We start from the raw sequence: 55,970 nt of genomic DNA on the forward strand, positions 1-55,970 counted from the left end.
AAGATCATCGGTGAAGAGTTCATCCGCGTCTTTGAGGAAGAGGCCAAGAAGATCGGAACCGTGGATTTCCTGGCCCAGGGCACCATCTATCCCGACGTCATCGAGTCGGGCGCGGGTGATGCGGCGGTCATCAAGAGCCACCACAACGTGGGCGGTCTGCCCGACTATGTGGACTTCAAGGAGATCATCGAGCCTCTGCGCCTGCTCTTCAAGGACGAGGTCCGTCAGCTGGGCCGGGAGCTGGGGCTGCCCGAGTATCTGGTCATGCGCCAGCCCTTCCCCGGACCCGGCCTGGCCATCCGTGTTATCGGCGACCTGACCAAGGAGAAGCTGGACACCCTGCGGGATGCCGACGCCATCTACCGGGAGGAGATCGCAAACGCGGGACTGGATACCTCCATCAACCAGTATTTCGCCGTGCTCACCAACACCCGCAGCGTGGGCGTTATGGGCGACGGACGCACCTACGACTATACTCTGGCTCTGCGCGCCGTGACCACTTCCGACTTCATGACCGCCGACTGGGCCCGCATCCCCTATGAGGTGCTGGACAAGATCAGCGTGCGCATCGTCAACGAGGTGCCCGGCATCAACCGCATCTGCTACGACATTACGAGTAAGCCCCCGGCCACCATCGAATGGGAATGATTTCAGAAACCTGGAAAAGCCTGATATAACTGGGTTTTTAAAGGGTTAAGGCCCTCCGTGGCAACGATTTGGCAACACTTTTTCATTATTCATAAAAAGAGAGCTAACTGATTTTGATTAGTCAGTTAGCTCTCTTGTTCTTTATATCATTCCAAAATGTTGGAACGCCTCTTTGATGTACGGCATTTTTTCAGGGGGACAAGGTTTTTCGCGATGGGAGGGAGAGATCCTGTTAGGCGCGTTTTCTACAGGGATACCGCAAAGCTCTTTCATGTGAGCAATCCAGCAGGTTTTTGGTAAAAAACCGTAAGTCTCTTTGACATAACCTTGAATTTCTTTATAAGTGGCCATCCAGACACCTCCTGCACACAAAAATTTATATTTTCACTTGATCTTTGCAACAAACGGACTCCCCCGTGGCCTACAAGTGAGAGGATCAAAAGAGGTCCTGGGGCGGCACCTTCACATAGTTCTGGGACTTATCAAATTTCGGGTAATGGTAGCGCCACTTGTCGTAATCCTCTTTGGAGATCTCACCCGCCTCCAGCATGGCTGCGGCCTGTTGCCAAGAACAGAGCATCTCATGCAGCCGGGCGGCGTCCTTGCTCTTCCGCACATCGACCTTCAGGCAGACTTCTCCATCCACCTCGCTGATCTTGAGCCCGTAGTTGTCCTCCAGAGTAAACAAGGTGTGCATGAGCCCCACATAGGAGTCTATGTCCGGGACAGAGAGGGCATGGGGAGAGACATCCAGTACCTGGGCTAAGGCAGCAGTCAGGTCCGCCTTAGGGGTTCTTGATCCTGTTTCGTATTGAGCAAGGCGCACATCGGCAGACTTCTCCGGGAAACCCAGCGCCATACCAAGATATTTCTGTGTCATCCCCCGCAGGAGACGGAAAAAGTGAATCCGTTCGCCAATCGCCATATCATCCACTCCAATCGTTGGTTGTCTTTAGGAAAAGCGTAGCAGAAATGCTTAGTAAAGTCAAGAGAATCCTAAACAATTTTATTTAATTTATTTTGCGTACTCCGATTGACACAAGCTATTTTGCTTAGTATAATGACAATAAACTAAGCAAAATGGCTTAGAGCCAATAAATAAAAAAGAATTACCGCAATCCCTGATTATACATCCGGGAAAAAGTGGCGGACGAAAGTGAGGAGGCATTTATGGAACACAATATCCAGCTGCAGCAGACATCAATGAGGAAAGGAAGGTATTTTCAATGCAGGCACAAAACTTTATGCGCGTGGAGGAAGTGGCCCAGGAGCTGGGCATCTCCAAGTCCCACGCCTACAAGGTGATCCACAAGCTCAACGCCGAACTCCGTGAGAAGGGCTATCTGACCATCTCCGGGCGGGTCAATCGGAACTTTTTCATGGAGAAGTTTTGCTATGGCAAGACGGGAAAGGAGGGCTAATCATGGCAGTCTATAAGGAAGAAAAGACAAACACCTGGCGGGCGGTCTACCGCTATACTGACTGGAACGGCGAGCGCAAGCAGACCCAGAAGCGGGGCTTCAAGACCAAACGGGAGGCACAGGCCTGGGAGCGCGAGCAGCTCAACAAGACCAGCGCTGATCTGGACATGACCTTCAAGAGTTTCGTGGACCTCTACACGGCGGATATGAAAACCCGGCTCAAGGAGAACACCTGGGCTACCAAGGACCATATCATCCGTACTAAGCTGCTGCCCTACTTCGGCAGGCTGAAAATGTGTAACATCACCGCCCAGCAGATCATTACCTGGCAGAACGAGATGCTGAACCATAAGGACGAGAACGGCAAGCCCTACTCGCCGGTGTATCTGAAAACGGTCCACAATCAACTCAGTGCCATCTTCAACCACGCGGTTCGTTACTACAACCTCCGGGAGAATCCCTGCAAGAAGGCGGGCAGCATGGGCAAAAAGAAAAACCGGGAGATGATGTTCTGGACCAAGGAGCAGTATTTGAAATTTGCTGAGGTGATGATGGATAAACCACTGTCCTTCTACGCCTTTGAGATGCTTTACTGGTGCGGTATCCGAGAGGGGGAGCTGCTGGCTCTGACCCCGGCGGACTTTGACTTTGAGAAGTGCACCGTGTCTATCAACAAGTCCTATCAGCGTCTGAACGGCGAGGATCTGATTACCACCCCTAAGACGGAAAAGAGCAATCGAGTCATCACCATGCCGCAATTTCTGGCTGAGGAAATCCAGGATTACATCAAGATGCTCTACGGGATCGGGCCGGATGACCGGATGTTCACCGTCACCAAGAGCTATCTCCACCGGGAGATGGACCGGGGAGCCAAAGAAGCAGGAGTACCGCGTATCAGAATCCACGATATTCGTCACAGCGCGGTTTCACTTCTGATCGACATGGGGTTCTCTGCCACGGCCATCGCGGACCGGGTGGGCCACGAGAGTATTGACATCACTTACAACTACGCGCACCTGTTTCCGTCCAAGCAAGCGGAAATGGCGGATAAATTGAACATGGAAAGGAGCAATTAAAAATGTCAGCAAAGAATTTGGACAAGCACAACCGTTGGAGGAACAAGACCGTGGCTTTCCGGGTCTCCCCGGAGGAGGACACCCAGATCGAGACTGCGGTGAAGCTCACCGGACTGACCAAGCAGGATTATATCATTCGGCGGCTGCTTTGCCGGGATGTGGTGGTCCAGGGCAACCCCAGGGTCTACAAGGCGCTGCGAGATCAGCTGGCCGCTGTGCTGGACGAGCTGCGCCGGATTGAAGCCGGACAGAGCGTGAACGACGAGCTACTTGATACCATCAAGATGATTGCTACCATTATGAACGGGATGCAGGAGGACTTTGCCTATGATTGATGAGAAAAAGAAAATGACCGCCCAGGGCTCATCTGTTGGCGCAGATGATGGGCAGTCAATCTCTCAAAATTCCAAGACCACTATACCAGACCCGGACGAAAAAAGCAATTCCCCGGAGAGAGATTTGGAGGAACTTTACCGGAAAATGCGCCGCATGAGCGACCCGGCTTACCTGCACACTGTGACCCTGGACGAGCTGATGGACAATGTGTTTGAGGGTAAGTCTGCGGTGATTGACAGCCTGCTCTACACGGGAGCGTACATCCTTGCCGGAGCGCCCAAAATCGGCAAGTCCTTCCTGGTGGCGCAAATTGCCCACCATGTCAGTATCGGGCAGGATTTGTGGGGCTATAAAGTCCACCAGGGAACCGTGCTCTATCTTGCCCTAGAAGATGATGAGAGCCGGTTACAGCGCCGGATGTTCCGTATGTTTGGCGTGGAGGGGACAAGCTCTCTTCACTTCGCCACCAACGCTAAGATGATCGGCGGTGGCCTGGATGAACAGCTGGAAAAGTTCGTTCGGGAACACAGTGATACCAAGCTGATTATCGTGGATACCCTACAAAAAGTCCGTGAGGCGGTGAGTGACAGTTACAGCTACTCCAGCGACTATGAGGTGATCGGCAAGCTGAAGCAATTTGCCGATCGGTATGGGGTCTGCGTCCTGATCGTCCACCACACCAGAAAGCAGCCTGCGGGAGACAGCTTTGATATGATCTCGGGCACCACCGGTTTGTTGGGCTGTGCGGATGGGGCGTTCCTGATGCAGAAGGAGAAGCGAACGGATAGCAAGGCTACCCTGGAGGTGGTAGGCAGAGACCAGCCGGATCAGCGGTTATATCTGAGCAAAGACCAAGAGAGCCTGGTTTGGGGTCTCGACCATGCAGAGAATGAGCTTTGGAAGCAGCCTCCGGACCCAGTGCTGGAAGCCGTGGCAAAAATTGTGTCTGCTGACAACCGGGAATGGGAAGGCAGTCCCACCGAGCTGGCCCAAGCGATTCAAACGGATATGGCGGTGAACAGGTTCACCAAGCATTTGAATGTGAATGCCAGCCGCTTGCTGGAAGAACATCAGGTGAAGTACGAGAACAGAACCAAACACGCCGGACGGCGTATCCGGCTGACTTACATGGTGGTGGAAGCCCCCGCGTTTGAAGTAATCAAGTAAAGCGCGACGCTCGCAACGGTCGCGACGGTGTTTTGAGGGGTACTCCAGCACCGTTGCGACCGTCGCCACCGTCGCGGAAAGAAAAAGATGGGGTGGTATTTTGCCACCCCATCTTCAAGGAGGATGCCCCATTTTAGGGCACCCTAAAAGTATCATAGGATGTCGCGATTCACGACACCCTATGCCCCGAAACAGGGCACCGGGTATAGGGGCAAAAAGCGTTCGGAGAACGCGCAGCCACAGAATGAAATTCTGTGTTCAGAAGGGGCTTGGGGGCGATGCCCTCAACAAGCAGACGGCAGGAAATGTGAGTGTATATTAACACTCGCATTGCTTGCCGGATTTGTGTGTGGCTATCCACACGCATTGCTTGCCTGTATCTAAAACAACCGAAACGGCCCTTGTGCCGCTGCGGAAAATCAACTGAAATTCAAGTATTGGGAGGTAACGAGTATGAGAAAGATTTTGTCCTGTGAGTTTAACCTGGACACCGCCTGTGTGGAGTTACGTCTGGCGGACGGGACGGTGCTCTCCATCGACTGCACTGCCGTGGAGAGCGAGGTGGCAAACAGCATGTACCAGCGGTCAGAACTGGACTGGCTGATCTACAACGATCCGCTGGCTTACGCAAAGTTGATTTTGGATGGTGATCCGGTTAGGTATCTGAAAGTAGCAGCAGATAGTAGATGGAGCGAATTTGATTTTAAGTAATATTTGAATATTACATCGAAGTAGCAGAAAAAACGCTTGACAACCTGAAAGCCATATGCTATGATTATACCAGACAAGAGAAGAGCCCCCGGGCACAGCGGCAACTGTGTCCGGGAGCTTCCCGCGAAATATCATAGATATATCCGTGTTTATGATATCAGATGTTCGTAAGAATGTCAATGCGGGCTTGTACTTTTGAAGAAAGGAGAACAAGCCTAATGCGTTTTTATGTAAACAAGTACGCGCAGCCTACTGGTGAGCATGAGGTACATCGCTCCAATTGCGCCTGGTTGCCTGATGCAGAAAACCGCATCTACCTGGGGGATTTTGCTACTTCCCAGGCTGCTGTAAAGGAAGCACGCAAGTACTACAGCTGTGTAGACGGTTGCAAGCATTGCTGCCCTGAAAGCCACACCCGATAAACACGATAAGGTGGCCCGCCCGTTTATGGGCGGGCCACCTTTCTTTTTGAGGAGGGAGAAAGATGGTTGCTAAAATTTCGGATGTTGCGGAAGTGCAAGGTGGCATAGTTTTGAGCAGAAAAGAAGCGAAGACCCAAGAAGAAAGCTACTGCTCTTATAAGCGCCTCACGCTTAGAGCATTTGATAGAACCGGCAGCATCCATGTTTCAGATCTAGAGGAGTTTTATGCCTGCGAGAGCTTGGACAATGCGTTGTTTACCTCAAAAGGGGACGTTGTGGTCCGTCTGCTTTCACCTATGTACCCTGTGTATGTAGAAAATAACTATGAAAATATTTTGGTACCTTCTCAATTTGCTGTGTTGCGGGTGAAAGATAGAGAGGTCATTATGCCAGAATATCTACGCCTTTGGCTGGCGCAGAAAAGTATTCAGGATCGTGTTCTTGATTTGGAAAGTGGGACGGCTCAAAAAGCTGTAAAAATAAAAACGATTTTAAACTTGGACATTTCTATCCCGCCTTTGGAAGTTCAAAAAAAAGCAGTGATGATCGATACACTAAGCCGTCGCCGAGAATGTCTATACCGTGAATTAATCGAAGAAGAACGGACGTTTACCGAGAACTTATTAGAGAATATTATTGGAGGAATCAACAGATGACGACGAAAAAAGATATTGAAAACGCATTGATGCGTGGTGCGGATACACTGCGGGACACCATTGATGCCGCAAACTATAAGGATTATGTTTTGCCAATCATGTTCGTCAAGTATCTGAGTGATTCTTATGAAGATGCTCTCGATGAACTGAAGAAAGAATATTCCGGAATTCGTCTGGAGCGGCAGAAGCGCTACTTGCCTTTCACTATCGCGGAGGAATGTTCGTTTCAGTCTTTGTACGACCAAAGATTTTCGGATAAAATCGGTCAGTTAATCAATGCCGCCATGCGCAAAATTGAGGCAGATAACAATCAGCAGTTGGCAGGCGTTTTGAATACCGTAGATTACAATAGTGAAAATGCGCTTGGAACGCTGGATCATAAAAAAGCAATTCTTCGTGATTTGCTGGAGGACTTTGAATCGCTGAGCCTGCGGCCTTCTGAAATCGAAGTGAAAGCAGGCCAGGTGCCGGCAGACGTGATTGGCGATGCTTATGAATACATGATCGGTCAGTTTGCTAGTATGGCGGGTAAGAAAGCAGGGTCCTTCTATACCCCGGCAGCTGTATCGGAAATTATGGCCCGTATTGTAGATGTTCAGCCTGGTGAGCGCGTATATGACCCCACCTGTGGATCTGGTTCGTTGCTGATCAAAGCTGCCAAGAAGCAAAACAGCAAGGAAGTATCTATCTATGGCCAGGAAGTAAACGGTTCTTCTGTTGCAATGGCCAAGATGAATATGTATATCCACGAAATCCGGGATGCAAAAATTGCCTGGGGTGATACTCTGGCAAATCCGCTTTTCCTAGATTCAGATGGTAACCTGCTGCTCTTTGATGCCATTGTTGCCAATATGCCTTTTTCTAAGGATAAATGGGCGTCTGGATTTAATCCTGGCGGCGAGTCCAGCGGCAAAGGCAAAAAGGAGTTCAAAATGGAAGCCTCGCTGGATAAATTCCATCGCTTTGATTGGGGCGTTCCTCCTGCCAGCAAGGGCGATTGGGCGTTCTTGCTCCACATGATTGCAAGCCTTTCGGTGAATGGAAGAATTGCTGCTGTTGCTCCCCACGGCGTGTTGTTCCGTGGTGCTGCGGAAGGTCGTATCCGCCAGAAAGTGATTGAAGAGAATCTGCTGGATGCTGTTATTGGTCTGCCTGAGAACCTGTTCTACGGTACCTCCATTCCCGCCTGCATTTTGGTGTTCAAAAAGAACCGGACCAACACGGATGTACTCTTTATTGATGCCAGCAAAAAAGATGAAAATGGCAATCCTCGCTATATCAAAGCAAGCAATCAAAATGAATTGGCTCCGGAGCACATTGATGCCATTGTTGAAGCCTATCAATCGCGTACAGACAAGGATAAGCTTGCTCATGTAGCATCCTTGGAGGAAATCCAGGAGAATGAATACAATCTGAACATCCCTCGATATGTGGATACCTTTGAAGAGGAAGAACCGATTGATATTAAGACGGTTCAGACCAATATTGACCGGCTGAAAACAGAAATTGCAGAAGCTGAAGCACAGATGGATGCGTATTTAAAGGAGCTTGGACTGTAATATAGGAGGTCAAATTGATGACCAAACAGATGAAATCTAGTACTGGTATTGAGCAGATACCAGGGGGATATAAATTGGAATATGGCTATGTGATCCCCAAAGAGTGGCAGATCGTTCGTTTTGATAAGTGCTTTCATCGACTGACGCAGAAAAACGCTGAAAACAATCAGAATGTTCTGACCATTTCGGCACAACAGGGATTGATTAGTCAGCTGGATTATTATAATACACTTTATGCGAGTGAAGATAAAACAGGATACTTTTTGTTGCAAAAAGGTGACTTTGCGTATAACAAGAGTTATTCTACTGATTATGCTTACGGTGCTATTAAGCAGCTGGAAAAATATGAAAAAGGAATTGTTTCGCCGCTGTATATCTGCTTTTCCGCCAACAAACATACAAACACGGACTTTTATCGGCAATATTTTGAAGCGGGAAGATTTAATAGAGAAATTTACAAGATTGCACAGGAAGGCGCCAGGAATCATGGGCTATTGAATGTATCAACTCCTGAATTTTTTTCTGCAGCACTTGTGTATCCACCTGTAGCAGAGCAGAAGAAAATTGCCGAAATCCTTACACATTGTGATAAGGTCATTGAATTGAAACAGCGTCTCATTGAGGAAGAAAAGAAGAAAAATCAGTGGTTGTTAGAATTTGTTTATAAACTCTCAGGAGTACAACATACGAAAATACCTCTTAAAAATTGCGGAAAGTGGTTTAGTGGGGGAACGCCTGACAAACGCAACAATGATTATTGGGATCATGGTACTATTAAGTGGGTTTCGTCGCAAGAAGTGAAAGAAACGCATATACAGGACACAACCTATAAAATCACACATAAAGCGATAGCGGAATCTACAACAGCAATTGCTCCCGCATACTCACTGCTTTTAGTTACGAGAAGTGGTATTTTAAAACACAGTATTCCAGTTGCATATATTAGCGAGGATATGGCAATTAACCAAGATATTAAAGCATTGATTCCAAAAGAAGGAATTGATTATTACTATCTACTCTCGTACTTGAAGTATAAAGAAAAAGAACTGGTTTCTGCGTATGTTAAAACTGGTACCACAGTAGAAAGTATTATTATGAACTTGTTTTTGAAACTTGAAGTTCCTTTCCCATCCTATGAAGAGCAAATAAGAATTTCTAATGTTATTCGCTGTAATGATAAGAAACTACAAGCATTAGCAGAGGAAGTGGAATGCTGGAAAGAAAAGAAAAAAGCTCTTATGCAAGTTCTATTGACAGGAACTGTGAGGGTTAAAACCTAATGAAGAGTAAAGATAAAAAGAAGGAAGTTCCTACGAACTTTCCTGATATCGAAACTGTAGAAGGGCTGAAATTGTATTTAGACGATATGGCAAATCGATTAAAAAATAGCCCGTATTTGTATCATTACACAACAGTTTCCAATGTGATTAAGATGATACAAGGGAAAACCTGGCATCTTGGAAACGCAGCTGGAGTGAACGATAATCTGGAATATAAAAATGGTGATCCACATCGTTGGAACAATCTTTTCTTCAGTTGTTTTATGTGTGAAGATAAAGAAAGCATTGGTATGTGGAGTATGTATGCACAGCCATGGGAAAAAGGAGTAAAGGTTGCACTTCCAAGAAACGTAGTCCGTGAATGGATTAAAGACACAAAAGAAATTCTGGAAATTTCAACGATAAACTATCAGCCCACAGGACGGGCGATTGCTATTGAAGAAAGTGGAGCCTCTTTGAAATTATCGTCGGTTGCCTATTGTAATGCAGATAGCCTGCAGGAAACAAAAGCCAATGAAAAGGTAATGTGGAGTACCGCAACCAATACCAATATTAAAAATGCTGTGCGAATTCCCGAATTGACCGGGTACATAAAAGATATGGCCTGGTCTTATGAGAAAGAAATTCGTATTAAAGCAGAATTTGAGAATATTGGAAATATAAAGCGCGTAGCAATTCCACTGACCGATGAAGTTATTGATGCAATGACCATTACGGCCAGCCCTCTGTTTGAAGGTGATCTGCATGCAGAATTGGAGCGAGAAATTGCTCGACAAGTAAAAACAGAGTCAAGTATTTTTACCCATCGACTGAATATCAAGACCATCTGCCAAGGATGTGAATATAAATTGGCATAATCAATGGTGGGTAGCAGATAAGTGAGGAAAGAAACATGCCTGAGCACACAATTTTTAATGAACGTCCTGAATCTCAGGACCGTGCGTTAAAAGTAATTGAAAAGCTGGGATATACGATTGTTCCCCGGAGTGAAGCAGAGAAAAAACGTGGCTCTCGTCGGGCTGTGCTATTTACGGAAGAACTACAGTCTTTTCTGAGCCACCAGACATATCAGTTTGGCACGGAAGACAGATTCTTTTCAGGAGGCTCCATTGCTAAGGCGATGCAGACTGTAGACCAGTTCAGTGCAGCCGGACTGTATGCTGAAAACAAGGCGATCTATGAGCTTCTCTGTGCGGGCAAAAGCATGGAAGAGGATCTGCCTGACGGAACCCGTCAGTCCTTTGATTTGAGTTTCATTGACTTTGAACACCCGGAAAATAATACATTCCAAGTGACGGATGAGTTTGAAGTAGAACGTTCTAATGGTAAATTCGCTCGTCCGGATATCGTAGTGCTGGTCAATGGCATCCCTCTGGTGGTCATCGAATGTAAAAAATCCAGTGTTGATGTAATGGAAGGTGTCAACCAGAACATCCGTAACTGGGGTGAAGAGTACATTCCGCATCTATTCCGTTACGCACAGTTAGTTCTAGCAGTTAATCCGGATAAGGTGCTTTACGGCACTTGTGGAACGCCTGCAAAATACTTTGTGTCCTGGCACGAGGACGATAAAGAATGGCTGAACGACTGGTGCCGGAAATGCTCTCCGGATGGTCATATCAAGGAACAGGATCGAGCATTGGTTTCATTGTTGCACCCGGAGCGACTGTTGGATCTGATCCGCAATTTCATCATTTACGATAACAATGTAAAGAAAATTTGCCGGTATAAACAGTACTTTGCAGTAAAAAAATGCATGAATCGTATTTTGCTGAAAGACGGCGCAAACACCAGAAGTGGAGTGGTTTGGCACACACAAGGTAGCGGTAAAACTCTCACCATGATTATGCTAACCAAAATGATTCTGCGTGAGAGTATGCAGCCAAAAAGCATGATCAAACAGCCGCGTTTTGTGATGGTAACTGACCGTATCAATTTGGACAAACAGATCAGGGATAACTTTATTCACACTCAGATGAGTCCTCACCGTGCCAAGACCGGCAAAGGTTTGATTGAATTGCTGAAAGAGGAGAGTAATACGGTCATTACTGCACTGGTCAATAAATTCGAAGCTGCAGTAAAACAGGAATACTGTAATGACAGCGAAAATATTTTTGTTTTTATTGATGAAGGGCATCGAACACAATATGGCAAGTTGAATATCTACATGAACCGAGTTCTGCCTAACGCCGTGAAGATTGCATTCACAGGTACTCCCCTGATGCAGAAAAAGCCGAAAGAAAATAAACGTGATATTATTCCGGCAAGAGATACCTATGAAAAGTTTGGTCCTGAAATCGACAGATACACACTTCAAGATGCTATTGACGATAAAGTAACGGTTCCTATTGTTTATGAAGGCCGCGTGATCCCTCAACAAGTTACCAGTGAGCAGATTAACGCTCATCTGAAGTATATTACTGTAGGCCTTACGGAAAAAGCTAAGAAAGATCTGGAGATTAAGTATAGCCGATTTGTTGCTCTTGCTCAGACAGAAGCGCGCCTCAATATGATAGCATTTGACCTGCATGAACATTTTATCAATTATGTTAAGCCAAAGGGATTCAAAGCTATGCTCACGTGTGCTTCGCGTGCAGAAGCGGTGCAGCTTTTTTATAAATTGAGAGATCTCGGCGGAGTTACTCCGGCGGTAGTTATTACTCCTAACTCCGGCAAAGAGGGTGATGATGAAAACAACACTCCTCAAACTGAAAAAATTATAGGAGAATTTTTCCGGAAAGAGGTTGATCCCCTTTTTAAAAATAACTATGACGCCTATGAAGACTCTGTAACTGGGAGGTTTATTGATCCAGAAGGTGATGTTGATCTACTGATTGTAAAAGATAAGTTGCTCACTGGTTTTGATGCACCAATTGCCGCTGTGCTGTATGTGGATAAAAAGTTGAAGGATCATACCCTCTTGCAGGCTATTGCTCGTGTGAACAGAGTATATCCAGACAAAGATTTTGGTTTGGTCGTCGATTATATGGGAATCTTTAAGAAACTGAATTCTGCTTTGGATTTGTATAGTGACGAGCAATCCGGAATGAATCTATTTAATCGTTCAGAAATTCAGTCAGCAATATCTTCGGTTTCAGAAGAAAAGCAAAAGCTGGAGAAAGTTCATCACGAGCTTTGGAAAATATTTAAGGGGATCGATCCCAACGAGTCTAGTGCAAATGTATGGCAGGAACGTCTCAGAGAGCATGATGTGCGCAAAAATTTCTATGAAAAGCTGTCTGCCTTTGCGAAGATGGTGGATTTTATGTATTCCAGCTACGAATTATTTGAAGCTGTTGGATTTGATCAGGCAGAAGTTTATCGTAAAGACTATCTGTTTTTCAAAAAACTAAAGGATAGTGTATCTCTTCGCTTCAATGATCGTGTGGACTTTTCTCGATATGAGGATGGCATTCGTCAGCTGCTGAATACCTATGTGAACGCAGAAGACGCAAAAATCCTGATTGAACCGCTGGATATTACAAACAAGGAAAAGATGGAGGAACAGCTTGCTCGACTAGGGTCTAGTGAAGCAAAAGCAGAAGCTATTCAAACACGTCAGGTTGAAGTGCTCGAAAGTCAGCGGTATGTAGATCCGATTCGTTATATGACTTTCATGGAAAGAATAAAAAAGGCCCTTTCGGACTATATGCAGGAGCGTGACAGTGAAAAGTACCTTTCTTCCATGGAGAAAATGGCAGAGGACTATCGAGCTGGCCGGAGTTCAGTTAAATATCCAGAGAATATTGTGGATGATAGCGATGCAAAGTCTTTCTATGGTGCTGTTTGTGCAGGTATCAAAAAGTCAACTGGTGTTGCTGACGTAGAAATTACTGATGCGATGGGCGAATTGGCCTTAAACATCAAAGACGTTATTGTGAAACACACAAAGCGTGACTGGAGAGACAATGTCATTGTACACAGGGACATCAAAAAGGCGCTCGATGATTTGCTGTTTGACTATATGGAAGATAATCAACTTGATTGGAGTTTGGATACAATCGATATCATTATTGATGAAATTATGATGGTGGCAAAGAAGGGCTATTGATATGGAGAAAGTCAGCATTATGTTGCCAACATCCCAAAAAACGGTTGAGGTCAATCTTGATAGAAAGACGATGAAAACATGTCGCCTAAAGGTCTATCCGACACAGGAAATTGTGTTATCAATACCACAGACAGTACCGATAGAATGGGCTGAAGAATTTTTGACAGACAAAAGCAGCTGGATTGAGTCAAAGTTAGAGTCCTTTCAGAGAACAAGTGGATATGCAGCGACAGATGAGATTCGAAATGGCTTCTCAATTAAAATGCTTGGCGAAGACATGCTGTTTGTTTTAACGGAGTGTGATAAGGAACAAGTGTATTCTGAAGGCAAGCGTATCTATATTTGCTGTCATGACCCAGATGATCAAGAAAAAGTCTGGAATTTATTCGAAAGCTGGTGGCGCAAACAAGCAAAAGCGATTCTACAGAAACGAGCAGAGCATTGGTATCCGATTATCGAAAAATATGGAGTTGCAATGCCGAAAGTTGCAGTTCGTAAGATGAAAACCTTGTGGGGCAGCTGCAGCGTAAATCGAGGAGCTATAACTTTAAATTTTTACTTGATTAAAGCTCGGATGCCTTACATTGATTATGTTATTTTGCATGAGCTGACCCATTTTTTATATCCAAATCACAGCAAACAGTTTTATATGTTCCTGTCTAACTACATGCCTGATTGGAAAGAACGAAAGTGTATTTTGGATCAGGAAGTGGTACACGGCCTGTGAGGTTGGATGTGAATCAAAAAATGTTTATTATTTCGGTCTGGAGCGAGAAGTATGGAACTTGATGAAGCGTTGAAAGCGTCAAAAATGCCGATGATAGTTGTGCATTTCGATGATAACTTTGAGACCACACATGCCGAAGAATATAACATGGAAAATTTTGAGTTAGCAGAGTGGCAGATTGAGAGTTTGGCTAGAATGCTATTACCTTCAATTCGTGAGTATTATAGAAATCCCGAGTATACCGACGCGGTTAATGAGCGGATGAAGCAACAAAATGAAGAATTGATAGATGTTTGAGGTCAATGGTGTAGAATATGTAAGGTAAGCCTGGTGATCAATAGCTACGAGAAATCATAGGCAACCATGGCGATGCCTTCTGATAATGAAATGCTAATGCTTCAATTGGAGATTACAAAAGATGCTCATTAAACTTCTACCGAGGGCGAATGATTATGAACATTGAGACTGATTTGGTCAAGAAAAAAGAATTTTCCACATCAATTAACTCCGGCATTCAAAAGCATTCTCAAGAGTATAAGGTCCTCGCAATTCTGCGGTATCTTTATCCTCAAAAATTTTCGACTATGATTAATGGGGAAGCTCCAGATCTTCAAGATAATGAGAATGGCGTAGGTATTGAAGTCGTTTCTGCTGCACAAGAAAATGATATGAGAGCTTCTCGAGCCTTTTCTGAATTACACCAAACAAAAGGTGGGGATAATGAAAAAAGTGAGGAGCGGATCAGGGCAAGTGGCTACAAATTTGTACCAGTACAAGGAACGAAAGTCGGAATCAGCACAACAGGAACTTCGGACAGCGAAAAAGTGCTTGTCCAGAAAATTGTGCTGAAAAAGGCGGGGAAAATTCAGCAGTATAAAAAGAATTTCCGAAAAGTTGGGCTAGCGATACTCTTTTCCGAAACCCCAACTTCTTACGCAGAGGACCATTGTCTGGAATGGGTTACTGAAGTACTAAACAACTTCCAAGATTCATTTGATTTTGTATATGTATTATCCCATCGTTTTTGTATCTATTACGAAATTCAAAAAAATGTTTCAGAAAAACGGTGCTTCACAGAAAACGTATATAAATCTCTTTCTACTATAGCGAGGATGACTGCGGAAGGACAATTGTCTTTAACGGATCCGGAATGGCTGTAGAACTGTGACCTTCTGTTTGTTTGAGTTCCTGGCGGGGAATCGGCATATTTTGTATGCATATCTGTGGCAACACCATGGCAACAAAAAATCAGATAGCCTCTACTATCTAAATAATGAAAAGAATACCAATACTCTGAGCTAAATCCTATAAGCAAATCTGTTTAGAAAACTTCTGACAGGAGCGAGTGGGAGTAACCCGGGCGTCCTGAAAAGCCTGAAAACACCCCTTTTTGAAGGCTTGGTGGCCTCTGCGGCAACGATTTGGCAACTGTTTTCAAAATTCAAGGGAGGACTGCTGAAAAGCAGTCCTCCCTTTGTTATGCTGTGGAAATTTACTTGGTGATCGTCAGGTCACAGCTGCCGTCGTTGAGATTGGACAGCTCACCGATGAAGTAGATCACATCCACCGTGGCGGAGGGATCGCGGACGAACTGATAGCGGTCGTAGTTGGCCGGAGTCCGCTCATTCCAATCCAAGCCGGTCTCCACATACTCGATGCCGTTATCGTAGCTGGAAACGTCATTGAACTCGCCGCACTGGAGCACACCGCCGCCGGTGATGGAGCCGGAGTTCACCAGAACGGTACCCGAGGCGACCAGCCGGGCGCTGGAGGCCACCGTGATGGTACCCATGTTGTAGGTCGAGTACCCGGTGTTCTGATAGGAGAAGCTGCCTCCATTGACGTTGAAGCTGCCGTAGTTCTCGCTCCGGCCGTTGATGTTGACCCGGCCGCTGCTCTCCACCACGGCGCCCTGCTGGGTAGTCATGCCGCCGTAGACATCGAAGCGGGCATAGGTACCCTCTACGAAGACCCGGGCGGTGGGCTCCAGCGTCAGACCGTCGTTGACTTCCACTCTGGCCTGGTGGCTCGTTGTGTCGGAAATGGTGACCGTGCCGGCAAAGACGTTGGGAACCTGGCTCTCCGGATTGCGGTCCAGGTAGAGCATGCATGCGCTGGAAATGGAGCCGCCCTCGTCCAGATGCATACCGCCCTTTTCGCTGTGGAGGCGGAGATAGCCATACTGAGGTACCTCCACCTTGCCGCCGGAGCGAACGGTGATGCCATCCTCCGCATTGACATTGGTATTGTAATAACGGTTCTGCTGCTCGCTCTGGCTGTTGGTGGACAGGACGCCGCCCTTGGCCACGATGAGGGAGCCGTTGTCCACCGACAGGTTGGCGGCCTGATTGGCGTCGCCCTCCAGGGTGAGACGGGCCGAGACGGTCAGGGAAGCACTGGAGAGATCCAGATACTGACCTGGACGCAGGGTAAGGTCCTCAGTAAGAACCACATCCTCCGTTCCGGTATAGGTGACCGCAGTGTACTCGTTGCCGCGGAGGATCTCCAATGCCTCGCTCCACACGGCGGTGTTGTAGTGCTTACGGGTATAGGAGGTGCCGCCAAAGTCCACGCTGAGCATCTGGCTTACCCCGTTGAGGGTGAGGGTGATGTCCACCATGGCGATATCCTCGGAAGCGGGCTTCGCCGCGGTGAGAACTACCTTGCCATCCTCCAGAGCAGCCGACACAGGATATGTCTCATATTCGTCGGTCTGGTTGTCATAAATCTCCGCAGATACCTCGGGCACGCCGGAGAAGGTCTCACCCGCAAAGGGAGTGACTACGATCTTGAGGCCGGTATAGTTCTTTTCGGTGACATTGCTGCCGGAAACCTGGAAGATGTCATAGAAGCTGCCGTAGGTGTGCAGTTCGTAGGTCTCGACGCCGTCGACCCAGTTGCTGTTCAGATAGCCGTTGACCGTGCCCACAAAGTCGGGCAGAACGGTCTCGCCGGCCTTACCGCCGGTGAGGTAGTACTCCACGGTACCCAGACCGCGGTTGACGTCCTTGGTCTCCAGGCGGGTCTGGGTGTCGTAGTCACCGGGGACATCCTGGGCAGTGCGCACCACCAGGCGGGCGGACTGGAGACCAAGGACCTTGCCCTCGGCGTCGGCCCACTTGATGTAGAGGACCTCGTTGGAGGTCAGGGGCTTGCCCTCAGCATCGGACACCTCGGCCACGATGCCGGGGAAGGCGTCAGAGACTTCCTTGTACTCGGTGGAAGCCATGGCAGCCTCAGCGGTGGGAGCCACAGCGGCCTTGACCGCGCCCTCCACCGGGGAAACGGTGAGGGTGTAGCTGAGATTGGCTGCATAGGTCACAGTGGGATCCACATAGATGGTCACGGTGCCGTTGGCCACCGTGGGCTCCTCGATCTCCTCGGGCTTCGCGCCGGTGCTCCACGTGCCGGAGAGCTGCTCATTGGCGGCCAGCTCGCCCTTGACCCAGATGGCAGTGACCTTGATGTCCTTGATGATGTTCTCCTTGGCCAGGTCATGGTCCCAGCCGGCGAAGAGCCAGCCGTCCTTGACGGGAGGCAGGACGTCCTTCACATAGCCGCCCAGCTTGACCTTCTGCGAGGGGATCTCAGTGCCGCCGTCGGTGTCAAAGGTGACGGTGAGGGGAGGCACGTTGCCGATGTAGATCCGGCTCAGGCCATTGAGGGTAAAGCGGATATACTCCGCACCATCGATGGTGACGACTTCGCCCGGTACGGCCTCTTCCGTTCCTTCTTTATTGGTGTGGCTGGCGAAGAAGGTGTAGAGGCTCAGGTCGGCGTCAGACGCCAGGCCCAGGGCCTCCCGGGACAGGGTGACGGTGGTCTCGCCCACGGGGTGGACCTTCTGATCGGTGCCGTCCTCCGTGGTCATGGAGAGATCCACATCCAGGGTCACCAGTTCGGGGGTCACCTCAGCCTCGGGGTAGGCATTGGTGATGGCAGTCTGGATCTTGACGGACTCTTCTTCCGGGACCGCCTCGTCCGACTGGGTGACATCCAGAGAGAGGACAGCATCCGCGGGGATTTCGATCGTTTCGCCGCTTTCGTTGACGAATTTGGCGCCCTCATCCACGACAACAGGGGACTTGTCGGGATCGGTCTCGCCCGGATCCACCTGCGCGACCACCTTGCCGGTGGCGGCGCTCGTCACGGTGCCGGAGTAGCTGCCGGTGCCGGTGGCCTCAGCGGTAATGGTCTGGCCCACATCCAGGGAGGACACGGTGTAGACGTTCTCAGAGGACTTCTCTACACCGCCCACCAGCCAGCGGATGGAATAGACCGAATCCTTGGGGGAGACATAGGTGTAGAGCTCATCACCGGAGTGCAGGGCAGCGCCGGTGACATCCACCTCATTGCGCAGGATGTAGATGCCGGACAGGGCAGTGGTGGTGCTTCCGCCGCCGCCTCCACCGCCGCCGCCGGAGGGCTTGGTGGTGGGTGTGGGCTTGGCAGGCTGGACTAGCTCGTCGGTCTTGTCCATCAGCTCGTCCATGATGACGGCCACGGAGGCACGGGTGGCGGTGGCGCTGGGATTAAAGACATTGCCGCCCACGCCCTTGACCAGACCGAGGGCCTGGGACAGATAGACCGCATCCTTGGCCCAGGCGCTGATGGCGGCGTCGTCATCGAACTTGGCGGAGGCCTGATAGCCGCTGAGATCATAGCCCATGTAGTTCAGGAAACGGATCAGGAAGGCACACATCTGCTCCCGGGTGACCAGCTCATCGGGGGCGAAACGGGTGTCGCTGTATCCGGCGGTGACGCCGGACTTGACGGCCCAGGAGACGGCCTGGGCATACCAGGCGTCGGCGCTCACATCCTGGAAGGAGGCATCGGCGCCGGTGGGCGCGGGACCGTCCAGCTTTTCCGAGAGACGGTAGAGCACGGACACGAACATACCACGGGTCATACTCCCGTCGGGATCAAAAGTGTCCGCGTCGATACCGCTGAACAGTCCGGCATTGACCACATCGGTGATGGCCTGCTGGCCCCAGTGGCCCTGAATGTCCGAAAAGGAGACCGCTTCCGCCGCCAGGGCGCCGGTGGGCAGGATACCCGCCAGCATGGCTGCGGTCAGAAGGGAGGCCAGTCCCTTTCGGAGATCTGTCTTTTGTGGTTTCATCTCTCCAACTCCTCTTACTGGTTTAGAATGGGACACGCGAAGGGGGTGCGATCATACCATGCAATCAGCTCCTTGCATCTGGTCAGGGCAGCATATCCGGATTCCCACGGCGATGAAATATGCCGGCCGTGGGGACTGAGCCGCGGCGGGGGCCGCACAGGGATCAACGCTCCGGATATGAGTCGGACACCAGTTTTTCACGCAGCGCGGTCCGCTGGCGGCTCAGTGTGGATGGATTCATGCCCAGAAACGAGGCAATGTACTTGTTGCTGACCTTTTGGATCAGGCCCGGGTAGGTCTGCAGGAACCACTGATACCGCTCCCGGGCGGTGTACTGATACATGGCGATTTTTAGTTCCCAGTGCATTTTTGTGGACTCCATCAGCAGGTTGTAGGCATATTTCAGCAGCTCCATATTGGTCTCCAGGTGATAGGAGACAATGGAGAGCGGAATGGTCAAAATCGTCGAATCGGTCAGGGCCTCGATGCTGATGGGGGACGGGCCCGTAATATCTGGCCCGGGCATGGCAGGCGCCCCGGTACGGAAGGCAAAACAGTCGGTGACCTCCTGGCCGTTGGCGTCCAGAAAAAATCCGCGGATGATACCGTCGATCAGAAATGAGACATAGACTTGAGGCTCTCCCTGACGGATGAGAAAGGCGCCTTTGGGCAGTGCGTGGATCTCGATCTCATTGAGCAAATCATCGGTTAAAATGCTGGCGGGAACGTGCAGAATATCGGCCACATAGCCCTTCATATCCATGTGCATCCCTCCCAATTGTTTTTGCTTTTATTATACCATTTTTAGGAACAGATGCATTGATACAGGTCAATTTAGCAGGTTAATTGGTGAAATAAAAAGAAGGCTTTCCGGTGGAAGCCGAAAAGCCTTGAAAGTTGGAAATAAAATGGTTTGTGAAAGGGGAACTTACGACAGATACGGGCGCAGCAGATCCACGATCTCGCCCTTGCTGGCGATACGTCCGGCGATGAGGAGCTTGCCGTCCACCATCAGGGAAGGGGAGGACATCACGCCCAGGGACACGATCTCCATCAGTCCCTCCACCTTTTCCACCGGGACCTCCACGCCCAGCTCGGACAGGGCCTCCAGCGTGTTGGTGTAGAGCTTGCCGCACTTGTCGCATCCGGCACCGATTACCTTGATATCCATATCCATGACCTCCTGATCAGTTGCGCAGTTTCATCTCCTGCCCGACACAGGTTTCCCAGGCAGAGAAGATATGTTTGATGACGGCCGGACCGATCCGGGAAATAAAGACCAGCTGGGAGAGCTCCTTTTCCTCACAGGGCTTCCAGTCGATGCGGGAGCCCACCAGATCCACCTGGTTCCAGCCCTCGTCTGCCAGGTGGAAGAAGCCCTTGCAGCGGTAGAGATCGGACTGGATCTCCCGGAGGAAGGCGGTGAGCTGCTCCCGGGTCACGGTCCCGGAGAAATCCATGAAGAGGGTCTTGGGCTTGGTCTCCGCGGAGTTGGTGGTCTCCTCGCCCTCTGCCCACTGATAGAGGAGCAGGTCGTCCTGGAGGAACTGGGGCGAGAGGGAGCCCATCTGGCTCTGCTCGATGGGACAGACCGGGTTGATCTCCCGGATGGCCCGGACCACTTCCTCCAGCTGAGCGGGGGAGACCAGGTCGGTCTTGGTGATGACCGCCAGGTGGCAGTGCTTGAGCTGCCGGTTGACGGTCTCCAGGTCGCCGCGCTGCTCCAGGAAGTTTACGGCGTCCACCAGACAGATCACGCCCCGGAACTCGTAGGATGCGCCGGCCGCCACCTGGGCCGCCTGCAAAATCTCCTCCACATTGGAGGGATCGCCCAGACCGGAGCTCTCCACAAAGAGGTACTCCAGGTTCTGCGCGGCCATCTCGGCCAGCGCCTGGACAAACTGGAGCTTGAGACAGGAGCAGAAGATGGAGCCGCGGTTGACCTCCACCATCTGGATGTTGTCATTGCGGAGGATGGTGCCGTCGATTCCCAGCTTGCCGAATTCGTTCTGAATGACGCCGATGCGGCGGCCCTGGAGCGCGTCCAGGAGGCGGAGGAGCAGGGTGGTTTTTCCGGCGCCGAGGAAGCCGGTGAGGACATAGAGCTTGGTGCTGTGTTCTGTCTGCATGGCGGGATCTCCTTTCAAAGTGGTGCCTGGGGCAGGGGCCTCCGGTCCGGCGGGACATGCGGCCGACTCCAGGGCGTCCATCAGGCCGTCGATGGCCTGGCGGACGCTGTGGAGGGTGTCGCGGTTCAGGGTGTAGTGGGTCCAGCGGCCACGCTTCTCCGGGATGGCAAGGCCTGCGCCGCACAGGAGCTTCATATCGTGGGAGAGGGTGGGCTGTGTGATGGAGAAGGCCTCCAGAATCTTGCAGGCGCACAGGGGCTGCTGGGAGAGCATGGAGAGAATTTGCAGCCGCTTGGGGTCAGCCAGCGCTTTGCATACTTTGGCCAATTCTTCGTGGGTCATACACGGCCCTCCTCTTACCTGAATAAATAGAAAAATATCGATATGTTATAAACGGATTATACCATACAGATAGAAGAACGTCAATATATGATGAGAGACAGGATCAGGAGTCCAGCTCATCCAGCTGGTCCATCAGATCGTCGGCCTGGTCCTCCAGCGCTTCCCGGCGGTCGCCCCAGACCTCATAGGCCTCGCTCTCCATATCCTCCGGTTCCTCCAGATCCAGCCGGGCAATTTCCTCCTTTACCTGGGCCAGCTGGGCGAGAAGGGCCTGTCTGCGCTCCTCTTCCGGCGCGGCGGGGGAGCGGAAGGAAGTGATGTCGATGATGTCAGCCATAAAAAGCTCCTTTCCTCTGTCGCTCGGACAGAACATCCTTGCATGGGCTGAAGCGCAATGCTCCGGCAGACCCTATTATAATGGGAGGAGCACCGGGCGGCAAGTCCTGTACGCCCTCCCGCCGGCAAGAGAAAACCCGGCCTGCTTGTGCAGGCCGGGCATTTCATCCTTGTATTACTCCTTGGCGGGGGCCAGGAGCTTGGTGAGCATGGCCACCTTGCGGCCGATGCCCTGGGCCTTCTCCAGACCCTCGGGATCGTCCATGGTGCCCGAGCCGTCGCCGGGATTCCACAGACTGGCGCCGGCATAGACGCAGACGCCGCCGTTGCAGACAGTGATGCCCTGGGTGTGATAGAAGCCCAGGATCCCGTTGATGGCCATTTCCTGGCCGCCGTTGCGGGTGCCGCCCACGGCGATGGCACCGCCCACCTTGCGGGCGAAGAAGTCGGGGTTGTCCTTCAGAATGGTCCATGTGGGACGGAAGCGGTTGAAGAAGGTGGCCAGCTGGGCGGTGATATTCATCTCATACACAGGCGTGGCGATGATGTACCCGTCCGCATTATAGAACTTTTCATAGAGCTCGGTCATGCCGTCGTCCTTATAGACGGGGCAGTAGGTGACCCCCTGCTTGGTGCACTGGTTGCAGTGGATGCAGAAATTGAGCTTGCGGCCACGGAGCTCCACCAGCTCGACTTCCACGTCGCCGGTGGCCTCGGCGGCCTCGAGAGCGGCCTTCAGGGCGGTGTAGGCAGATTTTTTGCGGGGGCTACCACAGATACCAAGAATTTTTACCATGAGAGATGCGCTCCTTTCGTTGATCGGTCTATACCGGGAAACTGCCTGACGGCATTCTGACAGAGAAAACAACGAGATAAAATCCTTCTTTTCTGCCTTTTATGGTAGGATGTTTTTGACGGGCCGTCAAGAGGAAAATGGATGCGGAAGACGGCCTTACCGCACAGAGGCGGAAGCTCTGCCCTCCAAAGTCGTGGGGAATCAGCTACGGCCTTCCATGGCGGCCTTGACCCGATCGGGGGTCAGGGGCAGCACGTGGAGGTCGGCGTTCAGGGCGTCGTTGACCGCGCCCACGATGGCGGGGACCACCGGGACGATGGAGGCCTCGCCGATGCTCTTGCCGCCGTAGGGGCCGCCCTGCTCGAACTCCTCCACGAAGTGGATGGAGATGGGGGGCAGGTCGGTGGAGCGGGGCAGACGGTATTTCTTCAGATTGGCGTTGATGGGGCGCCCCTTCTCGTCCAGCTGGAGGCCTTCAAAGAGTGCCATGCCCATGCCCATCAGGACGGCGCCCTCGATCTGGCCCTCCAGCAGCATGGGATTGAGGGCAGTGCCCACATCGCACACGGCCAGATAGTCGGTGACCTTGACCTCGCCGGTCTGCTTATCCACCCGCACCTCGGCAAAATGGGCGCCGTAAGAGCCGGCGTTGTGGTCGGAGCAGTAGGAGACCGTCTCCAGCAGCTTGCGCTTCTGGTGGTCATAGGCGTAGCAGGCCAGGTCCGCCCGGGTCAGACGGGTGTCGCTGCCCTCGGTCCAGTAGGCGCCGTCGCTGTGCTGGACCTGCTCCACCGGGCAGCCCAGGGCGTCGGCGGCCACAGCGCGGAGGGTCTGCTCCATCTGGCGGGAGACCGTCTCCACCGCGGCGCCGCCCGACCAGGTGTTCCGGCTGGCGCCCGAACCCATGTCATAGGGGCAGCTGTGGGTATCCGAGTGGGTCAGTTCGATCTGATCGAAGGGAATGTCCAGGGTCTCGGCCACGATCTGCTTCATCAGAGTATAGGTGCCCGCGCCGTGGTCCGTGAGGCCGGTGCGCAGCAGGACGGAGCCGTCCTCATGGACCATCAGCTCAGCCACGGTGATGTCGGGGGCAAAGGGAGCCACGCCGTTGCCGTGCAGGGCGGTGGCCACGCCGTAGCCGTAGACATAGCGGTCGGTCTCCTTGGCGGCCTTGCCGGCCAGCTTCTCCTTCCAGCGGAAGAGCTCTGCGCCCTTGACCAGACAGTCGTGGACCCGGGCGTTGCCCAGGGTGTCGTTGGCACCCCGGTCCAGACCGTAGGGGCGGACCAGGTTGCGCTCGCGGAAATCCACGGGGTCCATATGGACTGCCTTGGCCGCCTTGTTGACCAGAAGCTCCAGGGTGGTGAAGACCTTGGGGGAGCCGAAGCCACGCATGGCGCCGCCCACAGGGGTATTGGTATAGGCCGCCTTGCCGTCAAAGCGCTGGTTGGGGGCCTGGTATACCTTGAACATCTTTCCGCACATAGCGGCCTGGACGTTGATGCTGCCGCCGCAGTAGGGGCCGGAATTCATGAAGGAGCGGATCTCAAAGCCGGTCATGGTGCCGTCTTTCTGCACGGCCATCTTGCCGTAGAGCTTGATGGCATGGCGGGTGTAGGTGGAGACCATGGACTCGGTGCGGTTGTAGCGGATCTTGACCACCTTGCCGCCGGCCTTCTTGGAGAGCAGCAGGGCGATGGGCTCCAGCAGGACGCCGTCCTTTCCGCCAAAGGTGCCGCCGATGAGTCCGCCGTGAATGGCGATCTTGGTATAGGGCAGGCCAAAGATCTGGCCCAGCATGATCTGGACCCGGTGGACGCCCTGCTGGGGCTCCCACACCTCCAGATAGTCGCCCCGGTTCCAGCGGGCGATGCACTGGTGGGGTTCAATGGCGCCGTGGTGGATCATCTGGGTGGAGAGGGCGTTTTCCACCACCACGTCGGCCTCAGCCAGGGCGGCGTCCACGTCGCCGCACTCGGCCCGCTGGGCCTTGAGCAGGTTGCCCTCGGGGTAGATGTGGGGAGCGTCCTCCTTCAGGGCCTCCTCGGGATCAAAGACAGCGGGGAGCTCCTCATAGTCCACCTCGATGAGCTTGATGGCCTTCTGGGCAATGGCCTCGGTGTCGGCGGCCACGGCGGCCACCTCGTCGCCCACAAAGCGGACCACGTCGTCCAGCACCCGCTCGGTGGCGGGGATGCCGTCCTTGGCCCAGCGCATGATGCGGTTGAAGCAGGTCTTGGGGGAGTCCTGATAGGTGATGACGGCCCGCACGCCGGGCAGTGCCTCGGCCTTGCTGGTGTCGATGGAGCGGATGCGGGCGTGAGCCACGGGGCTGGTCAGGACCTTGCCCCAGAGCATACCGGGGAAGCGCAGGTCGTCGGTGTAAACGGCCTCGCCGGTGACCTTGGCCACGGCGTCAATGGTGGGGGTGGGCTGTCCGATGTACTTCATAATACTGGTTCCCTCCTCATTTAACCCTGCTGGGCGCCGTCGTCCTCCCGCATCCGGCGGGCGGTGAGCTGAACGGCCTCCACGATCTTCTTGTATCCGGTGCAGCGGCACAGGTTGCCCTCCAGCGCGGTGAGGATCTCATCCTCGCTGGGGTCCGGGTTGTTGGCCAGCAGCGCCAGAGAGGTCATGACCATACCGGGGGTGCAGTAGCCGCACTGGATGGCTCCGGCGTCCACAAAGGCCTGCTGGACAGGGTGGAGGTGGCCGTCGTGGCTGACGCCCTCGATGGTGAGAATGTCCGCGCCCTCCAGGTTGCGGGCCAGCAGCACGCAGGAGTTCTTGGGCACGCCGTCCACCAGGACCTTGCAGGCGCCGCAGTCGTTGGTGCCGCAGCCGTACTTGGTGCCGGTCAGGTTCAAAACCTCCCGCAGTACATAGAGCAGGGTCCAGTTGTCCTCGATCTGAAGGGCGTGGTCTGTGCCGTTGATGTGAAGGGTAATGTCTCGCATCGTCAATGCATCCTTTCTCTCCAAAATCCGGTTGGGTTATGACTGTGCGCCGATGTTCCAGTTCTGGAGCACGCGCATCCCATAGTGCTGGGGATGGAAGTAGTGGACGTTGAGCAGGACGGGCACATCCTGCACATCATAGAAGAGCTGTTCGCAGTAGAGAAGGGGAGTTCCCTTGGGGAGCTCAAAGAGGGCGGCGACCTTTTCGTCCGCGGCCACGGCCTGGTAATCGTTGAGGGAGTGGGCCAGCTTTTTCCCGCAGTGGTCCCAGATGCACTCATGGATGTACCAGTTCTGCTCCTCCGGACGGAAGGGGCGCTTGACCAGATCCAGGGAGAGGCGGCTGATGGTAAAGACGCCCGGGTGATCATCGGCCGTGTAAATGGTCTCGTAGCGCTGGAGCAGGCTCTCCGGCTGGACCTGGAGCCGCTCCGCCAGCGCGGGGGAGGCCGGCTCGATCCCCAGGAAGAGCATCTTCATCCCGGGGGTGCGGCCGTTGCGCCGGAAGGTGTCGGCAAAGGAGAAACCCTGGTCCACCCGGTTTGTGGGGTCCAGCGCGCTGGGGTGGATGAAATTGCCCACGCCGTGCCGCTTGGTGAGATACCCCTCCAGGGTGAGCATCATCAGGGCCTCCCGCAGGGTGACCAGACTGATGCCAAGGCGCTTGGCCAGCTGATCCTCGGGCGGGAGTTTGTTGCCTGGAAAGGTCTCACTGCGAAACATGTCCAGGAGGCGGCGTTTCACCGCCATATACGAGCTAAGATTGGTTGCAGCCATTCCGACATCCTCACAATCCTTATAAGTTGTACGCTGTCCTTATAAGTTTACGGCATTATTCTACATCGTTTGTATCACAAATGCAAGAGCAATTCTTTTTGATCTTGAAATTTGTACAAAGTGCTTTGTTTGCCTGAAATGGATTGGTAAAAAAGGCTGAACTTTAGAGTCTAAAGCCGAGAAACACCTGTGCAGAATCCCACGTACCGGAAGAGAAACACAAAAAGACCGCGACCTCCGGGAGAGAGGCAGCGGTCTTTTCGTGGATTATCAGGCGAGGGCCTGGGCCAGGGCGGGCAGTGCGGCGGACAGATCTTCCAGGCCGTAGTAGCGCAGGACGACCACCTGGGCGCCCCGCCGGGCAAAGAGCATCTCCCAGGTATCTTCCACCGCGTCGTAGACCAGGGCGGTCTCGTCCAGGCCGGGCTGATCCACACGAAGGAACTGGTAGCGCCCCGGCTCGTGCTCCAGCTCATAGACATACCAGTCGTCGTACTCCTCCTGGATCAGCGCCCGGAGGAGGGGTTCTGCCAGGAAGGGCAGGGTGAGCCGGTAGTAGGAGAGGCGGAAGGAGGGGGAATAGGTCCCGCTGTTATCCGGCCAGTTCCGACCGGGGACCTCGCCGCCCTCTTCGATCTCATACTGGGCGGGGGCGAAGAGGGACCACGCCGCTTGTACGTGATTTTCCATGTCCCGGTCTGAGAGATAGAGGTGGCGGTAGGTGAAGGCGGGATCGGTCTCAATGTGGGTGAGATGAAAGGAGAGGGGAGAGGGGTGCTCCGGCGTGATGTTCCAGCGCTCCCGCCCGGAGATAGAGCGGACGGAGATACCGGCCGAGAGCACTGCGAAGAGCAGCGCGAAGAGAATCAGGAACCGGCTCCGGGTCACCTGTCCCCGGAAGCGGCCGGTCCGGTGTTCCATGGGGATGCCCTCCCGGAGGCTGCGGCGCAGACGGCAGAACCGGCGGCACTGGAGGAGCAGCCAGGCGAGGACGATCAGATCCAGAAGAAGGGAGCCCAGCATGGAGAAGGCAGCGGAGCTCTCCACCAACTGAAGCACGGGAGGGCGGCCGCCCAGAAATCCGGCAAGGATCATACCAATGCCCAGTAGAAAGAGGGGGGTACACAGGCTCACATTCCGCCGGATGGACTGCTCCAGCAGCTCCAGGGTCATGCTCTGGGTGAGAGGGTCGGTGTGGAGCTCCGGAGCGTCCGGGTCGTCACAGCGGTAGAGAGAGAACTGCCCCAGCTTTCCCACATAGAGCCAGCCCATCTCCCGGGCCTGTTGAAAGGTCTCCAGGTCCGGGGTGGGGGAGAGCGGAGAGATGGCATCCAGCCGGTAGCGGACCGCCCCGGGGGTGTCCCGCCGGAACCAGAGCAGGCCCTTGGAACAGCGGACGAAGTAGAGCCCCTGGGCGGCCATCTGGACCAGCCAGCTCTCCATGGCGGGGATGTCCCAGGGGTCTACGTAGTTCAGCCGGGGGACCAGCCGGGGATGCCGGGAGGAGCTCAGGCCCATTGCGTCCCCTCCTCTCCCGTTGGCACCGGGGCGGCACTCAGCTCTCGCTCGGTCTCGGCCGCGTCCCGCAGGCAGACGCGCAGGCGGCGGAGCTCCTCCTGATAGCGCTGTTCCCCCAGCTCAGTGAGGGAATAGGTGCGCTTCCGGCCCAGGATCGACTGCTCCCGGATGAGGCCCTCCTCCTCAAATTTGGCCAGAATGGTATAGAGGGTGCCCGGGCCCAGCCTCACCCGCCCCTGGGTGCGCTTCTCCACAGAGGAGGCGATCTCTGTGCCGCAGCGGGGCCCGGGCTGAAAGGCCATCAGGACATAGAACATGGGCTCGCTCAGGGCCTCCAGGGCTTTCTTTGCCATAAATCTCACCTCTAATATCAAGAGTCGATATCGTCTGTTGATATTATAATATCGCGCCTCGATATTGTCAACGCTCCCATTCGATTGTAAACCAGCAATAAAATTAGGTTGACAATCAATCCGGGATATGGTAAAGTTCCAGGCAGAATCATACCGAACATAGGAGGATGTGACATGGATACAAAGACTCTTTCCCGGGGCAGGACCCGGGCGCTGGCCGAGTGTGCACTGATGGCGGCGGTGATCGCGCTGTGCGCCTGGATCTCCATTCCCGCGGCGGTTCCCTTTACCTTGCAGACCTTCGGTATTTTCGCGGCAGTGGCCATCCTGGGCGGAAAGCGGGGGAGCGCGGCGGTGGCCGTCTATCTGCTGATGGGCATGGTGGGCCTGCCGGTCTTTGCGGGATTCAAAGGTGGGATCGGCGTCCTTCTGGGGGCCACCGGCGGCTATATCCTGGGCTTTCTGGGCTCTGCCCTGACCGTGTGGGGGATGGAGCGGCTCCTGGGCCGCCGCGGATGGGTCCTGGCGCTGTCCATGGTGCTGGGTCTGGTGGTCTGCTATGCATTTGGGACGGCCTGGTTCCTGGCGGTATATACCCGGACCTCCGGCCCCATGAGCCTCTCGGCGGCGCTGGGACTGTGCGTGCTGCCCTTTGTGCTCCCGGACGCCATCAAGATCGCTCTGGCTCTGCTGGTGGGCCGCCGGGTGGGGCAGGCACTGGAACGCCGGGCGGGATAACGGCGGAATTCGACCAAATCTCTTGCGGCCCGTGCGCCGGTATGGTAGGATAAGACCAGAATCTGACATAGGAGGGACTGCGATGAAGCAGGACATGATCGTCATTCTGGATCTGGGCAGTGAAGAGAACCCTCGACTGGCCCGGGAGATCCGTGCCCTTGGCGTGTACAGTGAGATCCATCCCCATGACATCACGGCGGAGGAGCTGGCCGCGCTCCCCAACGTGAAGGGCGTCATTCTCAACGGCGGCCCCAACCGCGTGGTGGACGGCGTGGAGATCGACGTCTCCAAAGAGATCTACAATGCCCCTGTTCCGGTCCTGTTGGCCGATCACGGGGGAGACGCCCCCTGGCCCGCCGATCCGGAGGAGCGGAAGGCCGCTCTTTCCAACTTCGTCTTTGGGGTCTGCGGCGCTCAGGCCAACTGGAATATGGAGAACTTCATCGCCGATCAGGTGGAGCTCATCCGCCGGCAGGTGGGAGACAAGAAGGTCCTGTTGGCCCTCTCCGGCGGCGTGGACTCCTCGGTGGTGGCGGCGCTGCTCATCAAGGCCATCGGCAAGCAGCTGACCTGCGTCCACGTGAACCACGGCCTGCTGCGCAAGGGGGAGCCTGAGCAGGTGGTCAAGGTGTTCCGGGATGAGATGGACGCCAACCTCATCTATGTGGATGCGGTAGACCGTTTCCTGGACAAGCTGGCCGGTGTGGCCGACCCCGAGGAAAAGCGGAAGATCATCGGCGGGGAGTTCATTCGGGTCTTTGAAGAGGAGGCCCGCAAGCTGGACGGTATCGACTTCCTGGCCCAGGGCACCATCTATCCCGACATCATCGAGTCGGGCACCAAGACCGTAAAGGCGGTGAAGAGCCACCACAATGTGGGCGGACTGCCGGAGGACCTGAAGTTTGAGCTGGTGGAGCCCCTGAAGATGCTCTTCAAGGACGAGGTGCGCGCCTGCGGCGCCGCGCTGGGTCTGCCCGATTCCATGGTATACCGTCAGCCCTTCCCGGGCCCCGGCCTGGGCGTGCGCTGCCTGGGCGCCATCACCCGGGACCGGCTGGAGGCCGTCCGGGAGAGCGACGCCATCCTGCGGGAGGAGTTTGCCCAGGCGGGCCTCCAGGGCAAGGTGTGGCAGTATTTCACCGTGGTGCCCGACTTCAAGTCGGTGGGCGTGCGGGACAATGTGCGCACCTTTGACTGGCCGGTGATTCTGCGTGCGGTCAATACCGTGGACGCCATGACCGCCACCGTAGAGGACGTGCCCTTTGCCCTGCTGCAGAAGATCACCCAGCGCATCACCTCCGAGGTCAAGGGGGTCAACCGGGTGCTCTACGATCTGACGCCGAAGCCCAGCGGGACCATCGAGTGGGAGTAACCCAGGCAACCGGAAGACACTGGTTTTCTGAGGCCGGATTCCCTCTGTGGCAACGATTTGGCAACCTCTTTTCATGATTCATAAAAAGAGAGCGAACTGATTTTGCTTGGTCAGTTCGCTCTCTTTTTTGTCATAAATTCTGTTTCAAATCGTATGGGGCTTGAATGGAATCAATCAGCCCATGCGGCTGATGAAATGATAGAGGATAGCCGCCACTTGGACGCGAGTAGCGCTGCCCTGAGGTGCCAGGCTTCCGTTGCCCATACCGGAGATCAACTCCTGCTCCACAGCCCAAGCCATAGCTTGTGTCGCCCAGGCACTGGTGTCGCTGCCATCGGCATAGGCACTCACATCGCCGCTGGATGCAGGCTTGCCCGCATAGTTCCACAGCATCACGGCCAGCTGCTCTCGGGTAAGGATCTCTTCCATATCGCTGCCGTCGGAGATACCCTTCTCCACAGCCCACTGCTGTCCGGCCTCATACCAACTGCCCGAAGAAACAGAGATATCCGCGCCATCGTAGGCGGCCAGCACAGTGACGAGCATAGCCCGGGTCATGGGCTGCTCAGGGGTAAAAGTAGTCTGGCTGGTACCGGAGAAGATCTCCCGGCTAGAAGTAAAGTCAATGTACGCACTGCCCCAATAGCTGTCCTCTACATCCTCAAAACGCTTGCTGTTATCCACGATTTTTACGGTCTCCCCATTTTCCAGAGTGATGGTCACACCGGTCTGGGTGGGGATGGAGTTCTTCACAATCTCCTCGGTCCCATCTTCCTTGATGATGATGGCCACTGTTCCGGGGGTCACGTTGGAGACGGGGATCTCCACCTTAGCCGCGGTGCCGGATGGCAGAATCACGGATACCGTGGGGGCATTCTCACGGTCGTTGGTGGCGGATACGCCGGGCATGTGAAGCGCAACGGCTTCCCCCATCTGGGCGGCATCCTCCACCACGGTAGAGGGCAGGGTCACCTGGGCATCCACCTGGCCGGTTTTATCGGTGGTGACCACAGAGGAAGCACCGTTTTGATTGGATACCGTTGTCTGGCTGGACCCGTCCGGCTTGGTGACGGTCTGAGTCTTGTTGCCCTGGGGATCGGTCGTGGTCTCGGTGACGGTACCGTTGGGCTGGGTCACGATCGTGGTGATGGAGCCATCGGGATGGACCGTGGTTTCTGTCTTATGGTCCGAGCCGGAAGTCCCGCTGCTGGAGCCCCCGCCGGACCCAGCAGAGGAGGTCTTTTCCCACTGGGCAGTGAGCGTCATACTTTGGGTGAGGGAGCAGGGGACGCCCCCCCAGGAAAGTGGTCTCTCCCTCACGCCAACCGGCAAAAGTGTAGCCCGTTTTCTCCAGAGTGGGGAGGATCACAGAGACCGTCTCGACTTCTGTGGTGAGGATGATCTCCTCGCCGAAGTCATTGTCCCGGAGGTCCCAGTTCTGGTCGTTGTCCTGGACAAACTCCAGATAGCTGCCGGACAGGATATGGTTTCCGGTAAAAATAGAGCCGTCCTGATAGAAGGAAATGCTGCTGCCGTTGCGGAGGGTGTTGCCGGTGACGGTCTGGTCATTGCCTGCGATACTCAACTTGGTCCCGTCCAGGGTGTTGCCAGTGAACTGGCCCTGGGGAGCGCAGAGGATCAGGCAGGCACCGCCCTTCAACGTGGAGTTGGTGACGATGAGGGACTCCAGTTTTCCCTCTTTATCATCATAAATGGCATGGGACATGCCGTCAAAGGTACAGTTGTCCACTGTGACGGTCTCATGGTCGTTGTCGGTACCACTGATAAAAATGCCATACGAGAGATCTTTGCCGCTCAAAAGGGACACGTTCTGGAAGACGTCGCCGGAAGCTGCGCCGATGCCGTACCCGTCTGCACTGCCGGTAAGGTCCAATGTAAAATTGCGGAAGGTGTTGCCGCCATTGGATTGGAATGCCTGGGTGTTGAGGGTCAGTACATGGCCATTGCCCTCCAGCGTGATGCCGGAGAGATTGCGGATGGTACTCCAAGTACTGGAAGTGATGTCCCGCAGCAGAGAAATGGTATCGCCGGGCTTGGCGGCCTCGGCGGCTCGGCTCAGATCAGAGTAGGACTGACCGTTGACCTGGGCCACAGCAGGCATATGGATGGTGCAGCCCGCAATATTTACCGTGGCAGGGGGGTGGGCGCCATACCACAGGCTGCCGACATAGCGCTCTGCCTCCAGAATATCCTGCCGGTCCGGGCCACTGTAAATTTCGCCGGTGAATTCGCAGTTCTCCAGGGTGGGCGGAGTTTTGCCGCCGTTGTCCAAAAAGGTGCCGGCAAAGGCGCCGGCATAGATGCGGCCATCCTCCTCGGGGGTGACGGTCTGCCACACCACTACATTTTCTGCAGTGCAGTCCTGGATGGTGTTGCCGTAGTGGAGGATGCCGCTGACACCGCCGATACCGTTATGGGCGCCCTGGACCGTAAGGTCCCGGACCGTACAGCCGGAAGTAACACAGTTTCCTTCCCCCATAAAACCTACAATTCCTCCGGCATATCCGCCGGTGATGGAAACAAAGGAGGTTTCAGCGCCATCTCCCACCACGGAGCAGTCCGAGATGGAAGTATAGCCGTTGCCTAAAATAGCCCCTACATACCAGTAGCCAGAGATCTGTATGCTGCCGGTAACATGGACATTGGTGATCTTGGACTCTACATTTGCATCCCCGCCTACCACTGCGGCTACACGGCCGCTGCCAGTCACATCCACGTTGTGCAGCGTGAAGTTTTTCACTACGCCGCTCTGGGTGGCGCCAAAAAATCCGATGCTAATATTCTTATCTGTATAAGACAGTCCGCGGGTAATCTTCAGGTTGGAAATGGTATGACCATCTCCATCAAAGGTACCTTGAAACTGCTTTCCAGATCCGCCTCCGCCAATGGGAGTCCACTCCCGGTTGCCCAGATTCATATCAGCGCCTAACAGGATAGTCTTACCCTGAAAGCTTTCCCCCTGATTGACCAACTGGGCCAATCCGGCAAGTTCCTCAGGGGTAGAGAGAATGTACTGAGTCTCGGACCCGGTAAACCAAGCTACATCGGCGTTGTCCTTCCAATCGTCGGAGACAGCAGGCGTCTCTTCAGATACCTCAACGCTTTCATCTCCTGCGAGAGCGTTTTCTGCGGAAAGGGCGGCGTTTTCATTGGTCTGGGGACTATTTTCTTCAGACAGAATAGGGGGATTGTCCAAATCCTCCGCAAGTGCCGTAGCCGGAAGCATGGTCAGACACAGGGGCACGACACACGCCATGCTGAGCAGCCGTTTTTTCATAGAATTCCTCCTTTTTACACACGCAGAAAGTAACAATAATCGTTATCTTATTCATTTTAATAAAATTTTTGTAACCAAGAAAGATGGAAAAATATCAAAAGCTGTTACAAAAATTCTGCATATATCGCCGCAATATCACAAAAATCAAGAAAATATTTACTCTCCGGTAAAGATTCACATGTGTAATGCTTTTCTCTGTCCAACGTTTACGGAGTGGGTATCCTTTTCCTTTTCCGAAGGAAAGACGGTTGACTTTCCTCGGAAAAAGGGGTATATTGAATCGCATAAGATGCATCTTATGCGATTCAATATGGGGGAGGGGGAGAATATGATTCAGAATACACAATTCCGCGCGGCTTCTCTGATCGTACAGCTGGGGAACGCCGTGACCTATTATCGAAACCTGAAGATGGAGCACATCGGGCTCACCTCCGTGCAGAGTGACGCCCTGATCGCCGCCTTGCGGAACCCGGGGATCACCGCCGCCCGTCTGAAGGAGCAGCTCCAGCTCTCCCAGTCCACGGTGGCCGGCATTCTTTCCCGGCTGGAGGGCAAGGGCCTGATCGAGAAAAAGGCGGATCAGGAGGATGCGCGGAAAGCCATCCTGACGCCCACGGACCAGGGGCTGGCCCTGGAGATGCCTCTGAAAGAGATCGCCCTGGAGACCCAGCAGTCCCTGGTGGAGGGGATGAGTGAGGCGGAGCAGGAGGAATTCATCCGCCTGCTGGATATCGCTCTGGAGAACATGAACCGTGTCCGCCAGGCACAGCCGTCCGGAGGAAGATAAGCGATGAAAAAAGACAAGGAACTCTTTACCACCATGCCGGTAGGCAGGGCAGTGGCCAAGCTGGCCGTACCTACGGTGGTCAGCCAGATCATCGTTATCCTCTACTCGCTGGCGGATACCTTCTTCATTGGACAGATCGGAGACCCCAACCAGCTGGCCGCTCTCTCGATCACCTTTCCCATCTATACGCTCCTTACGGCGGTCGCCAATCTGTTCGGCATCGGCGCCAACAGCGTCATTGCCCGCAGCATGGGCCAAAACGATGAGGCCACGGCGAAGAAGGCGTCCTCCTTCAGCTTTTGGGGCTCTCTCGCACTGACCGCCGTTTTGTCCATTCTGCTGGCCATTTTCATGCGGCCGGTTCTCTTTTTCTTTGGCGCGGATAACCTGACCTTTGGCTATACCAGCGATTATCTGGGCTGGGTCTTTGTCATAGGCGGCATTCCCACGGTGGCCGGCCTGGTGCTGGGACATCTGGTGCGCGCCGTCGGCAAGACCAAGGAGGCCAGTATCGGTCTCACCCTGGGCGGGGTCATGAACATCATCCTGGACCCGGTCTTTATTTTTGTCTTTCAGATGGATGTGGCCGGCGCGGCGCTGGCTACCATGCTCTCCAACACGATCTCCATGCTGTATTTCTTTGCCGTACTGGCCAAGATCCGAAAGACAACGGTCCTGACCATCTCGCCAAAATATGTTTCTCTGGAGAAAAATGTCTGCTGGGCGTCCCTGGCGGTTGGCTTCCCGGCGGCCATTTCGGTGCTGCTGGTGTCAGTCTCCATCTCCCTGCTCAACGGACTGCTCCTCAGCCATGAGGGCGGCAACATCCTCTCGGCCTCCTATGGCGTGGCCTCCAAGTGCGGTACCATCGCTCTGCACATCAGCATCGGCATTGCCCAGGGCGTGATGCCTCTGATCGGCTATAACTACGGGGCAAAGAACCACAAGCGGGTCCATCAAGTCTGCAATCTCTCTTTCCGGATCCTGCTGGTCTTCTCCCTGATTTTCCTGGCGCTGGTGCAGGTCATGCCCGAGACCATCGTGCGGATCTTTACCCCGGATGCCCAGACCATCGAGGTGGGCGGAGTCTTCCTGGCCCGCTGGTCCTGGTGTGTGGTGGGCATGAGCCTCTTCAATATGTACAACTCCATTTTCCAGGCGGTGGGCAAGTGGAAGACCTCTCTGTTTCTGGCCGTGCTCCGGCTGGGCGTGATCTTCTCCGTGCTGTGCTTCCTGATGGATGCGCTCTTCGGGGTCAACGGCCTGATGTGGGTGCAGGCCATCACCGATACCGCCTCCTGCCTGATTGCAATGGCCCTGTATGCCCGGTTCAAGCAATCGGTGATGCAGGAAGTCATGCACCAGCAGGCGCCCGCCGCCGCGCCGGTATCCGGCAGCCGGATCGTCACCATCAGCCGGGAGTTTGGCAGCGGCGGCAGAACGATCGGCAAAAAGGTGGCCGAAACCCTGGGCATTCCCTGCTATGACAGTGAGCTGATCGACAAAATCGCGGCGCAGAGCGGTCTGGCAAAGGAGTTCGTGGAAAAATACGGTGAGTACGCCCTGTCGGATAAGCTCTATGAAAACGCCCTGTCCAGCCGCGGCCGGGACGGGCAGTCCGCTATGGATAAGATCTGGCTGGCCCAGAAGGAAGTCATTACCGATCTGGCCGAAAAGGGTCCCTGCGTCATTGTGGGACGCTGCGCCGATTCCATTTTGCAGGATCTTGCCGATTGCCTGACCGTGTTCATCCACGCCTCGGATGAGCAGCGGGCCGCGCGCATCGTGTCGGTCTATGGGCAGAGAGAGGAGTCTCCCGCCCAGCGTCTCCACGAAAAGGACCGGAAGCGGAAAGCCTATTACGAGCTCTACACGGGTACCGAGTGGGGCAATGCCGACAGCTATCAGCTGTGTCTGGACAGCGGAAAAATTGGGATCGACAAGTGTGTCAGCATCATCTGTGATCTGTACGCAAGTTAACCGATCGGTGGGAGCATTTGGAACGGGTATTGGCAGAAGCTGTGGGCAAACTACCCCAAAGGGGGAATGTTATGCGCTTCTTGGTTCTCTGCCTCACCTCGCTCGGATCGTTCGGCGCACTGTTTCTGATTGCCAAGCTGATCGGACACAAGCAGATCGCCCAGCTGGATTTTTTTGACTATATCACCGGAATCACGGTCGGGTCCATCGCGGCCGAGATGGCCACCGAGCTGGAAGAGCCGTGGAAGCCGCTGGTTGCCATGCTCCTGTACGGAGGGGTGACCGTGCTGCTGAGCATTCTGTCCAACCGCCTTCCCAGGGCCCGGAAGTACCTCAACGGCACGCCCACCATTCTGATGGATCGCGGAAAGCTCTACCGTGAGAACCTGAAGAAGGCCAAGCTGGATCTGAGCGAATTCATGGTCATGTGCCGCCAGCAGGGATATTTTGACCTTACGAGCATCCAAACCGCGGTGTTTGAGTACAATGGAAAGCTCACTATCCTGCCGGTGAGCAGCCAGCGCCCGGTCACGCCAAACGATCTGAACCTGTCTCCAAAGCAGGAGCAGCTCTTTACCGAGCTCATCATGGACGGCCGAATTCTGGAGGACAACCTGAAACGCATGGGGCTGAATCTGACCTGGCTGGAAAAACAGTTGAAGGAGCGCCGGATAAACTCGGCCAAGGATGTGTTTCTGGCCCTCTGTGATCCGGATTTGAATCTGGTCCTCTTTGAACAGAATCCCGGAAAAAAATAATGGGGCCCACGGCCCCTATACAGCGCGGAAAAAGGGAGCGGCACGGTTGATTCAACCGTGCCGCTCCCTTATCTTATGGATTTGTATTTCTCAGTCACCCTGTCCGGCGCGCTCCACGGCCCCGGCCAGCAGAAGGGCGCGGAAGAGCGCCTCTTCCGGGGTCAGGCGGGCGATGGTCTCGGGCAGGATACCCCAGCCCTCCAGCCGCTCCAGAAGGGAGGCGGAGAGGTGACCGCTCAGATCCAGCCCATCCCGCCGGAGGAGCACCGCCCAGTGGAGGTCGCCCCGGGTCTCCAGGAGGGGGAGAAGCTCCTCGGCCTCCTCCCGCAGCGGGGCGGGGAAGGTGTACGCTTCGCAGTAAATACCGCATTCCTCACCCTCTCGCTCCAGCTGGGCGGAGAAGGCGCGGCTGTCCCATCCGTCCTCCACCAGGAGGAGGGCCAGACCCGGCCGGACTTCCAGGCGTCCGGCTTCCCCGCGCACCCAGGAGAGGACTTCCCGGGCGGCAGCGTTTCGGTCAATCTCCGCCATGTTCGCCCTCCCCGGCGGCCTTGACCGCGGCGGAGCGGTTGACCCACAGCTCCTCCGGGGTATGGGGGCGCACCTTCAGATTCCAGACCAGCAGGGCGATACCCACCAGCGCCGAGGCAAAGCCCAGCATCTGGGAGACCCGGATACCGGTGCCGAAGAAATAGAGGCTGTCGGTGCGCAGACCCTCGATCATGCCGCGGCCCACGCCGTACCAGGCCAGGTAGCTGTAAAACATCTGCCCGTCAAACTTGCGCCAATTCCGGGCAATGAGAATGAGCAGGACCAGTCCCACCAGATTCCAGAGGGACTCATAGAGGAAGGTGGGGTGGACCTCCTTGTAGACCTCCACGCCATTGACCACCTCGGTGATCCCCATGCGCCAGGGGAGGGTGGTCTCGCCGCCGTAGGCCTCCACGTTGACGAAGTTGCCCCAGCGGCCCACCGCCTGCCCGATCAGAAGGCCGAACACGCCCAGGTCGGCAAAGGCCAGGAAGGGGATGTGCCGTTTCTTGCAGAAGACCAGGAGGGTGAGGGCCGACGCGATCACGCCGCCGTAGATGGCCAGGCCTCCATCCCAGATCCGGACCATTTTGGCAAAGTCCAGGGAGCCGTCGGCGGTGCGGAACAGGTCCAGATAGAAGATGATGTAGTAGAGCCGCGCCCCCAGGATGCCCAGGGGAACGGCAAAGAACAGCATGTCCAGCAGGTCGTCCTCCTGGATGCCGAAGCGCTTGCTGGCCCGGGTACAGTAGGCCACCGCCAGGAGAAAGCCCGCGGCGATGATGATCCCGTACCAGTGGATGGGCCAGCCAAAGATGGAGAAGGGGATGGGATTGAGGTCAAAGGAGAGCCCCAATCCCGGGAATGTGACGATCTGACTCATGCCTGCGCTTCCTCCTTGGGCCGGACCACGGCCAGGGTGGAGCGGGCAGGGACGCACCAGGTGCGCAGCGCCTCCTCCACGTCGGCCTTGCCGATGGAGTCAAACACAGCGGGGAAGTCCAGGTAATCCACGCCCGCAAAGTGGCTCTGGGCCTGCTCGATGCAGACGTGCTCAAAGGAGTTGAGGCTCCGGACCATGGCGCCGTAGAGAGCCTTTTTCAGCCGCAGGAAGAGGGCCTCGTCCACCCCCTCCTCGCTCAGGCGGCGGGCCTCCTCCAGAAGGGCGTCCCGCACGGCCTCGGGAGAGCGGCTCTCGCCGCCCGCGGCCAGGAAGGCGCAGCCCGGATAGGCCTCAAAGCTGCTGCCGAAATTCTTGTTGATGAGCCCCTCCCGGTAGAGCCGGGCATAGAGGGGGCTGGAGGAACCGGCCAGGACCTCGCTGACCAGAGTGCCGATCAGCTCCCCCCTGAGGTGCTCCGGCCCCTGGGGGAGGGGGTCGGCCTTAAAGCCCAGCTGGAAGATGGGGGTGGAGACCTCCATGCGCAGCTCCTGCACACTGTGGGCCGCGTGGGTGGGCTCCGGTCCGCCGTAATCCCGGGGGATGTCGGAGAGACCATCTTTGGGGAGGATCTCCCGGGCGAGCCGCTCCACCTGCTCCGGGTCCACATCGCCCGCCACGCACAGCACCATGTTGGCGGGATTGTAGAAGGCCTTGTGGCAGGCATAGAGGGTGTCGGCGGTGATGTGGGAGATGGACTCCCGGCTGCCCGCCACCGAGAAGCGGATGGGATGGTGCTCATACAGGCCGGAGAGCAGGTGGATGAAGACCTGCCACTCGGGGTCGTCCTCGATCATCTGGATCTCCTGGCCGATGATGCCCTGCTCCTTCTCCACACTCTCGGGGGTGAACCAGGGGACCGAGACAAAGGAGAGGAGGGTCTTCAGATTCTCCTCAAACTTCTCGGTGCACTCAAAATAGTACCCGGTGATGGCCGAGCTGGTGAAGGCGTTGGGGGAGGCGCCGTTGGCCGCCAGATCCTGAAGGGCGTTGCCCTCCTTGGTGTCGAACATCTTGTGCTCCAGAAAATGGGCCACACCGGCGGGGGTCTCCTGCCAGGTCCCATCCAGCTGAAAGCGCATATCCATCCCGCCGTAGTTGGTGGCGAAGAAGGCGAAGGCCTTGCGGAAGCCGGGCTTTACATTGACGTAAATGGGCAGGCCATTCTCGAGCCGGGTGTGGAAGAGGGTCTCTCCCACCCGGGAATAGATCGTTTTTTCCATGTGCATCACGCCTCTCTTCCTTTCAGGAAATAGATGGTGTCCAGCTGAAGGGAGGAGAAGGCCGCCACCACCTGCTCCCGGGTGACTTCCTCCACCCGGCGGGCCAGGGCCTCCGGGTCCTCGGTGAGACCGGCCACCGCCTGTCCCAGCCAGAAATCCTCCAGCCGGGCCTGGGCGTCCATGGCGCTATGGAGGGCGCTGACCACCGAGCGGCGGGCACCCTCCAGCTCCCAGTCCTCAAATGCGCCCTTCCGGCAGGCCTCCAGCTGGGAGAGGATCTCGGCCCGTGCCTCGCCCACCTTGTCAAACTCCACGCCGGAGGAGACCAGCATCACGCCCTTGAGCTTCTCCAGCTGGGAGCTGGCGTAGTAGCACAGGGAGAGCTTTTCCCGCACATGCAGGAAGAGACGGGAGGTGGTGGTGCCGCCGAAAATGGCGTTGGCCAGCAGCAGGGCGGGGTAGTCCTCGCTCCACACGGTGGAGCCGGTACGCAGGCCCATGGTCAGCTTGCCCTGGGTGACGTCCAGGGACTCCACCACCTCGCGGGGCTGCGCGGGGGCCTCCTTGGCGGCGGGTCGGGGCAGGGGAGTGCGCACTCCATCGGTGGGGAGCTGGGAGAGAGCGGCACGCAGGGCGTCAGCCACACGCTCCGGCTTGGCCGAACCGCAGTAATAGAGCTCCATGGGAGCGGTACGCAGCAGATCCTGGTAGCGCGCCCAGAGGCTCTCTGGCGTGATGGCCCGGGCAGAAGATTCGTCGCCCAAACGGTCCACGCCGAAGGGCTCCCCGGCGCACATCTCCCGCTTGAGCCGCAGAAGGGCATAGCTGCGCTTGTCGTTGACCTGGGCGCGAATGCGGTCGATCAGGTTCTGCCGCTCACTGTCGGTATAGTCCCGGCGGAACACCCCCTGTTCCGTGCAGGGACGGAGCAGGAGCTCCCCCAGCAGACCGGCGGCCTTCTCCAGGATGGCCGAGCCGTCCAGGGTGTAGGCGTCGTCCAAGAAGCTCCCCAGGAAGCCCACGCACTGGGTCTCGCCCCGGGTGCGCACCACCGGCTCGATGGAGCCGCCGTACAGCTCGTCCAGCGCGGCGGACAGGGACTCCATGTCCGGGTGCTCCTGAGTGCCCCGGCGGAGAACCGAGGGGACCAACGCGTTGCAGGCCGCCGTGGTCCGGTCCAGCGGGGCCAGGAAGGACGCCCCCAGCACGCAGGATTTGAATTTTTCGGTATGGACCGCCGTCAGATGGACGCCGGGAAAGAGTTCACTTCGTGTCAATTCGGCCATAGGCCACCATTCCTTTCTTTGGGAGCCGGAGAGAGGCGCGGCGGGAGATTCCCGTCTTCCTCTTAGGCTCTCACAGAGATCAGCACTTTATCATACCATATTTTAGCGGGGCTGACACCTCCATTCCGGAAAATTTACGGTTTGTTTCTATTTTTCCCCTCTGGAGAGGAGCGCGCAGAGAAACAAAAAATCCGGACAGGCTGTCATACTGGTCCGCTCCCCCTCATAGAATGTGCCAGAACTCCATTCCAAAGACAAGGAGCGTGAACAAGATGGCGGCACAGCATCAGCAGGACCCCGCCGAGCGGTTTGGGCAGACAGCGGCGCTGCTTCCGGCGTGGCTGCGCACTCCCCTGGAGCGCCTGCCCCGCAGCGAGCAGGCCCGCATTGAGGAGATCCGCCTCCGTGCGGGACAGCCGGTGACGGTCTCCGGTCCCGCCGGGGAGCACGGTGTCCCGGGCGCGGAGGAGGCGGTCCGTCCCGCGGATCTCTCCCTTATTCTGGAAGTAGCGACCCGAGCCTCGGCCCACACGGCCCTGGACCGGGTCCAGAACGGATTTGTCACCGTCCGCGGGGGACACCGCATCGGCCTGTGCGGGACGGCGGTCCTCCGGGAGGGGGCAGTACATAATCTGCGGCAGCTCTCCTCCCTGTGTATCCGGGTGGCCCGGTCGGTCCCCGGCGCGGCGCGGGAGGTGCTGGGTCAGGTACGGGACGGGCAGGGTGTGAAGGGGACCCTCATCCTCTCGCCCCCCGGGGGCGGAAAGACCACCCTGCTCCGGGACCTGATCCGCGCCCTCTCCGACGGGGAGGGCGGCACGGCAATCCGGGTGGGTGTGGCCGACGAGCGCAGCGAGCTGGCCGCCCTGTGGGAGGGGATCCCCCAGCTGGATGTGGGCCGCCGCACCGATGTGCTGGAGGGCTGCCCCAAGGCCGAGGCTCTGATGATGCTCCTGCGGGGGATGAATCCCCAGGTGCTGGCGGTGGATGAGATCACCGCCCCCGCCGACGTGGCGGCCCTGGAGCACGCGGCCAACTGCGGCGTGTCCCTCCTGGCCACCGCCCACGGCAGCGGGTTGGAGGATCTGCGCCGCCGCCCCCTCTACCGGGGGATGCTGGAGCGGAACATTTTTTCGCAGGTCATTTTGATCCGGCGCAATGGGTCGGGGCGTAGCTACGAGGTGCTCCCCCTGGGGGACGGGCTATGCTGAGTCTGTTGGGCGCGGCGCTGGTGACCGCGGGGACCGGGGCCATCGGCTTTGGGGCGGCGGCTCAGCTGGGCCGACGGGTGGGGGAGCTGCGGGCCATGGTCACGGCGCTGGAGCTGATGGAGCGGGAGCTCTCCTTCCGCCTGACCCCCATCCCGGAATTGCTGGATGAGCTGTCCCGGCGCACGCCCCTCCCCGCCCGGCCCCTGTTCGCTCGGTGCCTCGGGGGCCTGGACCGCCTGGGCGAGGAGAGTCTGGGGCAGATCTGGACCGCTGCGGTGGAGGATACCCTTCCCGACCTGCGGGGAGAGGACCGGGCCATCCTGGCCGAGCTGGGCCAGGTGCTGGGCCGTTTTGACGGAGATGGACAGGGGCAGGCCGTGGGACAGGCCCGCCTGCGCCTTTCCCATCAGCTGGAGGGCGCGGAACGGGAGCGGGACAGCCACGGGAGGCTCTATGGAGCGTTGGGGGTGACGGCGGGAGCCTTTTTTGTCATCCTGCTGCTTTGACGGGGAGAGAGGAAGTAGAACTGCATGGATGTGGATTTGATCTTTAAAATCGCGGCCATCGGCATTTTGGTGTCGGTGCTCAACCAGGTGCTCATCCGCTCCGGGCGGGACGAGCAGGCGACCATGGTGACCCTGACCGGTCTGGTGGTGGTGCTGATGCTGGTGGTGCAGCAGATCAGCGCCCTCTTCGACCTGGTCAAGACCCTGTTTGGACTGTGATGGCCCATGGACGATATGGTAAAGGTGGCAGCCCTGGCCATCACGGCTGCCCTGTGCGCCTGCGTGGTCAAAAAGCAGGTGCGGGAGCTTGGGCTGGTCCTGGCTCTGGCGGCGGGCGCCCTCATTCTGGGGATGGCCTTCCGGGCGCTGTCCGGTCTGGGGATGCTGCTGGACAGCCTGAGCGGGCTGGCCGGGCTCTCTCCGGCGGTGCTCTCCCCGGTGCTCAAGACGGTGGGGATCTCTATTCTCACCAAGATCACCGCCGAGCTCTGCCGGGACGCGGGGGAGGGGGGCATCGCCTCCTTTGTGGAGACGGCGGGGGCCGCCATGGCCCTGTGCGTGTCGGTCCCGCTGCTGCGCTCCGTGCTGGACACGCTGAGCGGGCTCTTTTAAATCTGCTGGTGACGGTGTTCTGTCTGACCCTACTGTTCTCCCTGCTTCCGGCGGCCCGGGCGGCCGACACGGAGGAGGTGCTGGAGCAGCAGGCGGCCGCACTGGAGCTGGACGAGCTCCAGGACGCCGCGTCCTCCGAGCTCTCCGGCCTGGATCTCTCGGAGGGGGTGGACCTCAATGAGGGGCTGACGAAAATCCTGGATACCGGGAGCGGCGCGGTGCCCGGCATTCTCCGCAAGGCGGTGCGCAGCGGCGTGCTGCTGCTGGCGGTGGTGGTGCTGTGTGCCCTGGTGGAGGAGCTCTCCAAGAGCGTGGGCGCATCGGGCGAGCTGGACGCCGGGGCCCTGGTGGGCGCTCTGTCGGTGACCGCGGTGGCGGTGGCCGACGTCCACGCCCTGGTGGGCATGGGCCGGGAGGCGCTGGAGCAGATGGGGGGCTTTTCCAAGGTGCTGCTCCCCACCATTACGGCGGCCGCGGCCGCCAGCGGCGCACCGAGCGGTGCAGCCGCCCGGCAGCTGGCCACCATGCTCTTCTCCGATGTGCTCCTCACCCTGATCGAGCGGCTCCTGCTGCCCATGGTATACGCCTATGTGGCGGGCTGCACCGCCTATGCCGCCCTGGGGAACGAGGGGCTCAAACGGGTGGCCGACCTTCTGAAATGGGCGGTGCGGTCCATTCTGACCGGGGTGCTGCTGACCTTTGTGGGCTATCTGACCGTGAGCGGCGTCATCGCGGGAAGTGCCGACGCCATGACCCTCAAGGCGGCCAAGCTGACCATCTCCGGCATGGTGCCGGTGGTGGGGGGCATCCTCTCCGACGCGGCCGAGACGGTTTTGGCCGGGGCAGGTATTTTGCGCAATACGGTGGGGGTCTTCGGGATGCTGGGGGTGCTGGCCCTGTGCGTGGTGCCCTTTTTGCAGCTGGGGGTCCACTACCTGGTCTACAAACTGACGGCGGCGCTGGCCGCTACTGTGTCGGGCGGACGGATGTCCGCGCTCATCGACCGGATCGGCGGCGCCTTTGGACTGGTGCTGGGGATGACCGGAGCCAGCGCGCTCTTGCTGCTGGTGTCGCTGGTCTCGGCCATCACCGTTACGATGGGAGGTGGATAGCGGTGCTGGCATGGATCAAAGCCTGGCTTCTGGGCATCACCGCCGCGGCCCTGCTGGTGGCGGCGGCCCAGAGCCTGATGCCCGGCGGCGCCGTCCGCCGGGTGGGACGGCTCACCGGCGGACTGGTCCTGCTGCTGGCCGCCCTGGGTCCGGTGCTGACGCTGGACCAGGACGCCCTCTCCCGGGCGCTGAGTGAATACCATCTCCCGGTGGAGGAGGTGGAGGCCTTTCAGAACAACAGCGCAGATGTGCTCCAAGCACTCATAGAGGAGAAGGCGGTCGCATATATTTCGGACAAGGCGGAGGACCTGGGCATCGCATGCTCCGTCGCTGTGGAGACCCGGGCGGGGGAGGGCGGCTATCCCGTCCCCTATCAGGTCACCGTGGCGGGAGCGCTCAGCCAGCAGCAGCGCCAGGCGCTGACCCGGCGCATCGAGGCGGACTTTGCCATCCCGGCAGAGCGCCAGATCTACCAGAAAGCGGAGGGAGTGACATGAGAGAGCTGGATCTTGCGGGCTGGGGGAAGCGGATTCCCGGCCTGCTGAGCAAATACCGCTATGTGCTGCTGGTGATCCTGGCGGGCGTGCTGCTTTTGCTTCTGCCCGGCGGGGAGGAGAAGGAGAGCGTGCCCACCTCCGGTGCGGGGGTGACTGCGAGCCTGGATACTACCGCGGAGCTGGAGCACAAGCTGGAGCAGGCCCTCTCCCAGATCGAAGGGGCGGGAGAGGTGACCGTGGTGCTCTCGGTGGAGGCCGGGACCAAGCAGATCTGGGCGGAAGACCGGAAATCCGAGGTGGACGCCCAATCCCGAAGCGAGGAGGAGAGCACCGTGGTCCTCTCCCGGGGCAGCGGGAGCGAGGAGGCCGTCCCGGTACAGCAGATTTCGCCCCGATTCCGGGGCGCGCTGGTGGTATGCTCAGGGGGCGGGGATCCAGAGGTGCGCCTCTCCCTGGTGGAGGCGGTTTCCGCCCTGACGGGGCTGGGTTCCGATAAAATTTCGATTTGTAATGGAAAGTGAGGAAAATGAGTATGAAACTGTGGAAACGCAATGCGGTGGTGGCCGCCATCGTCCTCTTTGTGTGTGTGGCGGTCTATCTGAACTGGTCCTATAATCAGGAGAGCGCCGACACGGGGAAGGTGCTGGGACAGGCGGCTCTGGTGGGCGGACAGACTAACGACCCGCTCCTCTCAGCCGGAACCGAGGGGGAGACCGCCGAGCACAGTGTCTCTCCCGCCCCCAGCGCCAGCGCCGCCCCCACCGTGAGTGAGGAGGAGAGCGGGTATTTCGCCTCCGCCCGGCTCAACCGCCAGCAGGCCCGGGACAGCGCGCTGTCCATCCTCCAGCAGTCGGCCGAGAGTGAGACCGCGGACGAGACCATGAAGCAGGAGATGACCGCCGCCATCGAGACCATGGCAGACTTCACGGTCTCCGAGGCCCAGGTGGAGAATCTGGTCACCGCCAAGGGGTATACCGACTGCGTGGCCTTCCTCAATGAGAACAGCGCCAGCATCGTCGTGGCCGCCACCGAGGAGGGCCTCACCGACGCCGACGTGGCCCGGATCACCGAGATCGTCACCGGGGAGACCGGTCTGGCGGCCAGTCAGATCAAGATCATCGAGGCTGAGCCCTAAGGCACCGGCACAGTTTCAAAAAAATCTGTTGGTATTTTCCGGCTTCTGTGGTACAATACCAAAAAGAGCAACAACTTTGGAGTTGTACAAAAAAGGAGCGTGACCTGCAATGGCCGATGCAAGAGAATACGTTTCCCGTCCGGACGAGCTGGGAAATATCCATATATCGGAGGAAGTCCTGGCTGTCATTGCCGCCGCCGCCGCCCTGGAGACCGAGGGCGTGGCCAGCCTGGCCCCCAATCTGGGTTCCGACCTGGCGGAGCTTCTGGGCAAAAAGAACCTGTCCAAGGGTGTCCATATCGCTGTGAATGAGTCCAGCGTCAGTGTAGAGGTCTCCATCTTCCTGAAATACGGCTATACCATCCCCGAGGTGGCCAAGGCCGTACAGGAGGCTGTGTTCAGCGCCATTGGAAATACCAGCGGACTGCATGTGGAGTGCGTGAATATCAATGTGGGCGGCATCGCCTTCGAGCGGGAGCTGAAAAAGGCCTAAATATCCAGAGCAAAGACACGCGGGTGAGATCCCAGGATCTCTTCCGCGTGTTTTTCTGCGCCGGAGGAAAAGAAAGGGTTTTCTTTTTGAGGGTTCCTGTGTATAATAGAGTGGATATTATGGATATGAACCGAAATTTTATTGACCGGGCCAGGCGCCCGGATTGGAGGAATCACGAATGACCAGAACCAATGCCCGGGAAATCGCGGTGCACTTCTCCTTTGAGCTTGGATTTTCCAACGAGACCGCCGATGAGCTGCTGGAACACATGCTGACCCGTCCGGTCTTTGCTCAGATCGGGGAGGAAGAGCCGCTCTATGCGGAGTTTCCCGACGACAAGCAGCAGGCCTACATCCGCACGCTGGTGAAGGGCGTATACGACCACTGCCCCGAGCTGGACGAGTATATCTCCCGCTATGCCATCGGCTGGAAGTACGCCCGCATCCCCCGCGTGGCCGTCTCCATCATGCGCGTGGCCATGTATGAGATCCTCTATATGCAGGATATCCCCAACGCCGCGGCCATCAACGAGGCCGTACAGATGGCCAAGCACTATCTGGAGCCCGAGGTGGTCTCCTTTGTCAACGGCATCCTGGGCTCCTTTGTCCGCAACGAGTGCCCGCCCGAGCGGGGGGCCGCTCCCGCCAAGCAGGACGGCGCGGAAGGATGAGCACGCTGCGCTGCCTGGGGCTGGATACCAGCAACTATACCACCTCGGTGGCCGTCTTTGACGGGACAAGCGGCACCAATGCCGGACGGCTTTTGGAGGTGGCGGAGGGCTCTCTGGGCCTGCGGCAGAGCGACGCGCTCTTTCAGCACGTCAAGCGTCTGCCCGCCCTCTTTGCCACCCTGCGGGAGCAGGGGGAGCTGCACGACATCGCCGCCGTGGCGGCCAGCACCCGCCCCCGGGCGGTAGAGGGCTCCTACATGCCCTGCTTCCTGGCCGGAGAGGGGCAGGGGCGGGCCCTGGCAGATACGCTGGGGGTCCCGTTCTATGCCGTCTCCCACCAGCAGGGGCACCTGGCGGCCGCCGCATGGTCGGCCGGGCGGATGGAGCTGCTGGACAAGCCCTTCCTGGCATGGCACCTGTCGGGCGGCACCACGGAGCTGCTCCATGTGACCCCCGATGGGGTGAACGTCCACGCGGAAAAGCTGGGGGGCACCAGCGACATCTCGGCCGGACAGCTCATTGACCGGACCGGGGTCCTGCTGGGCATTCCCTTCCCGGCGGGGAAGGGGCTGGACGCCCTGGCCGCCGCCTCGGAGAGCAAGGAGCGGTTCCCCGTGCGCCTGAACGGCCTGACCTTCTCCCTCTCGGGGATGGAGAACAAGAGCCGCGCCATGGCGGAGCAGGGGAGAGAGGGGGCCGACATCGCCCGCTTTGTCCTGAACACCGTCTCCGACGTGGTGCGTCGGGCAACGCTGGAGGCCCAGAAGGCCTATCCCGGCCTGCCCGTGCTCTGCTCGGGCGGGGTGGCCTCCAACCGCATCCTGCGGGACGTGATGACCCGCGCCTGCCAGGCCGCCTTTGCTGAGCCACGCTATTCCACCGACAACGCCATGGGCGTGGCCATCCTGGCCCACCGGCTGCGGAACGGAGGGGATGCGCCGTGAGCGGGACGCCGGTCTATACCGTGACCCAGGTCAACCAGTATATCAAGAGCATGCTGGACGGCGACAAGCTTTTGTCCGGCGTTTTTATTCGGGGGGAGATCTCCAACTATAAGCTCTACCCCTCGGGACACCACTATTTTTCCATGAAGGACGCGGAGGGAGCCATCCGGTGCGTCCTCTTCCGGCGGGAGGCGGTCAACCTGCGCTTCCGCCCCCAGAACGGCATGAAGGTCATCGCCTACGGCCGCATCACGGTATTCCCTCGGGACGGGCAGTACCAGCTCTATTGTAGCCAGCTGACGGCCGACGGCATCGGCGACCTCCATCTGGCCTTTGAGCAGTGCAAGGAAAAGCTCTACCGGGAGGGACTCTTTGACCCTGCCCGGAAAAAGCCGCTGCCCAAATTTCCCGGGAAAATCGCCCTCATCACCTCGCCCGCCGGGGCGGCGGTGCGGGATATGCTGCGCATCCTGAACGCCCGCTGGCCCATGGCCGAGGTGGTGGTCATCCCGGTGCGGGTGCAGGGGAGCGAAGCCCCCGGCGAGCTCTGTGCCGCCCTGGCCTGGGCCAACCGCCACCGGGTGGCCGACCTCATCATCACCGGACGGGGCGGCGGGTCCATGGAGGACCTGTGGGCCTTCAACGACGAGGACGTGGCCCGGAGCATTTTCGCCTCGGAGATCCCGGTGATCTCTGCCGTGGGGCATGAGCCCGACGTGACCATCGCCGACTTTGTGGCCGATGTGCGGGCAGCCACGCCCTCCAACGGGGCGGAGCTGGCCGTCCCCGATCAAAACGACGTGTACGCCGCCCTCTTTCAGCTGGAGCGGCGCATGAACCGCGCCATGGAGCGCAAGCTGGAGCTCTCCCGCACCCGGCTGGAGCGCATGGCTGAACGCCGGGTCCTCCGGGATCCCATGGCGCAGATTATGGACCGCCGGACCTGGCTTAGCTATCAGGGAGAGCGGCTGGGCCACGGTCTCTCTGCCGCCCTGAGTGGGGAGCGGGAGCGCCTGGCCCGGCTGGCCGCCGCCCTGGACGCCATGAGCCCGCTGAAGGTGCTGGGCCGGGGCTATGCCATCCCCAAGACGGAGGACGGGCATATCCTGCGCTCCAGCCGGGCGGTAGAGCCCGGGCAGCGGCTGTCGCTGACGGTGGCGGACGGTTCCATCGACTGCCGGGTAGAGCAGACGACGCATACAAAAGGAGTATCGCAATGGCGGAAAAAAAGCTGACCTTTGAACAGGCTGCCGCCCGGCTGGAGGAGATCGTCCGCCAGCTGGAGCAGGGCGACGCGCCGCTGGAGGAATCCATGACCCTCTTTGAAGAGGGAACGGCGCTCATGAAAAAATGTACCACCATGCTGGACCGGGCGGAGCAGAAGGTCCGCAAGCTGACCGCCGGGCCGGATGGCGCTCCGGTGGAGGAGCCCATGGACAAGGAGGGGACGGTATGACCCACGCAGAGAGAATGCAGCAGGACCGGGAGCAGGTGGAGCGTTGGCTCCGGCAGTGCTTTGCGGGACGAGAGCCCCATGGAGATATTTATGACGCCATGGAGTACAGTCTCCTGGCGGGCGGGAAGCGGCTGCGCCCCATCCTGCTTCTGGAGACCTGCCGGATGTGCGGCGGCGACGCGGAAGCGGTGCTGCCCTTTGCCTGTGCAGTAGAAATGCTTCACACCTATTCTCTCATTCACGACGACCTGCCCTGCATGGACAATGACGATCTGCGCCGGGGCCGGCCCACCAACCACAAGGTCTACGGTGAGGCCACGGCGGTGCTGGCCGGAGACGGGCTCCTCACCGCCTGCTTTGAGACCATGCTGGAGGCCCAGGTGGACCTGCCTGCCGAGCGCATCGTGGCCGCCGCGGGCTGTCTGGCCCGCGCCGCAGGCGCCCGGGGCATGGTGGGCGGACAGGTGCTGGACATGGCCGGCGAGGGACATGCTCTGGCCCTGGCGGAAGTGGAGGAACTGCAGCAGCTCAAGACGGGCGCGCTCATCTCCGCGGCCGCCGAGATGGGCTGCATCCTGGCCGGGGGCAGCGAGGACCAGCGCGCCGCGGTCCGCCGCTACGCCCAGAAGCTGGGCCTTGCCTTCCAGATCCAGGACGACATTCTGGACGTGGAGGGGGACGAGACCCTGATGGGCAAGCCCCTCGGTTCCGATCAGGAGAATGAAAAGACCACCTTTGTCACCCTCAAGGGAGTCGAGACCTGCCGGGAGCTGGTGGCAAAGCTGACACAGGAGGCGATGGAGGCGCTCTCTGCCTTCCCCGATCCGTCTTTCCTGTGCTGGCTGGCGGAGTCCCTGGTGGGACGCAAGAACTGAGAAACGGGGCGCTGTCCATGAACGTAAAGAATGTGACCGATGTTCTGACCGGAAATCTGATCCTGAATCTCTCCATCCTGGCCTGGGCGATGGCGCAGGTGCTGAAGGTCCTGACGGTGCTCATTACCAAGCACCGCTGGGACTGGCGCCACATCCTCTCCAGTGGAGGGATGCCCAGCTCCCATTCGGCCTTTGTCTGTTCCTGCGCGGCCTCGGTGGGCATGGTGGAGGGCTTCAGCACCGTCACCTTTGCCATTGCCGCGGTGGTGGCCATCGTCGTGATGTATGACGCGTCCAACGTCCGGCGGGCCGCGGGAGAGCAGGCCAAGATCCTCAACTACATGATGGATCACTGGAAGGAAATGCGGCCGGAGTTTTTCGGTAAAGAACTCAAGGAGCTGCTGGGACATACGCCGTTCCAGGTACTGATGGGCGGATTGCTGGGCATTGCCATCGGTCTGGGCGGCGTCTGGCTGTGGGGTTGACCGAATTACTCCACAAAAGAAAATTTTTGTTGAGTAATAGAGCGCGGTGGATCTCACACCGAGCATATGGAGGCGGTAGTATCATTACATTCGAGGATAACATTCCCGATCTACATCATATCAGCGATGCCGAGGCCGAGGCGCTGTGCGCCCGTCTTCGGGGGGATCTGCTGCAAATCGTCTCACAGACCGGAGGACACCTGGGCTCCAACCTGGGTGCAGTGGAGATCACAGTGGCCATCCACCGGGTCTTTGACACCAGCCGGGACCGCATCCTGTTCGATGTGGGACACCAGTGCTACATCCATAAGATGCTGACCGGCCGCAGGGAGGCCATGAAGACCCTGCGTACCTTTGGCGGTCTGGCCGGTTTTCCCAAGCCGTCGGAGAGCGTCCACGACGCATTCATCGCGGGACATGCCTCCGACTCCGTGTCGGTGGCGGTTGGCATGGCCCACGCCCGGACGCGGATGGGGGAGAAGTACCATGTCCTGGCCCTCATCGGCGACGGCGCGCTTACGGGAGGACTGGCCTATGAGGGCCTCTCCAATGCCGGGGACAGCAAGGAGCCCCTCATCGTAATCCTCAACGACAACGGCATGTCCATCACGAAAAACGTGGGCGGCGTGGCCGAGCACCTGGCCCGCCAGCGGCTCAAGCCTCAGTATCTGCGCTTTAAAAAGGGCTACCGGAAGCTGATGGGGAAGCTGCCCGGCGGAGGGCATATCTACCGGTTCACCCACAAGCTCAAGACGGCCATCAAGGGCACCCTCCTCCCGTGCAGTATGTTCGAGGAGATGGGCTTCACCTATCTGGGACCGGTGGACGGCCACGATGTGCGCAGGCTCACCCGTCTGCTCCAGTACGCCAAGGATATCGACGGTCCAGTCCTGCTCCACATCAGGACTGTAAAGGGAAAAGGCTATGCACCTGCTGAGCGAAATCCGGACCGGTTCCACGGCGTGAGCCGGTTCTGTCTGGAGACCGGTGAGCCGGTCCAGCCCTCCAAACGTGACTTCTCCAAGGCCTTTGGGGAGGCCATGTGCGCCCTGGCGGAAGAGGATGAGCGGGTATGCGCCATCTCGGCCGCCATGGTCCCCGGGACCGGGCTCCACGACTTCTTTGAACGCTTTCCGGAGCGCTCCTTTGACGTGGGGATCGCGGAGGGACATGCGGTCTCCATGGCGGCCGGCATGGCCAAGCAGGGGATGCTTCCGGTCTTTGCCGTCTACTCCTCCTTCCTGCAGCGGGCCTATGACATGCTGGTCCACGATGTGGGCATCCAGGGACTCCATGTGGTCTTTGGGGTGGACCGGGCCGGCCTGGTGGGCGCCGACGGCGAGACCCACCACGGCACTCTGGACCCCGCCTTTCTGGACACCATCCCCGGGATGACGGTACTGTGCCCGGCCAGCTTTGCGGAGGTCTCTTCCATGCTCCGCTACGCCCTCTTCCAGTGTACCGGCCCGGTGGCTCTGCGCTATCCCCGGGGCGGCGAAGGGGAGTACCGGGGCGACGCCGGACCGGAGACCGCGATCCTGCGCACCGGCGGGGACCTCACGCTGGTGGGGTACGGCACCCTCATCAACGAGGTGCTCCAGAGCGCCGCGCAGCTGTCGGAATTGGGCATAGAAGCAGAAGTTGTAAAGGTGGGACGCATTACACTGTTCGACCCCGCTCCCATCCTGGATTCCGTCCGGAAAACCGGCTACCTTCTGGTGGCGGAGGAGAGCAATGCCTCCAACTGCATCGGCCAGCGTCTGGCGGCCGATCTGCTGCTGCAAAACATACCTGTAAAGGGAATTGCTTTACAGAATCTTGGCAACCGATTCATTCCCCACGGCACCGTGGAACAGCTGCGCGAGCTGTGCGGACTGCGGGCGGAACAACTGACAAAACGTGCGGAGGAGGTTCTGCGGCATGGCAAAAAAGAGACTTGATGTGCTGCTGACGGAACAGGGATATTTTGAGAGCCGGCAGAAGGCGCAGGCCACCATCATGAGCGGCCTGGTCTTTGTCAACGGCCAGCGGGTGGACAAGGCGGGGGCCTCCATTGCGGAGGACGCCCAGATCGAAGTGCGGGGGAAGGCCATCCCCTATGTGAGCCGGGGCGGGCTGAAGCTGGAGAAGGCCATGAAGGTCTTTCCCGTCCGCCTGGACGGCAAGATCTGTGCCGACATCGGCGCGTCCACCGGCGGCTTTTCCGACTGTATGCTGCAAAACGGCGCGGCCAAGGTCTATGCGGTGGACACCGGGTATGGAAAGCTGGACTGGAAGATCCGCAGCGACCCCAGGGTGGTGGCGCTGGAGCGGACCAACGCCCGGTATCTGACTCATGAGCAGGTGCCCGACGAGCTGGACTTTGCCTCGGTGGATGTGTCCTTCATCTCCCTGCGCCTGATCCTGCCCGCCCTGCGGGGGGTCCTGAAGGAGGACGGCTCCGTGGTCTGCCTGGTCAAGCCCCAGTTTGAGGCCGGCCGGGACAAGGTGGGCAAGAAGGGGGTCGTCCGGGACCCCAAGGTCCACCTGGAGGTCCTGGAGCACTTTCTGGAGCACGCCAGAGAGGCGGATTTCACCGTGCGGGACATGACCTACTCTCCCATCAAGGGACCGGAGGGGAACATCGAATATCTGGGCTATCTGACGGTGGGCGCGGGCGAGGACTGGAGCGGAGATCTGAAGGCTCTGGTGGCCGAATCTCATGAGACATTGGAGGAGCATACGCCGTGAAGATTGTACTCAGCCCCAATCCATTCCGGGATAAGGGATTGAAAGCGGCCCAGTCTGCCGCCCGCATTCTCAACAACGCCGGGGTGGATACCCGGATCTGCCTGCCCTTCTCCACCGAGGGGACCGACATCAAATTTCCCCGGCAGGTGGAGTGCTGCGACATGCAGAAGGAGCTGCCCGACGCCGATATCCTCATCTGCTTCGGCGGGGACGGGACCATCCTCCACGCCGCCAAGGACGCCAACGCCTTCGGCATCCCCATCCTGGGGGTCAACATGGGAAGCGTGGGCTTTATGGCCGAGGTGGAGCAGAGCGAACTCTCCCTCCTCTCCAAGCTGGCGGTGGGAAAATACACCGTGGAGTCCCGTATGATGCTCACGGTGGAGATCCGCCGGGACGGAAAGACCGTCTTCTCCGACCTGGCCCTCAACGACGCGGTCATCACCAAGGGCGCGGTGGCCCGGGTGGTGGAGATGGAGGTGCGCAGCGACAAGGTGCCCATCACCGCCTTCTCGGGGGACGGCGTCATCATCAGCACCCCCACCGGTTCCACCGCCTACTCCATGTCCGCGGGGGGGCCCATCGTGGAACCCACGGCGGAAAACATCATCGTCACGCCCATCTGCCCCCACGTGGTCAACGCCCGCTCCTTCGTGCTGGACCACCGCCGGGCCGTGACCGTCCGGATGCGCTGCATGAGCCGGAAGACCGCCTATCTCTCGGTGGACGGCGGAAAGGCCTTCAAGCTCAACGGGGGCGACATCATGCACATCCGGCAGGCTGACACCAAGACCAACCTGGTCCGGCTGACCGGCCGGAGCTTTTACGAAATCATCACGCAGAAACTGGGGAGGATGTAATATGAAGGGAAAGCGTCAACAGGAGATCCTTCGTATCATTGAAGAGCACGACGTAGAGACCCAGGACCAGCTTCTGGCCGAGCTGAGGGCGCGGGGGGTGCAGTCCACCCAGGCCACCATCTCCCGGGACATCAAGGAGCTCCATCTCATCAAGGAGCTGACCGGCTTTGGTACTTACCGCTATGCCGTGTCCGAGCGCAAGGTGTCCCTGAACCTGGCCGGACGCCTGCGCACCATCTTCAAGGAGGGCGTGACCTCCTTTGATGTGGCGCAGAACATCGTGGTGCTCAAGACCATGCCGGGTCTCGCCTCGGCGGCGGCGGCGGCCATCGACGGAATGGAGATCGCCGATCTGGTGGGCAGCCTGGCGGGCGACGACACCGCCATCCTCATCATGCGCACCAACGAGTCGGCCATCGAATTCTGCGACGAGATCCACAAGATGCTGAAATAAATCCGCCGCCATCCCTTTGGAGGTATGCCATGCTCTCTCTGCTTCACATCGAGAATATTGCGGTCATTGAGTCGGTGGATATCCAGTTCGATTCCGGCTTCAATGTCCTCACCGGCGAGACCGGCGCGGGCAAATCCATTGTGATCGACGCCATCAGCGCCATCATCGGCGCCCGGACCAGCCGGGATCTCATCCGCACCGGGGCCAAGAGCGCCCGGGTGGAGGCCCAGTTCACCCAGGTCCAGCCCATGCCCTGGCTGGAGGAGAACGGCCTCTCCCTGGATGGGAGCGGGAGCCTTGTCATCCAGCGGGAGATCCAGAGCGACGGAAAGAATATCTGCCGGGTAAACGGGCGGCTCCTCAATGTGAGCCAGCTGCGGGAGCTGGGGCAGCAGCTGGTCAACATCCACGGCCAGCACGACGGACAGCAGCTGCTGGATGAGAGCTGCCACCTGTCCTACCTGGACAGCTTCGGAGAGACCGAATCCCTTCTGACCCCCTATCAGGAGACCTTTCGGGAGCTGACCGCCATCCGCCGGGAGATCGCCTCCCTCCAGATGGACGACGCGGTCAAGTCCCGGCGGATGGACAGCCTCCACTTCCAGATCGGCGAGCTGGAGCGGGCCGACC

59 protein-coding genes (2 of these 59 running past the window's edge) are annotated in these 55,970 nt (G+C 57.6%); 40 read left to right on the top strand and 19 right to left on the bottom strand.

Annotated elements, in window-relative coordinates:
• Positions 1-648, top strand: partial view of a glutamine-hydrolyzing GMP synthase gene (gene guaA, locus INF37_RS03990; RefSeq protein WP_101693015.1) — the 3' portion only. 894 nt of this gene lie to the left of the window's left edge; only the last 648 of its 1,542 coding nucleotides appear in the window; its start codon lies beyond the left edge, outside the window; its stop codon occupies positions 646-648.
• Between the two features lie 141 nt (positions 649-789).
• Here guaA (INF37_RS03990) and INF37_RS03995 read toward each other — a convergent pair whose 3' ends face one another.
• Both INF37_RS03995 and INF37_RS04000 read right to left on the bottom strand, forming a co-directional pair.
• The gene (locus INF37_RS03995; protein WP_193536575.1) at positions 790-999 is read right to left on the bottom strand and encodes a hypothetical protein; all 210 of its coding nucleotides are present in this window, start codon (positions 997-999) and stop codon (positions 790-792) included.
• Between the two features lie 85 nt (positions 1,000-1,084).
• Positions 1,085-1,573 carry a helix-turn-helix domain-containing protein gene (locus INF37_RS04000; RefSeq protein ID WP_193536577.1) on the bottom strand — a complete coding sequence of 163 codons (489 nt, stop codon included), beginning with the start codon at positions 1,571-1,573 and terminating at the stop codon, positions 1,085-1,087.
• A gap of 301 nt (positions 1,574-1,874) precedes the next feature.
• Here INF37_RS04000 and INF37_RS04005 point away from each other — a divergent pair, with 301 nt between their 5' ends.
• The 14 genes from INF37_RS04005 (at position 1,875) to INF37_RS04070 (ending at position 15,214) form a co-directional block, all read left to right on the top strand.
• On the top strand, positions 1,875-2,069 hold the full coding sequence (locus INF37_RS04005) for a helix-turn-helix domain-containing protein (RefSeq protein ID WP_006571508.1): 195 nt from the start codon (positions 1,875-1,877) through the stop codon (positions 2,067-2,069).
• A gap of 2 nt (positions 2,070-2,071) precedes the next feature.
• Complete coding sequence (locus INF37_RS04010) at positions 2,072-3,145, top strand: site-specific integrase (protein ID WP_193536579.1); 1,074 nt, start codon at positions 2,072-2,074, stop codon at positions 3,143-3,145.
• 2 nt (positions 3,146-3,147) lie between these two features.
• Positions 3,148-3,480 carry a plasmid mobilization protein gene (locus INF37_RS04015; RefSeq protein ID WP_193536581.1) on the top strand — a complete coding sequence of 111 codons (333 nt, stop codon included), beginning with the start codon at positions 3,148-3,150 and terminating at the stop codon, positions 3,478-3,480.
• Entirely contained in the window at positions 3,473-4,648 is a 1,176-nt protein-coding gene (locus INF37_RS04020) for an AAA family ATPase (RefSeq protein ID WP_193536583.1), read from the top strand. The genes INF37_RS04015 and INF37_RS04020 overlap by 8 nt, the downstream gene beginning before the upstream one ends.
• Positions 4,649-5,101: 453 nt before the next feature.
• Positions 5,102-5,359, top strand: coding sequence for a DUF6061 family protein (locus INF37_RS04025; protein ID WP_193536585.1), 258 nt, complete (start codon positions 5,102-5,104; stop codon positions 5,357-5,359).
• 218 nt (positions 5,360-5,577) lie between these two features.
• Positions 5,578-5,781: a hypothetical protein gene (locus INF37_RS04030; protein WP_120485571.1), complete on the top strand. Its 204-nt coding sequence runs from the start codon at positions 5,578-5,580 to the stop codon at positions 5,779-5,781.
• A gap of 62 nt (positions 5,782-5,843) precedes the next feature.
• Positions 5,844-6,437, top strand: a complete 594-nt coding sequence (locus INF37_RS04035) for a restriction endonuclease subunit S (RefSeq protein ID WP_193536587.1) — start codon at positions 5,844-5,846, stop codon at positions 6,435-6,437.
• Positions 6,434-7,996, top strand: a complete 1,563-nt coding sequence (locus tag INF37_RS04040; protein ID WP_193536589.1) for a type I restriction-modification system subunit M — start codon at positions 6,434-6,436, stop codon at positions 7,994-7,996. The genes INF37_RS04035 and INF37_RS04040 overlap by 4 nt, the downstream gene beginning before the upstream one ends.
• Positions 7,997-8,013: 17 nt before the next feature.
• Positions 8,014-9,276, top strand: a complete 1,263-nt coding sequence (locus INF37_RS04045; RefSeq protein WP_193536591.1) for a restriction endonuclease subunit S — start codon at positions 8,014-8,016, stop codon at positions 9,274-9,276.
• On the top strand, positions 9,276-10,133 hold the full coding sequence (locus INF37_RS04050; RefSeq protein ID WP_193536593.1) for a DUF2971 domain-containing protein: 858 nt from the start codon (positions 9,276-9,278) through the stop codon (positions 10,131-10,133). Before INF37_RS04045 ends, INF37_RS04050 begins: the two co-directional genes overlap by 1 nt.
• Before the next feature lie 35 nt (positions 10,134-10,168).
• The gene (locus tag INF37_RS04055) at positions 10,169-13,327 is read left to right on the top strand and encodes a type I restriction endonuclease subunit R (protein ID WP_193536595.1); all 3,159 of its coding nucleotides are present in this window, start codon (positions 10,169-10,171) and stop codon (positions 13,325-13,327) included.
• Position 13,328: 1 nt separating this feature from the next.
• Positions 13,329-14,054, top strand: a complete 726-nt coding sequence (locus INF37_RS04060) for a M48 family metallopeptidase (protein ID WP_120485577.1) — start codon at positions 13,329-13,331, stop codon at positions 14,052-14,054.
• A 51-nt stretch (positions 14,055-14,105) separates the two neighbouring features.
• Positions 14,106-14,351: a hypothetical protein gene (locus INF37_RS04065; protein ID WP_193536597.1), complete on the top strand. Its 246-nt coding sequence runs from the start codon at positions 14,106-14,108 to the stop codon at positions 14,349-14,351.
• A 155-nt stretch (positions 14,352-14,506) separates the two neighbouring features.
• A complete protein-coding gene (locus tag INF37_RS04070; RefSeq protein WP_193536599.1) occupies positions 14,507-15,214 on the top strand; it encodes a hypothetical protein in 708 nt (235 codons plus the stop codon).
• 332 nt (positions 15,215-15,546) lie between these two features.
• Here INF37_RS04070 and INF37_RS04075 read toward each other — a convergent pair whose 3' ends face one another.
• The 11 genes from INF37_RS04075 to INF37_RS04130 form a co-directional block, all read right to left on the bottom strand.
• Complete coding sequence (locus INF37_RS04075; protein ID WP_193536601.1) at positions 15,547-19,176, bottom strand: S-layer homology domain-containing protein; 3,630 nt, start codon at positions 19,174-19,176, stop codon at positions 15,547-15,549.
• Between the two features lie 163 nt (positions 19,177-19,339).
• The gene (locus INF37_RS04080) at positions 19,340-19,939 is read right to left on the bottom strand and encodes a Crp/Fnr family transcriptional regulator (protein WP_193536603.1); all 600 of its coding nucleotides are present in this window, start codon (positions 19,937-19,939) and stop codon (positions 19,340-19,342) included.
• 165 nt (positions 19,940-20,104) lie between these two features.
• Positions 20,105-20,347, bottom strand: a complete 243-nt coding sequence (locus INF37_RS04085) for a thioredoxin family protein (RefSeq protein WP_193536605.1) — start codon at positions 20,345-20,347, stop codon at positions 20,105-20,107.
• 16 nt (positions 20,348-20,363) lie between these two features.
• Positions 20,364-21,647, bottom strand: coding sequence for a metalloregulator ArsR/SmtB family transcription factor (locus INF37_RS04090; RefSeq protein ID WP_346728014.1), 1,284 nt, complete (start codon positions 21,645-21,647; stop codon positions 20,364-20,366).
• A 103-nt stretch (positions 21,648-21,750) separates the two neighbouring features.
• Positions 21,751-21,984 (bottom strand): hypothetical protein, encoded by a 234-nt coding sequence (locus tag INF37_RS04100; RefSeq protein ID WP_101693019.1) that lies wholly within the window; start codon positions 21,982-21,984, stop codon positions 21,751-21,753.
• Between the two features lie 174 nt (positions 21,985-22,158).
• Positions 22,159-22,779: a flavodoxin family protein gene (locus INF37_RS04105; protein WP_101693020.1), complete on the bottom strand. Its 621-nt coding sequence runs from the start codon at positions 22,777-22,779 to the stop codon at positions 22,159-22,161.
• A gap of 201 nt (positions 22,780-22,980) precedes the next feature.
• Positions 22,981-25,230 (bottom strand): xanthine dehydrogenase family protein molybdopterin-binding subunit, encoded by a 2,250-nt coding sequence (locus INF37_RS04110; protein WP_101693021.1) that lies wholly within the window; start codon positions 25,228-25,230, stop codon positions 22,981-22,983.
• Positions 25,231-25,250: 20 nt separating this feature from the next.
• Positions 25,251-25,739, bottom strand: coding sequence for a (2Fe-2S)-binding protein (locus INF37_RS04115; RefSeq protein ID WP_101693022.1), 489 nt, complete (start codon positions 25,737-25,739; stop codon positions 25,251-25,253).
• A gap of 36 nt (positions 25,740-25,775) precedes the next feature.
• Complete coding sequence (locus INF37_RS04120; RefSeq protein WP_101693023.1) at positions 25,776-26,516, bottom strand: GntR family transcriptional regulator; 741 nt, start codon at positions 26,514-26,516, stop codon at positions 25,776-25,778.
• Positions 26,517-26,786: 270 nt separating this feature from the next.
• Complete coding sequence (locus tag INF37_RS04125) at positions 26,787-28,034, bottom strand: DUF2812 domain-containing protein (protein ID WP_193536607.1); 1,248 nt, start codon at positions 28,032-28,034, stop codon at positions 26,787-26,789.
• On the bottom strand, positions 28,025-28,387 hold the full coding sequence (locus INF37_RS04130; protein WP_193536609.1) for a PadR family transcriptional regulator: 363 nt from the start codon (positions 28,385-28,387) through the stop codon (positions 28,025-28,027). Before INF37_RS04130 ends, INF37_RS04125 begins: the two co-directional genes overlap by 10 nt.
• Before the next feature lie 174 nt (positions 28,388-28,561).
• Here INF37_RS04130 and INF37_RS04135 point away from each other — a divergent pair, with 174 nt between their 5' ends.
• The gene (locus INF37_RS04135) at positions 28,562-29,125 is read left to right on the top strand and encodes a biotin transporter BioY (RefSeq protein WP_101693026.1); all 564 of its coding nucleotides are present in this window, start codon (positions 28,562-28,564) and stop codon (positions 29,123-29,125) included.
• An 82-nt stretch (positions 29,126-29,207) separates the two neighbouring features.
• Positions 29,208-30,497 carry a glutamine-hydrolyzing GMP synthase gene (gene guaA, locus INF37_RS04140; RefSeq protein ID WP_101693027.1) on the top strand — a complete coding sequence of 430 codons (1,290 nt, stop codon included), beginning with the start codon at positions 29,208-29,210 and terminating at the stop codon, positions 30,495-30,497.
• Positions 30,498-30,671: 174 nt separating this feature from the next.
• Here guaA (INF37_RS04140) and INF37_RS04145 read toward each other — a convergent pair whose 3' ends face one another.
• Together INF37_RS04145 and INF37_RS04150 are read right to left on the bottom strand one after the other, a co-directional pair.
• Complete coding sequence (locus tag INF37_RS04145; protein WP_193536611.1) at positions 30,672-31,763, bottom strand: S-layer homology domain-containing protein; 1,092 nt, start codon at positions 31,761-31,763, stop codon at positions 30,672-30,674.
• Complete coding sequence (locus INF37_RS04150) at positions 31,678-33,795, bottom strand: M26 family metallopeptidase (RefSeq protein WP_193536613.1); 2,118 nt, start codon at positions 33,793-33,795, stop codon at positions 31,678-31,680. The genes INF37_RS04145 and INF37_RS04150 overlap by 86 nt, the downstream gene beginning before the upstream one ends.
• Positions 33,796-34,123: 328 nt before the next feature.
• Between INF37_RS04150 and INF37_RS04155 the strand changes: the two genes are divergently transcribed.
• The 3 genes from INF37_RS04155 (at position 34,124) to INF37_RS04165 (ending at position 37,320) form a co-directional block, all read left to right on the top strand.
• Complete coding sequence (locus INF37_RS04155; RefSeq protein ID WP_193536615.1) at positions 34,124-34,582, top strand: MarR family winged helix-turn-helix transcriptional regulator; 459 nt, start codon at positions 34,124-34,126, stop codon at positions 34,580-34,582.
• 3 nt (positions 34,583-34,585) lie between these two features.
• Complete coding sequence (locus INF37_RS04160) at positions 34,586-36,562, top strand: MATE family efflux transporter (protein WP_101693031.1); 1,977 nt, start codon at positions 34,586-34,588, stop codon at positions 36,560-36,562.
• Positions 36,563-36,633: 71 nt separating this feature from the next.
• Positions 36,634-37,320, top strand: a complete 687-nt coding sequence (locus INF37_RS04165) for a YetF domain-containing protein (protein WP_193536617.1) — start codon at positions 36,634-36,636, stop codon at positions 37,318-37,320.
• Positions 37,321-37,410: 90 nt separating this feature from the next.
• On the opposite strand, the gene INF37_RS04170 is transcribed toward INF37_RS04165, so the two are convergent.
• Genes INF37_RS04170 through yfmF form a run of 4 tightly spaced genes read right to left on the bottom strand, consistent with a single transcriptional unit; the run spans position 37,411 to position 41,300 of the window.
• Positions 37,411-37,851, bottom strand: coding sequence for a hypothetical protein (locus INF37_RS04170; RefSeq protein ID WP_193536619.1), 441 nt, complete (start codon positions 37,849-37,851; stop codon positions 37,411-37,413).
• A complete protein-coding gene (lgt, locus tag INF37_RS04175) occupies positions 37,838-38,734 on the bottom strand; it encodes a prolipoprotein diacylglyceryl transferase (protein WP_101693034.1) in 897 nt (298 codons plus the stop codon). The genes INF37_RS04170 and lgt overlap by 14 nt, the downstream gene beginning before the upstream one ends.
• Positions 38,731-40,014, bottom strand: coding sequence for an EF-P 5-aminopentanol modification-associated protein YfmH (yfmH, locus tag INF37_RS04180; RefSeq protein ID WP_101693974.1), 1,284 nt, complete (start codon positions 40,012-40,014; stop codon positions 38,731-38,733). The genes lgt and yfmH overlap by 4 nt, the downstream gene beginning before the upstream one ends.
• Positions 40,015-40,019: 5 nt before the next feature.
• A complete protein-coding gene (yfmF, locus tag INF37_RS04185; protein ID WP_193536621.1) occupies positions 40,020-41,300 on the bottom strand; it encodes an EF-P 5-aminopentanol modification-associated protein YfmF in 1,281 nt (426 codons plus the stop codon).
• Between the two features lie 272 nt (positions 41,301-41,572).
• Here yfmF and INF37_RS04190 point away from each other — a divergent pair, with 272 nt between their 5' ends.
• The 20 genes from INF37_RS04190 to recN all read left to right on the top strand — a co-directional run.
• Positions 41,573-42,511 (top strand): stage III sporulation protein AB, encoded by a 939-nt coding sequence (locus INF37_RS04190; RefSeq protein WP_193536623.1) that lies wholly within the window; start codon positions 41,573-41,575, stop codon positions 42,509-42,511.
• Positions 42,505-43,017 carry a stage III sporulation protein AB gene (locus INF37_RS04195; protein ID WP_193536625.1) on the top strand — a complete coding sequence of 171 codons (513 nt, stop codon included), beginning with the start codon at positions 42,505-42,507 and terminating at the stop codon, positions 43,015-43,017. The genes INF37_RS04190 and INF37_RS04195 overlap by 7 nt, the downstream gene beginning before the upstream one ends.
• A 24-nt stretch (positions 43,018-43,041) precedes the next feature.
• A complete protein-coding gene (gene spoIIIAC / locus INF37_RS04200; RefSeq protein ID WP_101693038.1) occupies positions 43,042-43,236 on the top strand; it encodes a stage III sporulation protein AC in 195 nt (64 codons plus the stop codon).
• Positions 43,237-43,242: 6 nt separating this feature from the next.
• Positions 43,243-43,629 carry a SpoIIIAC/SpoIIIAD family protein gene (locus INF37_RS04205; protein WP_101693039.1) on the top strand — a complete coding sequence of 129 codons (387 nt, stop codon included), beginning with the start codon at positions 43,243-43,245 and terminating at the stop codon, positions 43,627-43,629.
• Positions 43,572-44,741, top strand: coding sequence for a stage III sporulation protein AE (locus INF37_RS04210; RefSeq protein WP_328821022.1), 1,170 nt, complete (start codon positions 43,572-43,574; stop codon positions 44,739-44,741). The genes INF37_RS04205 and INF37_RS04210 overlap by 58 nt, the downstream gene beginning before the upstream one ends.
• Positions 44,742-44,743: 2 nt before the next feature.
• Positions 44,744-45,238, top strand: a complete 495-nt coding sequence (locus tag INF37_RS04215) for a stage III sporulation protein AF (RefSeq protein WP_193536627.1) — start codon at positions 44,744-44,746, stop codon at positions 45,236-45,238.
• The gene (locus tag INF37_RS04220) at positions 45,235-45,759 is read left to right on the top strand and encodes a stage III sporulation protein AG (RefSeq protein ID WP_186964279.1); all 525 of its coding nucleotides are present in this window, start codon (positions 45,235-45,237) and stop codon (positions 45,757-45,759) included. The genes INF37_RS04215 and INF37_RS04220 overlap by 4 nt, the downstream gene beginning before the upstream one ends.
• Positions 45,760-45,770: 11 nt before the next feature.
• A complete protein-coding gene (locus tag INF37_RS04225; RefSeq protein WP_186964280.1) occupies positions 45,771-46,373 on the top strand; it encodes a SpoIIIAH-like family protein in 603 nt (200 codons plus the stop codon).
• A gap of 109 nt (positions 46,374-46,482) precedes the next feature.
• Positions 46,483-46,866 (top strand): Asp23/Gls24 family envelope stress response protein, encoded by a 384-nt coding sequence (locus INF37_RS04230; RefSeq protein WP_101693043.1) that lies wholly within the window; start codon positions 46,483-46,485, stop codon positions 46,864-46,866.
• Between the two features lie 178 nt (positions 46,867-47,044).
• Complete coding sequence (gene nusB / locus INF37_RS04235) at positions 47,045-47,536, top strand: transcription antitermination factor NusB (RefSeq protein WP_193536629.1); 492 nt, start codon at positions 47,045-47,047, stop codon at positions 47,534-47,536.
• Complete coding sequence (locus INF37_RS04240) at positions 47,533-48,480, top strand: Kae1-like domain-containing protein (RefSeq protein ID WP_235964205.1); 948 nt, start codon at positions 47,533-47,535, stop codon at positions 48,478-48,480. Before nusB ends, INF37_RS04240 begins: the two co-directional genes overlap by 4 nt.
• On the top strand, positions 48,477-49,715 hold the full coding sequence (xseA, locus tag INF37_RS04245; protein WP_193536631.1) for an exodeoxyribonuclease VII large subunit: 1,239 nt from the start codon (positions 48,477-48,479) through the stop codon (positions 49,713-49,715). The genes INF37_RS04240 and xseA overlap by 4 nt, the downstream gene beginning before the upstream one ends.
• The gene (gene xseB / locus INF37_RS04250; RefSeq protein WP_101693046.1) at positions 49,697-49,936 is read left to right on the top strand and encodes an exodeoxyribonuclease VII small subunit; all 240 of its coding nucleotides are present in this window, start codon (positions 49,697-49,699) and stop codon (positions 49,934-49,936) included. The genes xseA and xseB overlap by 19 nt, the downstream gene beginning before the upstream one ends.
• Entirely contained in the window at positions 49,933-50,811 is an 879-nt protein-coding gene (locus INF37_RS04255) for a polyprenyl synthetase family protein (RefSeq protein WP_193536633.1), read from the top strand. The genes xseB and INF37_RS04255 overlap by 4 nt, the downstream gene beginning before the upstream one ends.
• A 17-nt stretch (positions 50,812-50,828) precedes the next feature.
• Positions 50,829-51,296 (top strand): divergent PAP2 family protein, encoded by a 468-nt coding sequence (locus INF37_RS04260; RefSeq protein ID WP_101693048.1) that lies wholly within the window; start codon positions 50,829-50,831, stop codon positions 51,294-51,296.
• Positions 51,297-51,325: 29 nt separating this feature from the next.
• Positions 51,326-53,236 (top strand): 1-deoxy-D-xylulose-5-phosphate synthase, encoded by a 1,911-nt coding sequence (dxs, locus tag INF37_RS04265; RefSeq protein WP_207730438.1) that lies wholly within the window; start codon positions 51,326-51,328, stop codon positions 53,234-53,236.
• Entirely contained in the window at positions 53,217-54,026 is an 810-nt protein-coding gene (locus tag INF37_RS04270) for a TlyA family RNA methyltransferase (RefSeq protein WP_101693049.1), read from the top strand. Before dxs ends, INF37_RS04270 begins: the two co-directional genes overlap by 20 nt.
• The gene (locus INF37_RS04275) at positions 54,023-54,886 is read left to right on the top strand and encodes an NAD(+)/NADH kinase (protein ID WP_186964282.1); all 864 of its coding nucleotides are present in this window, start codon (positions 54,023-54,025) and stop codon (positions 54,884-54,886) included. Before INF37_RS04270 ends, INF37_RS04275 begins: the two co-directional genes overlap by 4 nt.
• A 1-nt stretch (position 54,887) precedes the next feature.
• Positions 54,888-55,340: an arginine repressor gene (locus INF37_RS04280; RefSeq protein WP_193536635.1), complete on the top strand. Its 453-nt coding sequence runs from the start codon at positions 54,888-54,890 to the stop codon at positions 55,338-55,340.
• A gap of 29 nt (positions 55,341-55,369) precedes the next feature.
• Positions 55,370-55,970: the 5' end (the start) of a DNA repair protein RecN gene (gene recN / locus INF37_RS04285; protein WP_193536637.1), read on the top strand. 1,100 nt of this gene lie beyond the right edge of the window; only the first 601 of its 1,701 coding nucleotides appear in the window; it begins with the start codon at positions 55,370-55,372; the stop codon falls past the right edge of the window.

Source organism: Pseudoflavonifractor gallinarum, assembly GCF_014982855.1.
GTDB classification, from domain to species: domain Bacteria; phylum Bacillota; class Clostridia; order Oscillospirales; family Oscillospiraceae; genus Pseudoflavonifractor_A; species Pseudoflavonifractor_A gallinarum.

Excerpts from the sequence above, each read along its gene's own strand:
- INF37_RS03995 (WP_193536575.1), bottom strand. The coding sequence starts at position 999 with ATGGCCACTTATAAAGAAATTCAAGGTTATGTCAAAGAGACTTACGGT.
- INF37_RS04000 (WP_193536577.1), bottom strand. The coding sequence starts at position 1,573 with ATGGCGATTGGCGAACGGATTCACTTTTTCCGTCTCCTGCGGGGGATG.
- INF37_RS04005 (WP_006571508.1), top strand. The coding sequence starts at position 1,875 with ATGCAGGCACAAAACTTTATGCGCGTGGAGGAAGTGGCCCAGGAGCTG.
- INF37_RS04010 (WP_193536579.1), top strand. The coding sequence starts at position 2,072 with ATGGCAGTCTATAAGGAAGAAAAGACAAACACCTGGCGGGCGGTCTAC.
- INF37_RS04015 (WP_193536581.1), top strand. The coding sequence starts at position 3,148 with ATGTCAGCAAAGAATTTGGACAAGCACAACCGTTGGAGGAACAAGACC.
- INF37_RS04020 (WP_193536583.1), top strand. The coding sequence starts at position 3,473 with ATGATTGATGAGAAAAAGAAAATGACCGCCCAGGGCTCATCTGTTGGC.
- INF37_RS04025 (WP_193536585.1), top strand. The coding sequence starts at position 5,102 with ATGAGAAAGATTTTGTCCTGTGAGTTTAACCTGGACACCGCCTGTGTG.
- INF37_RS04030 (WP_120485571.1), top strand. The coding sequence starts at position 5,578 with ATGCGTTTTTATGTAAACAAGTACGCGCAGCCTACTGGTGAGCATGAG.
- INF37_RS04035 (WP_193536587.1), top strand. The coding sequence starts at position 5,844 with ATGGTTGCTAAAATTTCGGATGTTGCGGAAGTGCAAGGTGGCATAGTT.
- INF37_RS04040 (WP_193536589.1), top strand. The coding sequence starts at position 6,434 with ATGACGACGAAAAAAGATATTGAAAACGCATTGATGCGTGGTGCGGAT.
- INF37_RS04045 (WP_193536591.1), top strand. The coding sequence starts at position 8,014 with ATGACCAAACAGATGAAATCTAGTACTGGTATTGAGCAGATACCAGGG.
- INF37_RS04050 (WP_193536593.1), top strand. The coding sequence starts at position 9,276 with ATGAAGAGTAAAGATAAAAAGAAGGAAGTTCCTACGAACTTTCCTGAT.
- INF37_RS04055 (WP_193536595.1), top strand. The coding sequence starts at position 10,169 with ATGCCTGAGCACACAATTTTTAATGAACGTCCTGAATCTCAGGACCGT.
- INF37_RS04060 (WP_120485577.1), top strand. The coding sequence starts at position 13,329 with ATGGAGAAAGTCAGCATTATGTTGCCAACATCCCAAAAAACGGTTGAG.
- INF37_RS04065 (WP_193536597.1), top strand. The coding sequence starts at position 14,106 with ATGGAACTTGATGAAGCGTTGAAAGCGTCAAAAATGCCGATGATAGTT.
- INF37_RS04070 (WP_193536599.1), top strand. The coding sequence starts at position 14,507 with ATGAACATTGAGACTGATTTGGTCAAGAAAAAAGAATTTTCCACATCA.
- INF37_RS04075 (WP_193536601.1), bottom strand. The coding sequence starts at position 19,176 with ATGAAACCACAAAAGACAGATCTCCGAAAGGGACTGGCCTCCCTTCTG.
- INF37_RS04080 (WP_193536603.1), bottom strand. The coding sequence starts at position 19,939 with ATGGATATGAAGGGCTATGTGGCCGATATTCTGCACGTTCCCGCCAGC.
- INF37_RS04085 (WP_193536605.1), bottom strand. The coding sequence starts at position 20,347 with ATGGATATCAAGGTAATCGGTGCCGGATGCGACAAGTGCGGCAAGCTC.
- INF37_RS04090 (WP_346728014.1), bottom strand. The coding sequence starts at position 21,647 with ATGACCCACGAAGAATTGGCCAAAGTATGCAAAGCGCTGGCTGACCCC.
- INF37_RS04100 (WP_101693019.1), bottom strand. The coding sequence starts at position 21,984 with ATGGCTGACATCATCGACATCACTTCCTTCCGCTCCCCCGCCGCGCCG.
- INF37_RS04105 (WP_101693020.1), bottom strand. The coding sequence starts at position 22,779 with ATGGTAAAAATTCTTGGTATCTGTGGTAGCCCCCGCAAAAAATCTGCC.
- INF37_RS04110 (WP_101693021.1), bottom strand. The coding sequence starts at position 25,230 with ATGAAGTACATCGGACAGCCCACCCCCACCATTGACGCCGTGGCCAAG.
- INF37_RS04115 (WP_101693022.1), bottom strand. The coding sequence starts at position 25,739 with ATGCGAGACATTACCCTTCACATCAACGGCACAGACCACGCCCTTCAG.
- INF37_RS04120 (WP_101693023.1), bottom strand. The coding sequence starts at position 26,516 with ATGGCTGCAACCAATCTTAGCTCGTATATGGCGGTGAAACGCCGCCTC.
- INF37_RS04125 (WP_193536607.1), bottom strand. The coding sequence starts at position 28,034 with ATGGGCCTGAGCTCCTCCCGGCATCCCCGGCTGGTCCCCCGGCTGAAC.
- INF37_RS04130 (WP_193536609.1), bottom strand. The coding sequence starts at position 28,387 with ATGGCAAAGAAAGCCCTGGAGGCCCTGAGCGAGCCCATGTTCTATGTC.
- INF37_RS04135 (WP_101693026.1), top strand. The coding sequence starts at position 28,562 with ATGGATACAAAGACTCTTTCCCGGGGCAGGACCCGGGCGCTGGCCGAG.
- guaA (WP_101693027.1), top strand. The coding sequence starts at position 29,208 with ATGAAGCAGGACATGATCGTCATTCTGGATCTGGGCAGTGAAGAGAAC.
- INF37_RS04145 (WP_193536611.1), bottom strand. The coding sequence starts at position 31,763 with ATGACGCTCACTGCCCAGTGGGAAAAGACCTCCTCTGCTGGGTCCGGC.
- INF37_RS04150 (WP_193536613.1), bottom strand. The coding sequence starts at position 33,795 with ATGAAAAAACGGCTGCTCAGCATGGCGTGTGTCGTGCCCCTGTGTCTG.
- INF37_RS04155 (WP_193536615.1), top strand. The coding sequence starts at position 34,124 with ATGATTCAGAATACACAATTCCGCGCGGCTTCTCTGATCGTACAGCTG.
- INF37_RS04160 (WP_101693031.1), top strand. The coding sequence starts at position 34,586 with ATGAAAAAAGACAAGGAACTCTTTACCACCATGCCGGTAGGCAGGGCA.
- INF37_RS04165 (WP_193536617.1), top strand. The coding sequence starts at position 36,634 with ATGCGCTTCTTGGTTCTCTGCCTCACCTCGCTCGGATCGTTCGGCGCA.
- INF37_RS04170 (WP_193536619.1), bottom strand. The coding sequence starts at position 37,851 with ATGGCGGAGATTGACCGAAACGCTGCCGCCCGGGAAGTCCTCTCCTGG.
- lgt (WP_101693034.1), bottom strand. The coding sequence starts at position 38,734 with ATGAGTCAGATCGTCACATTCCCGGGATTGGGGCTCTCCTTTGACCTC.
- yfmH (WP_101693974.1), bottom strand. The coding sequence starts at position 40,014 with ATGGAAAAAACGATCTATTCCCGGGTGGGAGAGACCCTCTTCCACACC.
- yfmF (WP_193536621.1), bottom strand. The coding sequence starts at position 41,300 with ATGGCCGAATTGACACGAAGTGAACTCTTTCCCGGCGTCCATCTGACG.
- INF37_RS04190 (WP_193536623.1), top strand. The coding sequence starts at position 41,573 with ATGGCGGCACAGCATCAGCAGGACCCCGCCGAGCGGTTTGGGCAGACA.
- INF37_RS04195 (WP_193536625.1), top strand. The coding sequence starts at position 42,505 with ATGCTGAGTCTGTTGGGCGCGGCGCTGGTGACCGCGGGGACCGGGGCC.
- spoIIIAC (WP_101693038.1), top strand. The coding sequence starts at position 43,042 with ATGGATGTGGATTTGATCTTTAAAATCGCGGCCATCGGCATTTTGGTG.
- INF37_RS04205 (WP_101693039.1), top strand. The coding sequence starts at position 43,243 with ATGGACGATATGGTAAAGGTGGCAGCCCTGGCCATCACGGCTGCCCTG.
- INF37_RS04220 (WP_186964279.1), top strand. The coding sequence starts at position 45,235 with ATGAGAGAGCTGGATCTTGCGGGCTGGGGGAAGCGGATTCCCGGCCTG.
- INF37_RS04225 (WP_186964280.1), top strand. The coding sequence starts at position 45,771 with ATGAAACTGTGGAAACGCAATGCGGTGGTGGCCGCCATCGTCCTCTTT.
- INF37_RS04230 (WP_101693043.1), top strand. The coding sequence starts at position 46,483 with ATGGCCGATGCAAGAGAATACGTTTCCCGTCCGGACGAGCTGGGAAAT.
- nusB (WP_193536629.1), top strand. The coding sequence starts at position 47,045 with ATGACCAGAACCAATGCCCGGGAAATCGCGGTGCACTTCTCCTTTGAG.
- INF37_RS04240 (WP_235964205.1), top strand. The coding sequence starts at position 47,533 with ATGAGCACGCTGCGCTGCCTGGGGCTGGATACCAGCAACTATACCACC.
- xseB (WP_101693046.1), top strand. The coding sequence starts at position 49,697 with ATGGCGGAAAAAAAGCTGACCTTTGAACAGGCTGCCGCCCGGCTGGAG.
- INF37_RS04255 (WP_193536633.1), top strand. The coding sequence starts at position 49,933 with ATGACCCACGCAGAGAGAATGCAGCAGGACCGGGAGCAGGTGGAGCGT.
- INF37_RS04260 (WP_101693048.1), top strand. The coding sequence starts at position 50,829 with ATGAACGTAAAGAATGTGACCGATGTTCTGACCGGAAATCTGATCCTG.
- INF37_RS04270 (WP_101693049.1), top strand. The coding sequence starts at position 53,217 with ATGGCAAAAAAGAGACTTGATGTGCTGCTGACGGAACAGGGATATTTT.
- INF37_RS04280 (WP_193536635.1), top strand. The coding sequence starts at position 54,888 with ATGAAGGGAAAGCGTCAACAGGAGATCCTTCGTATCATTGAAGAGCAC.